A 54800-nucleotide genomic window follows, 5' to 3' on the forward strand; every position below is an offset into this window, starting at 1 on the left:
CGTGACGAATCGCCGTTTCCTTCGCGTGTGAGTGCACATTCGTGACGAATCGCCGTTTCCCTCGCGTGTGAGTGCACATTCGTGACGAATCGCCGCTTCCCTCGCGTGTAAGTGCACATTCGTGACGAATCGCCGCTTCCCTCGCGTGTAGGTGCACATTCGTGACGAATCGCCGCTTCCCTCGCGTGTAAGTGCACATTCGTGACGAATGTGGGGAGGTCAGCCGACGAGCTCCTGCGGGAGGACCACCACATCCACGAGCGCGCCGTTGCGCCAGAGGGTGAGCTCCATCCGCCGCCCGATGGCACGCTCGACCATGAGGCGCTGCAGGCCCGTGGGATCCGAGACGGGGATGCCGTCCAGCGAGATCACGATGTCGCCCGCCCGTGCGCCCGCCTCCGCCGCCGGGCTCCCCGGTACGACGCTGGCGATCCGGATCCCCTGCGGCGCGCCCACTTTCGCGGCCGCCTCCGGGCTCAGCTGCACCTTGACCCCCGCAACACCCAGCCACGCGCGCCGGACCCGGCCGCTGCTCTTCAGCGCCTCCACGATCTCGAGCGTGCTGGCGTTGATCGGCACCGCGAGGCCCAGCCCGATGCCCGCCACAGCGGTGTTCACCCCGATCATGCGGCCGGCGCTGTCGGCGAGGACCCCTCCGCTGTTTCCGGGATTGAGTGCGGCGTCGGTCTGGATCACCTCGTCGATCACGCGGCCCGACGCGGTCGGGAGCGAACGGCCGAGCGCCGAGACGATCCCCGCGGTCACACTGCCCGCGAGGCCGAGCGGATTCCCGAGGGCGACCACGAGCTGACCCACCTTGAGCCGGGACGCGTCCCCGAGCCGCAGGGGAGGAGGAGTGCCGGCGCGTGCGCGCAGCACGGCCAGGTCGGAGAGGGAGTCCGTCCCCGCCACATCGGCCGCCATCGACGTGCCGTCGCCGAACGACAGCTCGACGGCCGAGGCGCCGATCACGACATGCGCACTCGTGAGGAGGTGCCCGTCGGCGGTGATGACCGACGCGCTGCCCGCGCCCGCGCCTGTCCGCGTGCGCACCGACACCGCGGCGACGGAGGGCAGCACCGCCTCCGCGACGCGGGTGACCACCGCCGAGTAGGCGTCGAGGGCCGCGTCGTCGTCCCGTTCGTCCATCTCGCTCACGGGGACAGTCTCACTCCCGCCGTCGTCCCGTGGCACCCGGTTCGCGCAGGGCGGACGACTCAGGTGAACAGCCGGATGAGCGCGGCGACCACCGCGGCGGCGGGCACCACCACGATGAACGGCACCCGCAGGGCGTACAGACCGGCCGCGATCGCGACCGCCGGCAGGCGCGCGTCGAGCTGCAGCGACTGCCCCGCGCCCAGGGTCTGCACGCCGATGAGGGCGGCGAGGAGCGCCGCGGTCAGCAGGTCGCTCACGCGTGCGATGGTGGGATGGTCGAGAGCCTTCGGCGGAACCATCCAGCCGGCGGCCTTCAGGCCGAGGACGCAGATGGCGGCCAGAAGGATGACCTGCCAGGTCGTCACGGCTTCACCTCCCGCTCCATCGGGACCGCTTCGGGATGCGGCGGGTCGCTCCGCCGCCCGAACAGGTTGAGCACGCCGACGACGATGGCCACCAGTGCCGCCACGAGGACCGGCAGCCCGGGCATGAGGAACGGCGTCAATAACGTCGCGACGAAACCGCCGGCGACGGCGACCGCCTGCGTCTGGCGCGCCTTGAGCCGCGGCCAGAGCAGGCCGAGGAAGGCGGCAGCGGCGGCCGCATCCAATCCGTACGCTTTCACATCGCCGATGAGGTCGCCGAGGAGGGCGCCCGCGAGCGTGGTGAGGTTCCAGCCGACGTAGACCACGAGGCCGGTCACCCAGAAGCCGATGCGCTGCGCGCGCAGCCGGGTGTGGGCGACGGCGACGGCGGTCGATTCGTCGATGGTCAGCTGCGCGGCTGCGGCTCGCCGCCAGAAGCCCGGGCCGATGATGCGCGACAGTCGCAGCGCGTAGAAGGAGTTGCGGACGCCGAGGAGCGCGGCGCTGATGATCGCGGTGCCTCCGGCCGCCGTCCCGCCCGAGGCCAGGACGCCGATGAGGGCGAATTGGGAGCCCCCGCTGAACATGATCAGGCTGAGCACGCAGGTCTGCCAGATGTCGAGGCCGGATGCGGTGGCGAGCGCTCCGAACGAGACGCCGTACGCGGCCGTGGCGAGGCCGACGGCCCAGCCGGAGCGGGCCGCGGAGCGTTCCTCGCTGGTCCGTTCCTGGCGCATCCTTCCGACCCTATCGCCGGGCTGCGCGCTCAGCGGAACAAGCGGCCGACCAGCTGCTCCGCGATGTCGTCCTCGAGTGTCCAGGGCAGGAAGATCACCCGGTAGATGATCGGCGCGATGACCAGGTCGATGATGTCGTCCGCCGTGATCTCGGTGTCCGGGTAGCGCTCGAGCAGCAGACCGGCCTCCGTCCGGCGGTTCCGGAGGCAGTTGGATTGACGCTCTCCGGCCGCGGAGGCACCCCCACGGAGCAGTGCCGCGTTGACCGGGTTGCGATAGTGCTCGACCAGCTCCCGCGCCCAAGCCGTGAGGTCACCGCGGAGGTCGCCGCCGGCAGGGAGGGGCCGCTCGGGATCGAGCTGGTACGTGGCGATGTCGTTGATGAGCGTGGGGAGGTCGCCCCAGCGTCGGTAGATGCTGGTCGGGTTGACTCCGGCGCGCTCGGCGATCATCGGGACGGTGACCCTGTCCTGGCCCTTCTCCTCGACGAGCTCTTCGACGGCGGTCCGCACGTTGTGGATGACCGCGGCGCTGCGTCCTCCCGTCCGCTTCGACGGTGTGGTCCTGGTTTCCATGGGAATAGCTTAAAGCAAATGTTGTTGCTTTTTGTCACCATCCTCCCTATAGTCGCTAAAGCAATCTTCGTTGCTTTAAGGAGTCGACATGACGACAGCTGAAGAGACCCTCCCGACGGGTGGGATGCTCGCCCTCCGGCCGGCGCGGATCAATCGTCCGTGGCGCCTCGGCCCCGGCGCCGCCTTCGTCGGCACGGCCCTCGCCTTCGTGGCCGTCGCGCTCGCCGTCGGTGCGCCCAGTCCGCTCTTCGTCCTCTACGAGCAGGAGTGGGGCTTCCAGCCGTGGCTGCTCACCGTGGCCTTCGCCATCTACGCGGTGACCCTGCTCATCACCCTCCTGATCGCCGGCTCGCTGTCGGACCACATCGGGCGGCGCCCGGTGCTGATGGGCGCGCTCGCGCTGCAGATCGTGGCCATGCTGGTGTTCCTCTTCGCTCCGGACATCGGCTGGATCATCGGAGCACGCGCAGTCCAGGGCATCGGCACCGGCGCGGCGATGAGCACCTTCACCGCTGCGCTGGTGGAACTCGCGCCCGAACGCCTGAAGAAGCTGGGAGCGACGATCGGAAGCACCGCGCCCGTCGGGGGTCTCGCGATCGGCGCGTTCCTCACCGGACTCGCCGTGCAGTTCATCGCACAGCCGACCACCCTCGTCTTCGTGAGTCTCGCCCTGCTGTTCGCGGCCGGGCTGGTCGTCGTCTTCGCCGCGCCGGAGACCGTCGAACGGCGTCCGGGCGCGATCCGTTCGCTCATCCCGCGACTGGCGGTGCCTCGCGAGGCGCGTGCCGAGTTCATCCGCGGGATCCCGGTCTTCATCGCGACCTGGATGCTCGCCGGACTCTTCATCGGCCTGTCGCCGTCCATCGTGCACGGGGTCTTCCACCTCGACAGCGGCCTGCTCAACGGCGCCATCGTCGCGGTTCCGCCCGCGGTGGGCGCGCTCGCCGGCCTCCTGCTGACGAGAGCGCCGGCGCGGACCACGGCGGTGTGGTCGATGGCCGGGCTCGTGGTGGGCGTCGTCCTCGCCGCGATCGGCATCGCAGGTGCGGTGCTGCCCCTGCTGTTCGCCGGGGCCATCGTGGCGGGTGCGGGATTCGGTGTGGGCTTCTCGGCGCCGCTGCGCATCCTGGCGCCGCTGGCTCCCAACGACAAGCGGGCGGAGCTCTTCGCGGGCATCTTCCTGGTCAGCTACCTCGCCTACGGCGTGCCCGCCCTGGTGGCCGGCGAGCTGATCGGCGCGATCGGCCTGCTGCCGACCGCGCTCGGATACACGGTCGCGATCGCCGTCGCGGCCACGGTGGCCCTCGTGGTGCAGGCCGTCAGACCACGTCGATGAGCACCTTGCCCACGGCGCCGTTCTCGACGGCGTCGTGGGCGGCCGCCGTCTGATCGAGCGGGAACCGCGTGATCGGCAGGCCGTGCTCGTCGCCCACGCGGAGCGCGCCGGCGGCGGCCGCGGCGGCCACCGCGCGTACCGCGGCCTCCTTCGTCTCGTCCGAGACCGTGTAGGTGAGGAGGAACTGCCACCGCAGGTTCTTGGCCATGCTCGGCCGGATCGGGATGCCGGCCTCCTCCGCGCCCGGCGCATTGGCGTAGCTCGCGATGGTCGCGTTGCGGCCGGTGACCTTCACATCCAACTCGGCGTTCGCGGTGGCGTTCACCTCGACGACGATGTCCACGCCCCGGGGAGCCAGTGCGCCGATCGCCTCGGCGGTGTCCGGCTCCGTGTAGTTCACGACGTGGTGGGCGCCGGCGGCGCGGGCGAGCTCGGCCTTCTCGTGGCTGCTCACCGTCGCGATGACGGTGGCGCCGGCCCAGACGGCGAGCTGGATGGCGGCGTGGCCGACCGCACCAGCGCCTCCCGCGACGAGGACGGTCCGGCCCTCCAGCGCTCCCGGTGCGAGCTCCGCAGGCACGCCCGCGTGAGCGGTGAGCGCGTGGTGGGCCGTGAGCGCCGGGATGCCGAAGGACGCCCCCTCGTCGAAGCTCACTCCATCGGCCAGGCGGACGGCCTGACGGGCGGGCAGGACCACGAGCTCCTGAGCCGTGCCGTCCGGGCGCTCGTAGGCGGCATCCCACACCCAGACGCGGTCGCCCTCGCCGAGCTCGGTGACGCCGTCGCCCACCTCGTCGACGATGCCGGCGCCATCCTGGTTCGGCACCTGGGGATGCGGCAGATCAGCCGGCCCGCTGCCGGCCCGCGCCTTCCAGTCCGTCGGGTTCACGCCCGAGACGTGGATGCGCACCCGCACCTCGCCCGGCCCGGGATGCGGCTCCGGGCGCTCGCCGAGGGTCAGGACGCCGGAGTCGCCGGTGTTGGAGTACGTGACAGCCTTCATGGCACCAGCCAACCATGCGCGGCGGCGTCGTGCGAGCGTTCAGCCCGCCGAGCTCAGCGCATCGTGCGTCAGCCCGCCGAGCACGCGCCGGAGCTGATGGGCGCCGCGCCCACAGACGAGAGCACAGGTCGCAGCTCTGCCAGCGTGAGCGCATACCCGGTGTCGCCGTCGGTCGCGCTCCGGGCGAAGATGACGCCCGCGACATCCCCCTGGGCGTCGAGCAGCGGGCCGCCCGAGTTGCCGGGTCGCACGACGCCGCGCAGCGAGTAGATGTCCCGGTCGACGCTGCCGCTCTGGTAGATGTCGGTACCGCGGGCCTGCAACCGGTCACGGACGCGTTGCGGCGAGATCGTGAACGGTCCATCGCCGGGGTAGCCCGCGGCGTAGGCGGCGGCACCCGCCGTCAGGTCCGGTCCGATGTCGAGCGCCGGGGCGTTCAGGTCGGTGACGTCGAGCACGGCGAGGTCGCGGGAAGGATCGAAGGCGACCAGGGTCGCCCGCTCGACGTCGCCGCCTCCGGCCTCGCGGACCACGACGGAGGAGGCCCCGGCCACCACATGCGCATTGGTCACGACGCGGCCGCGCTGCACGACCCATCCACTGCCCTCCGAGTCGACTCCGCAGGCGGGCTTGGAGGCGAGGACCGTGACGACGGACTGCTCGGACTGCGCGACGGAAGCCGGTATGGACCCGTCCGGCGCCGGCGCCGGCTTGATCGCCTCGCCGCCCTCGAACACCTTCGGGAGTCCCGCTCCGGCGAGGGCGTCGTCGACGGCGCCGAGCACGGTCGTGGAGGGGACGGGCGCCATCCCGTTGAGGGTCGCGACGACGCGCGAGGAGTTCGCCGCCTGCACCACGGTGGCGAGACTCGTCGCCAGGGCGAAGCCCGCGACCAGCCAGACGACGACGGCCCAGGTGAGGAGTCCGAATGCGGCGCCGACCAGCGAGTCGAGCCAGCGGATGGGGCCGTGGCGGAAGACCTTGCCGAGGATGCTCGCGAGCGCTCCGGCGATGGCGTAGACGGCCCCGGCGCAGACCAGCACGACCACGGCCGCCACGACAGAACGCTGTGTGACGCCTCCGAACCCGGACGCGGCGAACCATCCCACGACGACCGGCGCGAGGGTCAGGCCGAGCCACAGACCGAGGCCCAGGCCCACGAGGGTGCCGGCGGAGCGGATCGCGCCCTTGCTCCACCCCGCCCCGACCGCAAGGATGCCGAGCACGATCAGCACGACGTCCACCACGATCTCCACGCCCATACCTTCCACCACCAGACTGGGCGATGGCTCAACCCGGGGTGGACGTGCGCTGGCCGGTGCCTCTGTGATTCACAGGAACGGACGGCAGGCCGGTGAACCCGGGCTGCGCCGACAGCTTCGGCGGAGGGCCTAGAGGCGGCCGTCCTCCTCGTCGCCGTCGTCGACGGAGTCGGGAGCGGGCTGACGCGCCGGGACGACGTCCGGATCCAGTTGCTCTTCCGGCATGGTATCCGGGAAGTCGGCGGTCTCCTGGTCGCTGCGCTGTCTGGCCATGCGCGAACGTTACGCCCGCGAGCCCGGAAGGAATAGTCCGCTGAGGGACGTTCGCGACCGGGCCGCGGGCGTCGCGGGGCCGAATCAGCTGTCGGTGCCGCCGCTGCTGCCGCTCTCGGTGTCGGTGCCGCTGCCGCTGTCGGTGTCGGGTCCGTCGGTCCCCGGCCTTCTGCGTGCCGGACGCCTCGCGGTGAGCAGCACGATCACCACGCCGATCAGCGCGAGGACCACGATGGCGATCGCGATGCCGATGACGAGGCCCAGATCCACCCCGTCCGGCGCCGGAACCGTCGGCTGCCGAGTGGATGCGGTGGGCGCGGCCGCTCCACCGCCCGCGCCGGCACCCGGCGACGCCGCTGCGCTGCCGCCGCCGCTCCCGCCGCGGCTTCCGCCGCACGGCGTGGTGTCCGATCCGGGCGCACTCGCCGCGCCCGCCGGGGGCCGGTAGGCGAAGGCGTACGACGACGACACGGTGTGCCCGTCGGCCGACACGATCTGATAGGTGACCGTGTACCGCCCAGCCGGTCCCAGTGCGACCGGGGCGCTGAGCTTCGTGTCGGCGACGGTCGCGCATCCCGTCTCGAAATGCCGCTTCGCCGCGTCCGGTCCGGTGACGATGAGCAGATTGGTCGAGCCGCCGCCGGACAGGTCGAGCACCCGGTCGTTGAAGGTGAGCGTCACGGTGTTCAAGGCGCTCGTGACGGTGGCGTCGGCGGCCGGATCGCTGCCGACCAGATAGTCGTGGGCGTCGGCCGCCGCGGCAGGCGCGAGAGCGAGGGCGGTGGCCGCAGCTAGGCCGGCGGCGACGGCGAACAGCCGGTTCCTCATCCCCGTACCGTACGCTCGCGCCCACGCCCCAGGCGGGTGAGCGCGAAGACCGCGACCACGAGGGCGATCGCGCCGAGGACCAGTCCGCCGACGCCGACGGCGAGGGAGACGACGGTGGCGGTGGCGGCGGCGTTGGCCGCCGGGGGATGGGGCGCTGCGCTCGCCACCAGTGGCGTCGCGGAGCCTGCGGCCGGCGCAGTGTCCGTGATGTACAGCGTCGGTGCGGGATGCTCGGGCTCCGTGCCCGAGGCGGGAGTCGGCTGGTCCCAGTTCACGACGGTTCCGTCGGAGTAGTACTGGTGGGTGGGGAGCAGCACGGATCCGGTGTCCGGAACGGCGCCCGCCGACACCGTGAACTGCTGGAACTGCCCGGGAGCGATCCGGACTCCGCTGGCAGCGGTCCAGGTGACCCGGATGGGCGCCTCGGTGATCGTGCCGTCGTCGGTCTTGACCGGCCGGGCGAGCTTCTCGGTGTCGACGGTGGTCGTCCATCCCGCCAGCGGCAGATAGCTGACCGACGTGAACGGCGTCTTCGTCGGCAGGTCGACGACGAGCTTGACGGTACCGGCGGTCGCCGACTCGGTCGGAACGCGGAACGTGAGCGTGGTGTAGCTGCCGGGAGCGGCCTGATCGGGGTCGACGCGCACGTGGGCGCTCGCCGCGAGTGGAGCGCCGAGCAGGAGGAAAGCAGTGGATGCCGCCGCGATGGACGCGGCGAACGTGGTCTTCTTCATGGGGTCCCTTGGATGGTCGGATCGTCGATGAGCGCGTGCGCGCCAGGCCGACGCCGACCGTCGGAGCGGGCGGGTGCCGGAGTCAGAGCGCGCGGGCGATCGCCGGCGGTCCGCGGTGCCGCAGCCGCGCCAGCGGGAGCCCCAGGTCGCGGAGGAGAGCGGGCTCGGCAGCGGCCGGCGCGGCGACGGAGGCCGCGACGGGGACCGGGACGACGACGAGACGGTCGGCGGCGCGCTCGATGCGCACCCGCGCGGTCTCGAAGAGCCCCCAGAACGCGCGCTCGCCGAATCGCAGCGCGATGACGGTGACGAGCACGGCCGTCGCATGCGTCAGCCACATCGACGGGCTCAGCTCGGAGCCGTGCGCCGCCGGCATCGCACCCCCGACGAGAGTGAGGTGGGCGCCGGCGTGCAGGTGCGTCATCCCGCCGAGGCTCGCGGCCGCGCCGGTGCCCGTGCTCGTGGTCGTGAAGCGGGCGTCGCCTCCGCCGAGGCTGAACAGGGCGTGGAGCAGGAACTGGCTGAATGCCACGGCGAGGGTGAGGCGCCAGAGCGAGAGCCGCCGGGCCGTGAGCGCGACCGACCCCAGCGTGGCGAACACCAGGCTGAGCACGAGGGGGATCACTCCGGGGACCGCCCCGCCCCCCGCAACGTGGAACAGCGAGGAGACGAGGATGGCGGTGCCGGAGGCGAGCACGGCGCGCGTCAGGCGAGCCCACCTCGATCCCATGCGCGTCCTCTCCTGAAGCCCCCAGCCAGTCTAGGGATGCGGGGGAATCCCTGGGGAAACGGATCCATTCGTCTGCATTGATGGAACATCCAGTCGAGATCCTGTAGAAATGATCGGTACCCTTTTCGCGCCTCTCCCGGTGCGTCGACCCCGACCGACTCGACCAGGAAGTACCAGCAGCTTGCCCCAGTCCACTCCCTCAGCGCGGCCGCGCCGCAGTCTCAGGGCACCCGTCGTGGTGGATGTGGATCAGCAGCAGACACTCTCCGACGATCCGGTGAGCGCGTTCACGACGCTCGAGGAGCTGACGGCGACGCAGACCTTCCCGAGTCGCCGGGCCGCGCTCGAGGCGGAGCGCTCCCGGCCGCGCAAACGCGAGCGCATCGTCGTCAAGCCGACGCGCGCCGAGCGCGCCCGCCCGGCTCGCGCCGAGGCCGCCCGCCCGGCTGGGGCCGAGCGCTCGGCCGCCGCAGCCCCGCGACCGGTGTCCGCACCCCGGAAGCAGCGCGCCGCACGCCCGGCCGCCGTCGCGACCCCGCCGGCGCGCGCCAGCCGCCAGCGGCGCCATCGCTGGGGCATCCACACGGTCGTCATGCTCTCCCTCGCCGCGTTCTTCGGCACCGCGGCCCTCCCCGCCTACGCCACCACCGGCGAGGGGTCGACCGGCGGCGCGGCCCGCACGGCGCTCGCCGTCCAGACCCTGACCGGGGGTGGCGTGACGCAGGTCGTCGCGCGTGACGGCCTCAACATCCAGGAGAGCCCGCAGGCCCTGGATTCGACCACCAACTCGTCCGTGTCTCCGGCCGTGCAGGCGCTCGCCGTCCAGCTCATGGGCGCCGTCGCCTCCGGTCGTCTCGTCGGTTCGACGCCGAACCACATCCCGGAGATCGCCAACCTCGCCGAGGGCAAGGCCGTCCCGAGCTGCGGCGTCGACTACCGCGTGCTCCAGGCCATCTCGGTGGCGCTCGACAACTTCAACCAGGTGGGCATCAGCGACATCAACCGCCGCTGCACCGGCCAGATCGAGGGAGCCGGAACCAGCTCCGCGCACTATGCGGACGGCGGCGGCCACGCCGTCGACTTCTACCTGCTGAACGGCTCGCCGCTCACCGGCGGCGACGCGAAGTCGATGCAGCTCATCCGCATCCTCGACCCGCTTGTTCCCGACGGCTCCGGCCTCGGGCAGGTGGAGTGCCGGTCCTCGATGAACCTCACCAACTTCAAGCCGTTCGACGACACCTGCAACCACCTGCACATCGACTTCCTCAAGTCGGACGGCGCCACGCTCCGCTACGGCTGACCGAACATCAGCCGAAGAGGTTGAGCGCGGCCCACTGCACGAGGATGACGGTCTTGCCGTCGGCGATCCGGGCGTCCGCGACCATCCCGAGTGCCTCGTCGTAGGGCACGACGACCGGCTCGATCTCCTCGCCCTCCTCTTCCACGCCGCCGCCGCCGGAGACGTCCTCCGGCGCGTACTCGGCCGCATAGAAGTGGACGCGCTCGGTGACCGACCCCGGACTCATGTACAGGTCGAACAGATGTGTGAGCCCGCCGATCCGCACTCCGAGCTCCTCGGCGGCCTCGCGCCGGATCGCCTCCTCCGGCGAGTCGCCGTCGAGCAGTCCGGCCGCGGATTCGATCAGCATGCCGTCCGGATGCCCGTTGACGTACGCGGGGAACCGGAACTGGCGCGAGAGGAGCAGTGTGCGGCCGACTGGATCGTAGAGGAGCACGGTCGCACCATTGCCCCGGTCGTAGGTCTCGCGCGACTGCGTTGTCCACTCGCCGGTGCGGCCGCGATACCCGAAGGTCGTACGGCGGAGAATGTGCCAGCCGTCCGAGGTCACCTCGACGTCGTGGATGCGCACATCCGGATTGCCGGTCAGATCGCGTCCCGCCCGGTGCAGACCCGTGCGGCCTCGGGTGTCCGGGAGGTCGTGGCCGGGCCGCTCGTCGCTCATGCTCCGAGCCTAGGCCGTGCGCCGATGGCCGTCCTGCCCTCCAGATTCGTGACGAATGTTGCGTTCCAGCCGGCCAGAGTGCACATTCGTGACGAATGTCGCGCTAGGTAGGTGGCTGCACATTCGTGACGAATGTCGCGTTGGGCCGCACCGGAGTGCACATTCGTGACGAATGTCGGGTTTGAGGCGGTGGGAGTGCACATTCGTGACGAATGTCGCTACGGGGCGCAGGCGGCAAGCGGCAAGCGGCAAGACGCAAGCGGTCAGCGGTCAGCGGGCGCGCGTGCGGTAGCGGGCGCGGAGCGTGCGCGCGGCGAGGATGTCGCCGGCCTGCACCTCCTGCGCCTTCAGCAGGCCCTTGTCCGACTTGAGCGGGAGGCGCAGGTCGACGTCCGCATCGATGCCGGCAACGAGCTCTCGCACCCGTTCCACCTCCGAGTCGAGTTCCGCGCCGAGCAGCAGCGCGACGTTCGCGATCCAGATCCACAGCAGGAAGACGATGATGCCGGCGAGCGTGCCGTAGGTGCGGTCGTAGTTGGCGAACGTGCCCACGTAGAGCGCGAACAGGGCGGATGCGACGGCGAGCACCACGATCGCCGCGATCGACCCGGGCGTGAGCCAGCGGAGCCGCGGCTGCTTCACGTTCGGCGTGGCGGCGTACAGGACAGCGAGGAGCAGAACCAGCAGGATCGCGACGATCGGCCAGCGGATCACCGACCACGCCACCTGGAACGCCTGATCGAGTCCGATCAGCCCGCCCAGGAAGGAGAGAACCGGGCCGGACACCACGAGCAGGATGGCCAGCAGCGACACGAGCACCAGCGTGAGGATCGTGACCCCCAACTGCACCGGTCGCAGGACGAGCGCCGACCGTCCCTCCCGGACGCCGTAGACCCGGTTCAGGGCGCGCCCGAACGCGCCGACGTAGCCGGACGCCGACCAGATCGCGCCGATGATCCCGATGGCGAGCGCCCAGCCCGTGGCGGGCGAGGAGGCGAGATGCTGGAGCGGACTCTTCAGCACGTCCGTCATGCCGGGCGCGAGGTCGTCGACCATCCCGAACAGTGCGGCGATGCCGGTCTTGCTCTGCCCGACGAGGCCCAGGATGCTGACCAATGCCAGAAGCGCGGGGAACAGCGAGAGGACGCCGAAGTAGGTCAGGCCCGCCGCGAGGTCGGTCGCCTGGTCGGTGGTGAAGCTGCGCATGGTCCGCTTGAGGATGAAGCCCCACGGCAGCCGGAACCAGGGGAGGCTGCGGCGGTCCTCGATCCGGCGGATCGCTTCCGCCCGGGCGCTGCCCACACCGCCCTGGTCAGCCGGCACGCCCGCGCCTCCGCAGGAGGAGGGCGGCCGCGCCCGCCGCGGCTCCGGTCAGGACGATGAAGACCCCCGTGAAGAAGGCGGGATGCGACCGGATCTGCACGCGCAGGTTGAAGGTGGCGAACAGGTCGTCGAGCGTGGCCGCCAGCTCGTCGCGCGTCACCTCCAGGTCGAGCTTGAGCATGTTGATGCCCGCGCCCCGGGGGAGCGGGGGACGCCCGGCGGGACGTTCACCCGCCCGGCGGACCGAGGGTACCGAGTGCGTCGTCACGGCCGCTTTCCCTTCAACGCCTGGTAGTCCGCGCCGAGCTCGCTGCCGAGGTCGTCGGGCACCGGCGGCATCCCGCGCTTGAGGCTGCGCCAGCCGATCAGGCCGATGACGACGGCGATCACGATGAGGATGGCGGCCACGATGAGCGCGGCCAGCCAGGCGGGGAGGATCAGGGCGAAGCCCAGCACGGCCGCCGTCACCAGCACGCCGAACGCGAAGAACAGGAACAGGAGGGCGCCCGCGAGCAGCCCGGCGCCCATCCCGGCGGCCTTCGCCTTCGCGGCCATCTCGGCCTTGAACAGCGCGAGCTCCGACGCGATCAGCCGGCGCAACTGGGCCACGAGGTCCTTCGCCAGTTGCGGCAGCGGACGCAGTCCTCGGGTGGTGCGGCGCCGCTCCCGCGGCAGCGGTGGCTGGTCGGCCATGAAGCCGGGCTCCCTTCAGACGCTGGTAGGCCGAACGTACCCCGCGCCCGCGCACGAGTGAACCCGCTCATGGTGCACACTAGGGGCATGAACGGGAACGAGATCGCCGGTCGGGGTGGCATCCTCGCGGCCGTGGTCCCCGGGCAGCCGGCCGCTGTCGTCGAGGCGGCCGCACGTCTCGCCGGCGACCTCGGCCTGCCGCTGGTGTGCGCGAACGTCGATCCCGATCGCTACCTGGTCTCGAGCTACGTCGACGGAACGGTCGTCGCGCTCCCCTACGACCCGGACCTGCCCGAAACCGAGGAGGAACGGTTCGATCCCGAGCTCGAGGCGCACATCCAGAGCATCCTGGAGGGGCGCGGCATCCCGTACTCGCTGAAGCAGCTGGCCGGCGACCCCGCCTGGGCCCTGGCGCGGCTGGCCGACGAGCTGGATGTGCGGTACATCGTGGTCGGGACGCGGGACGCCGGGCTGCGCGGCAGCCTGCGGGAGTTCTTCAACGGGTCGGTCGCCGTGCACCTGGCGCACCGCCAGCACCGGCCGGTCGTCGTTGTCCCGCTGAATCCGATGCCGGGAGCGCAGAAGCTCCCGTGGGAAGACCCGCCGGTCTAGTGCCGGCGGTCCGTGGACCGGCGCCTGTGCACCTGCACCCGCGCTCCATCCTGCTCGTGTTCGCGGGCGGCGCCCTCGGGACGTCCGTGCGCTATCTGCTCAGCCTGTCGGTGCCGCCCGTGGGCGGAGTTCCTGTGATCACGCTCCTCCTCAACGTCACCGGCGCCTTCGTGCTCGGATGGCTGCTGCAGTCTCTCGCGCTGCACGGACCCGATGAGGGTGTTCGCCGCGATCTGCGCCTGTTCGCCGGGACGGGCATCCTGGGCGGCTACACGACGTACAGCTCGCTCGCGGTGGACACGGACGGGCTGATCGCCGCGCAGAGCGTCGGCCTGAGCATCCTCTATGCCGTCGCCACCATCGCGATCGGCGCCGCGGCCTCCGTCGCGGGGATCGCGCTTGCCTCCACGATCGCCCGGCGTCGCGCGGAGCGGGGGCGACGATGACGGCGCTGCTGGTCCTCGCCGTCGCCGCGGCCGGGGGCGTGGGCGCCGTCGCGCGGCTCGTTCTCGACGGGCTTCTCCGGGCACGGGTGCGCATCGCGTATCCGCTCGGGACGACCGTCATCAACGTCACCGGGTCCTTCCTGCTGGGTCTGGTCACCGGCCTCGCCCTGGCCCACGGCCTCCCTGCGGAGTGGCGCGCGGTGCTCGGGACCGGTTTCCTCGGCGGCTACACGACGTTCAGCACGGCGAGCTACGAGACGGTCCGGCTGGCGCAGCAGCGACGCTACCGGGCGGCGCTGGTCAACGGCGTCGGGATGCTCGTCCTCGCTCTCGCCGCTGCCGGCCTCGGGCTCTGGCTCGGCGAACTCGGCTGATGCCGAGGCCGGCCGGTCAGGGCCGGCCGGTCAGGGCTGGCCGGGCTCCTGCTCCATCCACCACTCGGTGAACTCCTCGGCCCGCCCGTCGGGGGCCAGCCGGATGATCCACAGATTGCTGTAGATCGGGCCGTCGCGGTAGTCGGTGACGCCCTCCACGAACGAGACGGGGCCGTCCTGTCCGAGCAATCGCCACTCGAAGCTCGCGGCGCCGGGGTCGTCCTGGGCGTCCAGCCAGCCCTCCACGATCTCCTGATGGCCGTCCCACGGCTCGGCGAACGGTTCCGTGCGGTAGCTCGCATCCTCGGTGAACAGGGCGCGGATGTCGTCGGGTTCGTTGCTCTCCCATGCGCGCCGGTAGAGGTCGATCCAGTGGGTGATCGCGTCCGCCATGTCCCCGTTATACGCCCTGGGTGCGAGGCGGCGCCATGATCCCGCGCCAACACCTTTACCGTCTGCTAGACAGGGGAGTACAGTCTGGTTCATCTCGAACGGGTCTGGGGGTGATCGCGTGCTGGAGGCGGCCGACGGGCTGCGGATCAGGTTCACCCCTGCGCGCGTGCTCCTCGGTTCTCTGCTCCTTGGAGCGGGCCTGACCGTCGGCGGCTTGCTGCTGGGAGGCTCTCCCGCGTCCGCAGCAGAGCCGGCACCCCCGCATGGTCCGGTGGGTGCACTCGTGTCCGGCGCGGCCGATTCGGCCGGTCAGGCGGTCGGCGCGGTCACGAGTGCCGCCGCCGCATCGCTCCCCGCGCCCGCCGCCGCTGCCGTCGCCCCTGTTGTCTCCACTGTCGTCGCGCCCGTGACCCAGACCGTCGACCAGGTGGCCGACTCGTCGCCGGTCTCGAGTGCCGTCGATCCGGTGGCCTCCGGCGTCGACGCGGCCGTCGAGCAGCTGCCCGTCGTCGGCGCTGTGCTTCCGCCGGCGCCGGTCACCACGGCGACGCAGCCGGTCAGTGGCATCGTCGACCAGGCGGTGACGGATGTCGTCCGCGCCGTCGGCACGGGTGTCGCGCCGCTGACGCCGATCGCCGTAAGCGGCCCGGGTACCTCTCCCCAGCCGGGCTCCTGCCCGGCCGGCGGTCCGGCCACCGCCGGGGCGACATCGGCAGCGGCTCCGGCGAGTGAGCCGAGTGCTGCGCTGTCGAGTTCTTCCCCGCCCCTCTTCGTTCTCCGCGGCTGGTCCGCGGACCTCGGCGGACCTCTGGGGAGTGGCCCATCGGACCCCGCACCCACTGCTCCGCCCGGCCTGCCCGGCGGTAGCCTGCCCGGCGGTAGCCTGCCGGGCGGATCGGCCGCCGGCGGGAGCGCTTCGGGCGGAGCTGTGCCCGCCGCAGCGGCCACCGTCGACGGCTCCGCTCTGCCTTCATCCGGATGGATGGCGCGTGCCGGCACGTTCGCGGACGATCTTGTCCCGGCCGGTCCGGTCGGCGACCACGACATCAGCCCCGACTGAGCGGGTCCCTGCTGCCCCCCTGTGGCAGCACGCGACCACTGCCCGGCACCCGTGTGCCCGGGCCACGACACTCAGCATGAAGGGCATTCTCATGAATAAGTACGTATCCAGAGGGTTGTGGTTCACCCTCTGCGTCGGCGGCCTCTGGCTCGCCGGCACGGCCGCGGCGAACGCGGCCGAGACCTCCAGCGGCTCCGGCGGAACCCAAGCGGTCGTCGGCGCCACGGCGCCGGTGACGATCTCGGGCAACGCCGTCTCGGTCCTCGGCGACTCGACGAGTTCCGGCTCCACGGCCCAGGCGCCTGCAGCGCCCGCGCCCTCGGTCTCGATCTCGCCCAGCTCGATCGGCGGCCTTCTCGGCGGAACGCAGGCGGCGGCCGACGTGGGCGCCCCGGTGACGGTCTCCGGCAATGAGGTGAGCGTGATCGGGGATGCGGGAAGCGCCGGATCGGCGACCGCCCCCGCCGCCTCGAGCGGCTCCGGCGGCTCCGGAGCGACGGCTGCATCGTCCGGTGCACCCGCCATCCAGGCGCCTGTCGCGGCCGCGGTTCCGGTGACCGCAGGCGGCAACGCTGTGGCGGTTCTCGGGGATGCGTCCTCGACGGGATCGGCGGCGACCGCTCCCAGCGGTGCCGGATCGGGCGCCACCGCATCCACGTCCGGAACGAACGGCGGGCTGCTGCCCGGCGTGCAGGCTCCGGTGGATGCTGCAGTGCCGGTGACGGCGGGCGGTAACGCGGTCTCGGTGCTGGGGGATGCGTCCTCGAGCGGTTCCACCTCCGGGGGCTCGGCTGCCGGCACCGGCAGCACGGCGACGTCCGGTTCCAGCGGCGGGCTGCTGCCCGGTGTGCAGGCTCCGGTGGATGCTGCAGCGCCGGTGACGGCGGGTGGTAATGCGGTCTCGGTGCTGGGAGATGCGTCCTCCAGCGGATCGATCCCGAGTGCTCCTGTTACCGGTGGAGCGACGGCGGGCGGCACGACCGGTAGTACGACCGGTGGTGGCCTGCTGGGCGGTGGCGGACTGCTCGGTGGTGGTCTGCTGGGCGGTGGCGGACTGCCGATCGGATTCGGTGTCCCCGTGGCGATCGGCGGAAACGCCCTCGGTCTCGTCGGTGCGAGCACCGGCGACACGTCGACCCCGACCACGCCGACGCCTCCCGGGCCCCCGATCACCCCGGTCGTGGGTGACCGCGAAACGACGGCGGCATCCGTGGGTGGCCCGGGAACGACCGTGGCTTCCGTGGGCGGCGCCGTAGCGCTCGGCGCGAGTAGTGGGAGCCTCGCGGCGACCCTCGCCTCGACAGGCTCCGACAACCTGGGGGTCGGCGCGCTCGGCGCTCTCCTTGCCCTCCTCGGAGTGCTTGCGGTCTTCGCCTCGGCCAACCGGGAGCGTCGCCACCACACGCGCTGATCGGATCGTCGTTCGCTCGGTGCGCGCCTCGACTTCCCGGCACATCGGCTCCCCAGCGCCGGTGTGCCGGGAATCCGGCGTGGGCGGGCCGGCGGGACCGACGTCGGTCAGAAGCCGATCGGCCGGCCGGGCGTGAGTGGTTTGTCGTTCCCGACGAATACCTGGCCGTTGTTGTACTCGGCCTCGCGCCGCTCGACTTCGGCCAGCAGCGCCTTGTTCAGCATCTCGGACCAACTGGTGTCGCGTTCGCCGAACGATGTCTGGCGGTAGGCGGCGCGCGCTCGGTTCCGCATGGCATCCGTGATGTAGAAGGTGACCGTCGTGCGCTTCTTGGGTGGCGTGCGCTTGGGTTCGGCCACAGCGCCAGTGGCGGACACCCGGAACTCCGCGGAGTTCTCGGAGTCTGGTGTGTCGTCCGCAGCTGCGGCGGTGGATCGCTCCATGTCTCCCCTTTAGGCATATTCGATTGTGATCTTCGATTCCATATACTAATCGGTCGATCCGGGGCAGGGCCATTGTCCACAGCGTCTAAGCATGCTTTATATGCCCTAATCACGAATGATCAAGGCATAAAAGAAACAGCGCCGACGAGAGATTCCTTGGGCGACGGGGAGCCGTCAGCTCGAGAGTCGCTCCACGATCGACCCGAACAGGTCGGGGCGCCGGGCGGCGGTCGGGACGATCCGTGGCCGGAAGCGGGAGCGCGACGCCAGCACGAGGGCGGACGTCAGCAGACGGAAGTCACGCGTCGTGATGCGCCATGCCCGCTCGTACTGTTCCGTGCTGCCGGCGCGCACCGCGGCGATGGCGGCACGGGCCTGGGCGAAGCCGACGCGCATCCCTTCGCCGGTGAGCGCGTCCACGTAACCGGAGGCGTCGCCGGCGAGGAGGACCCGGCCGGAGGAGCGCGACCGTGCTCGCTGCAGCAGCGGTCCCGCCCCGCGCGGCTCGGTCACCGCCGCCGCGCCCTCGAGGCGGGCTGCGAGCTCCGGGATGCCGGCGACCACCTCATCCACATCGAGGGGACGCCCGCCGAGTACGGCGACACCCACCAGGCGCTCCGCGACCGGGGTCACGTAGGCCTCCGCTCCGTGCGACCAGTGCACCTCCACGAGCGACGACCACGGCTCGACGGCGAAGTGCTTGCGCAGTCCGAATCGCCGGCGTGTCCCGGACTGCGGCCGTCCGTCGAGACCCAGCATCCGCCGCACAGGGGAGTGCAGGCCGTCGGCGGCGATCACCCACGGCGCCAGGAGCGTCCCTCCGCTGCTCAGGCTCAGCTCCACCGCGTCCCCGCTCTGCGAGATGCCGGCGACTTTGGCCGGGATGCGTTCCGCGCCGAGCTCCTCAGCGCGCTCGGCGAGCGCCTGGTGCAGGACCGTCCGCCGAACGCCGCGTCCCGGCCGGTCGGCGAAGAAGTGCTCGACGCGCGCGTCACGGTCGAGGTAGGCGATGCCGTCCAGCCGGCGCCCGGGCGGATCGACGCCGATCCGGTGCAGGGCGGCCAGCGAGCCCGGCATCAGGCCTTCGCCGCACGCCTTGTCGATTGGACCGGCACGGGGCTCGATCAGCGTCACCTCCAGGCCGTTCATGCGGGCCTCGATCGCGCAGGCGAGACCGATGGGACCGCCCCCGACCACGACCAGCTGTGGGCTCATGCCCGTTCCGGTGCCAGGACCGTCGCGAGAGCCTGGTTCTCGCAGCGGATGCGGACGGCGAGCAGCCACGCGTTGAGGACCGAGAACGCCAGTGCGGTGATCCACGCCGTGTGCACGAGCGGGAGCGCGAAGCCTTCGACGACGACGGCGACGTAATTGGGATGTGTGAACCAGCGGTACGGTCCGCGCGCTACCAGGGGCAGATCGCGGACGACGATCACCCGGGTGTTCCAGCGCGGCCCGAGCGTCGCGATGCACCACCAGCGCAGGGCCTGGCTCGCCAGCACCAGGGCGAGCATCGGCCAGCCGAGCCAGGGCAGGAAGGGGCGGTCCGCGAACCACACCTCGGCGAGGCAGGCGAGCAGCAAGGAGGTGTGCAGCGCCACCATCGGGGGGAAGTGGCCGCGGCCGAACTCGACCCCGCCTCGGGCGAACGACCATCGCGCGTTGTGGGCCGAGACGACGAGCTCGGCGATCCGCTCCGCCCCCGTCGCGAGCACGAGGAGGCCGTACCAGATCATCTGAGCGTCCCGATCGTGGTCATACTGCCCAGGCTACGCAGCCGGCTCGATCATCGACGCCGGGAGCGGCGCGCGGCGCGCGCGGCCATCCGCCCAGCGCAGCAGTACCAGCTCGCTCGTGACACCGGGCCCGAGCGCGAACAGCAACCCGATGGTGCCGGCGGGGTGCGCATCCAGTTGCTCGGCCAGCACGTGCAGCACGGCAGCCGACGAGAGGTTGCCCACAGCGGCGAGCGACCGCCAGCTGGCGTCGAGGGCACCGTCGGGCAGGTCGAGCGCCTCGGCGAACGCCTCCAGCACTTTCGGGCCGCCGGGATGCGCTGCCCAGGCGCCCACATCGGACACCTCCAGGTCGTGCGCGGCGAGGATGCCGCGCGCATCCCCAGCGAAGTTCCGTTCGATCACCTCGGGTACGCCGGCGCTGAGCACGATGCGGAAGCCGGTGCCCCCGATGTCCCAGCCGATGACATCGGCGGTGTCGGGGTAGATGCGGCTGCGCGAGTCGACCACATCCGGACCGGCGAGTCCGAGCCGCTCCGCGCGGGCATCGCCCACCATGACGACGGCCGCTGCGCCATCGCCGAAGAGCCCGCTCGCCACGATGTTCGCCATCGAGTCGTCGCGCGCTTGCACGGTCAGCGAGCACAGTTCCACCGAGAGCAGCACCGCGACCTCGTCCGGATGCCCGGCGAGGTAGTCGTTGACGCGTGCGATGCCGGCCGCGCCCGCGACGCATCCCAGGCCGAAGCTGGGGAGGCGCTTGACGTCGGGCCGCAATCCGAGGCGGGCGACCAGCTGGGCGTCGATCGAGGGGGCCGCGATCCCGGTCACGGAGGTGAAGAGCAGGAAGTCGACGTCGGCCGGAGCCAGGCCCGCCGAGTCCAGCGCAGCCGTCACGGCTCGCTCGGCGAGGGAGGTGCCCTCGGCGATGAAGAAGTCGTTCGACTCCCGGAACGACGCCAGCGAACTGTACCGTTCGAGCGGCATCACGAGGCTGCGCGTCTGCACGCCCGATGCCGCGTGGATGCGGCGCATCACCTGCTGCCGCGCCGGATCCGAGGTGATCATCGCGAGCAGCGCCGCGGTGATCTCCCCCTGGCTGTAACTCCGGGCGGGGAGCACCGGGGCCACCGACACGATTCGGCTCACATGCGAAACGTACCACCCGCTTCCCGGAGCGCTCACGGCTTTCCGCCTCTGCTGCCGCCTCCTCCGTCGATCCCGCCGGAGGCGGTGTGTCAGCGGGTCAGTCGAGGAAGCGATGGTGGAGGCGCTGGACCTCGGAGACGGCCTGCGCGAGGGGGTCGTAGAGGGGCTCGCCGGAGGTCACGCCCATCACTTCTTCCACGATGGCGGGGGCCTCCGCTTCGTCCAGGATGCGCTGCAGCTCGAGGCTCTGGGTGTCCTCCGGCACGTCGAAGCGGAGGGCGGCGGTCACGGCGGCGATCAGGGCGGCCGGGACACCCCCGACGTACTGCGCGTAGTCCGCGGCAGGACCGATGAAGCGGTCGTTGCGTCCCAGCTTCCTGAGTGGCTCGCGGCCGACGCGGGTCACCTCGTCCACCAGGTACGGATTGGTGAACCGGCCCAGGATCTTCGCCCGGTAGGCGGCGAGCTCCTCCTCCGGCAGGCCGTGCTTCGCCGACAGCGCCGCCGACGTCTCCCGAAGCGCGGCCTCGGCGGCCTCGCGCACCGCAGGGATACCGATCGCCTCGCTGATCGTCGTCGCGCCCTCCAGGAACCCCGTGTAAGCGACCGTCGCGTGCCCGGTGTTCACGGTGAACAGCTTGCGCTCGATGTACGGCCCGAGCGCATCCACGAAATGGGCGCCGGGGATGCGGGGCTCCCGCCCCTCGAACGGCGTGCGGTCGACGACCCACTCGAAGAACGTCTCGACCGTCACATCCACTCCGGCGCCCGGCGCCTGGGCGGGCACGATGCGGTCGACCGCCGTGTTGGCGAACACGGCGCGGGCGGCCAGTCTCTCGCGGGTCTCGTCGTCCGGCAGCCCGTCCATCAGCTCGGCCGCCAGAAGGTCGGAGGCGCCGATCGCGTTCTCGCACGCCATCACCGCGAGGCGCGGAGCGCCGTCCGCACGTGCGGCCAGGCCGCGGGCGATGACCGGCGCCACGAAGCGCAGGATGCGCGGGCCGACCGCGGTCGTCACCACATCCGCCGTGGCGATCTCGGCGACCAGCGCATCCTCGTCGGTCGCGCTGTTGATCGCGCGGAAACCGGTGACCGTCGTCGTCTGCGACTCCTCTCCGACCAGGTGCACCCGGTAGGACTCCGCGGCCGCGAGCGCATCGATCAGCTCCGCGTTGACGTCGGCGAACACGACCTCGTAGCCGGCTTCGTGGAGCAGGAGCCCCACGAAGCCGCGCCCGATGTTGCCCGCGCCGAAGTGGACCGCCTTCACGCTACTGCCCTCATCCGACTGCTCCTCATCGTGATCCCGCCTACTCGTTGACGTCGCCGAGGAGGGCGAACAGCGCATCCGCGTCCGGGGCGTCGATCAGCTTCTGGACATCGTCCTCCTCGGAGAAGAGGATGGCGATCTTCGACAGGATCTCCAGGTGCTCGTTGTTCTGCCCGGCGATCCCGACGACGAACCGCACCTCCTCGCCGCCCCAGTCGAGCGGCGAGGAGTAGCGGATGAAGGACAGGGCCGACCGCTTGATCTCGTCCTTGGACTCGTTGGTGCCGTGCGGGATGGCCAGGCCGTTCCCCATGAACGTCGAGACGGTGTTCTCGCGCTCCTGCATCGAGTCGACGTAGGCCGGATCGACGGCGCCCGCCCCGACGAGCAGCTCACCCGCCTCCCGGATCGCGTCCTCCCGCGTGGCCGCGGAGCCCGCGGCCACGACGTTCGCCCGGTCGAGAATGGTGTCGGTCATTTCGTGGCGTCCTCCGTGATCTTCTGCTGGCTGGCGACGAGCTCGACGACCTCGTCGTACTTCGGGCTGTTCATGAAGTTGTCGACCGACACGTGGACCGAGTCGGGCGACTGGCCCTTGGCGCGGTCGGTGAGCTCACGTTGCGTGATGACGAGGTCGGCGGTGCCGTCGAGGTTGCTGATGGCCTGGTTGGTCACCGTCACCCCATCGACTCCGGCCTTCTTGAACTTGTTCCGCAGCACCGAGGCGCCCATCGCGCTCGATCCCATCCCAGCGTCGCATGCGAACACGATGTTCTGCACCAGTCGTGTCGTGGCGTCGCCCTGGGCATCGCCTGCGTCATGCTCGCCCTCCCGGACGAGACCGCCCAGGACCGACGACTGCTTGCCCTTGTTGGCCTCGGTCTGCGCGACCGCCACAGAGAGGTCTCCGGCGTTGCCTGCGGCGATATCGCGCTTGCGACTGGCGCGCAGGATGATCGACGCGACGATGAACGACACGGCGGCGGCGAGGACGACCGAGAGCGTCACCCCGACGATGCTGTCCGCGGGCGATTGAACCAGCACGGCGATGATCGATCCGGGGGAAGCGGGAGCGCGCAGCCCCGAGCCGAACGCGACGTTGGTGGCGATGCCGGTCATACCGCCGAGGATCGCGGCGATGATGATGGTCGGCTTCATGAGCACGTACGGGAAGTAGATCTCGTGGATGCCGCCGACGAACTGGATGAGGGCCGCACCCGGTGCGCTCGCGCGGGCGATCCCGAGACCGAAGACGGAGTAGGCGATCAGGATGCCGAAGCCGGGGCCGGGGTTGGCCTCGAGAAGGAAGAGGATCGACTTGCCGGTCTGCTGCGCCTGCTCGACACCGAGAGGGGTCAGCACACCGTGGTTGATGGCGTTGTTGAGGAACAGCACCTTGCCCGGCTCGATCAGGATGCTGGCGAGCGGCAGCAGATGCGCCGAGACGAGCCAGTTGACTGCGCCGCCGAGCACCGAGCTCAGCCACTCGACGAGTGGTGCGATGCCGAAGAACGCGCCGATCGAGAGCAGCATGCCGACGATGCCGGCGGAGAAGTTGTTGACCAGCATCTCGAAGCCGGCCTTGATCTTGCCGTCCCAGAGCTGGTCGATCTTCTTCATGACCCAGGCGCCGAGGGGTCCGAGGATCATCGCTCCGATGAACATCGGGATGGTCGAGCCGACGATCACACCCATGGTCGCGATGGTGCCGACGACACCACCGCGGACGCCGTAGACCATGCGCCCACCGGTGTTGGCGATGAGCAGCGGAAGCAGATAGGTGATCATCGGGCCGACAAGCCCGACGTACTGCTGGAACGTGTGGCCGCTCGGGTCCTGGGCGAGTACGGTAGCCGCACCCTGCCATCCGATCTTCGCCTGGTCGCCGAAGCCGCCGAGGATGGGACTGATGGCCCAATCGGTGTGCTGCAGCCAGCCGGTCGCGATGAACAGGGCGGTGATGAATCCCCAGGCGATGAACGCGGGGATATTGGGCATCACCATATTGGAGAGGAACGTGCCGAAGCGCTGCACGTGGACGCGCGTTCCGCCCGGCTTCTTCGCCGACTCCAGTGTCGCCGATGTCATTGTGTTTCCTCGTTTCTATCGGCCTGTGCCGATGCGTCGGGGTTTCTTGGGGAGGTGAACCGTTCGGCGGCCGCACGGACCGCGTCCCGGGCTTCGGCCGCGCCATCGGCGGCCAGGGCGGTCCCGGCCAGCGAACGCGCCTGGCCGAGGGTGTAGCGCTTGAGGGACAGCCGCACGTCGGCGAGTGCCGCCGGCGACATGGAGAGGGTGGTCGCGCCGAGTCCGACGAGCACCACGGCCAGCAGCGGGTCCGCTGCCGCCTCGCCGCAGATGCCGACCGGCTTCCCGCGCGCGACCCCCGCAGCCCCGACCTCGCCGATGAGGCGGAGGACGGCGGGATGCCAGGGATCCTGGAACCCGGCGACGGAGCCGAGCAGACGGTCGGCCGCGAGCGTGTACTGCGTGAGGTCGTTGGTGCCGATCGAGGCGAAGTCCGCGACCTGCAGCACCCGGTCGGCGAGGAGCGCGGCCGACGGCACCTCCACCATGACGCCGACGGTCTTCAGCCCGTACTCGCGCCCGAGCTCGGTGAAGTAGCGCGTCTCCTCGATAGTGGAGACCATCGGAGCCATCACCCAGAGGTCGGCGTCGGTCTGCGCGTCGGCTTCGGCGAGGGCGGTCAGCTGCTCGCGGAGGATGTCCTCGTTCGCGCGCAGCGAGCGGAGGCCCCGGAGGCCGAGCGCCGGGTTGTCCTCGTGGGCGTCGTTGAGGAACTCGAGGGGCTTGTCCGCGCCGGCGTCGAGCACGCGCACGACGACCTTCCTGCCGCCACCGAACGCGCTCAGCAGCTTCACGTACTGCTCCCGCTGCTGCTCGACCGTCGGGGCCAGCCGCTGGTCGAGGAAGAGGAACTCGGTCCGGAACAGCCCGACCCCCTCCGCGCCCAGCGCCACGGCCTCCTGCGCCCCATCGGCGGAGCCGAGGTTGGCGAGCAGCGGGATGGCGGTTCCATCCGCCAATGCGCCCGGCTCGAGGGCTCCGGCGAGGGCGGCGGCGCGTTCCGCGATGCGGTGCTCCGCGTCGGCGCGCTCGGCTGCAGTCGGGGAGACGGTGACGGTGCCGGCCGCAGCATCCACGATGACCTCCTCGCCGTCGGCCAGACGGTCAGCACCGGCGGCGCCGACGATCGCGACGATCGACTTCTCACGGGCGAGGATCGCCGTGTGCGAGGTCGGACCGCCCTCGGTCGTGACCAGCCCGAGGACCTTGGTCAGGTCGAGGAGGGCCGTGTCGGCCGGCGCGAGGTCGTGAGCGACCAGGACGAACGGCCGGTCGGACTGCGGGACGCCGGGGGCCGGCTTGTCTTCGAGGGCGGCGACGACGCGCTGCGAGACGTCGTCCAGGTCGCCCGCGCGCTCGCCCATGTAGCCGCCCAGGTCCTTCAGCATGTCGCGGAACACCGCGAAGCCTTCGAAGACCGCACGCTCGGCGGTCTTGCCGCCGTCGATGCGGGAGGCGACATCGTCGGCGAGGGTGGAGTCCTCGGCCATCATCGACTGCGCCTCGAGCACGTCCGCCGCTGTGCCGTCGACGGTGGATGCGCGCAGGCGCAGGTCCGCGGCGACCGCGGCCACCGCATCCCGGACCCGGGCCTTCTCCTCGTCGGGGGTGCGTTCGCTGTGCTCGTCCCTCGGCTCGGGCAGCGGGGCCGACATGCGCAGGACAGGCCCCACGGCGACGCCCTGGCCGATGCCGGCGCCGGTCAGTACGGCGCTCGTGCTGTGCTCGTTCATGGTGTGCTCGCTCATGGTGTGCTCGCTCATGGTGTGCTCGCTCGTGCTCTGCTCGCTCATGCGCGGGCGTCGTGGTCCGTTGCGAGGATCTCGGCCAGGTCGTCCAGCACCGCCTCGCCGTTGTGCGCGTCGGTGGTGAGCACGATCTTGTCGCCGTGGTCGATGCCCAGGGAGATCACCCCGAGGATGCTGCCGGCGTCGACCGTCCTGCCGCCCTCCTTGGTCAGCTTCACGGCCGCGCCGGAGCCGTTCACGGCCTCGACGAAGAGCTTCGCGGGACGGGCGTGCAATCCGTGCGTCGATCCGACGGTGATGATCCGTTCAGCCATGGTTCCGATCTCCTTCGTTCCGTGCGGGCCGGTGCCGGCCGCCGCCATGTGTTCGATGGCACTGCTCACAGTCTCGTCGCCTTCGCGCCGAGGGCCAGGTCCAGTGCGGCGTCCCCGTCGAGCGCGGCCGGTGAGACCAGGGGCAGGACGGCGACGGCGGTGCCGCTGGCGGCGGCGCGCTCGCGGAGGGCCGCGACGGCGGACTCCAGGTGCGCTCCGACGAGCACCACATCCACGCCGGCGAGCGACTCCAGCTGGCTCGCGCTGCCGGGTTCGACCTCGACGCCGACGCCGCGCAGCCGGGCTGCAGTGCGCAGCTTGGCGGCGACGAACGTGCTGGATGCACCGGCGCCGCAGACGACCACGATCTTCATCGATCTTGCCTTTCCGGGTGACGCTGGGTGGGACGGGAGGAACGCCACCATGCTCACCCGGCCCGGGCGATCCCCTCCAGCAGCGATTCTTCCGGGGGTGCGGAAAGATCGCCGGAATCTGTCGCCCGCACGCACCCGGGTGGTTGACTCATCGAGGAAGGTGGTCCCGGTGGCGCTCTCGGCGAAGCAGACGAGGATGCTCGACATCCTCGCGCGTCGTGCTGCCTGGACGACGGCCACGGAGCTCGCCCACGATCTCGGCGTGACGACGCGCAGCATCCGCAGCTACGCCGCCGCGCTGGGAGAGGTGGTCGAGTCCGGGCCGAACGGCTACCGCGTCAAGCCCGACGCGTACGCGGCGTACCTGGCGGGCGACGGGACATCCGAGGCGGGGACGGCCGGCTCCCCCCAGGAGCGGCTCGTCTTCCTCGTGCGGCGGCTGCTCGACGAGCCCGACGGCGTGGACGTGTACGAGACCGCCGAGAGCCTGTTCGTCAGCGACTCGACCATCGAATCCGACCTGACGCGCATGCGGGGACTCCTCGCCGGCACCGAGCTGTCCCTCGAACGCCATGGAGCCGTCGTGCGATTGGCCGGGCCGGAGATCGCGCGACGCAAGCTGCTGAGCCGGCTGTTCCGCGACGAGATGCGGCAGAGCGTTGTGGATGTGGCGCGCATCCAGGAGGCCTTCGGTTCGAGAGGACTGGCCGAGTTCAAGTCGGACCTCGTCGGGATGCTGGATGCTCGCGGCTTCTTCGTGAACGAGTACGGCATCAACGACGTGCTCCTCCACATGGCCGTGGCGCTCGACCGGGTCGCGAAGAACCGCGTGCTGCCGACGGTGGAGGAGCCGGAGACGAGCGAGACCATCCGGACGCTGGCCCGGGACCTCGGCGAGCTCATCGAACGGCACTTCGGGACCGCACTCGACCCCACGGAGCTGCGCTACCTGGCCATCCTCATGCGGACCCGGGTCATCGCGCCGGGAGCCGGCCGGGACGGCGTCGAGGAGTTCGTCAGTCCCGCCGACCTCGACGTCGTCCGGGGGATCATCGATCGCGCCTCCAGCGAGTACCTGGTCGACCTGCACGACGAGGACTTCATCGTCCGGCTCACCCTGCACGTGCAGAACCTCGTCGCCCGCGCGCACGAGAACACCTTCTCCCGTAACCCCCTCACCCGGTCGATGAAGAGCTCGTACCCGATGATCTACGAGCTCGCGGTCTACATCGCCAGCCGCCTGCAGGCCGCGGAGGGGATCGAGGTCAACGACGACGAGATCGCGTACATCGCCATGCATGTGGGGGCGTACCTGGAGCAGCAGTCCCGGCGCCGGGACGCGGTCACGTGCGCGGTCGTGTGTCCCAACTACTACGACATGCACATCCTGCTGCGCGACCGGCTCGAGAGCGTCCTCAGTGACGACCTCGACATCACCAGCGTCATCACCTCGACGGACGTCGACTGGGACACCATGGACGCCGACCTGGTGCTCACCACGATCGACCCGCTGGTCCGCCGCGAGAACACCGTGATCGTGCAGCCGTTCCTGACCGAGACGGATGTGGAGCACATCCGGCAGGCGGCGTCGCGCATCCGTCGCCAACGGCACCGGGCGCGCATCAAGAGCGAGCTGCTGGAGTACTTCGACGAGAGCCTGTTCCTGCGCAACTTCTACGCACGTGACCCGATCACGATGATCCGCGCGCTCGGCGACCGGATGATCGCGGCCGGAGCGATCGACCGCGAGTACGTCGATCAGAGCGTGGAGCGCGAGCAGATGTCCTCCACCGCGTTCACCGACTCCCTCGCCGTCCCGCACGCGATGACGATGAGCGCGAAGCGGACGGCCATCGCGATCGTGGTCAACGACACGGCGATCGATTGGGGGGACGCGCGGGTCAACGTGATCGCGTTCATCGCGTTCTCGGCCGAGGGCCGGGCGTCGTTCCAGACGGTCTTCGACCAGTTCGTCGAGGTCTTCTCGGACCGGGAGACCGTCCTCGGCCTCATCCGCCGCTCCGACACCTTCACCACCTTCATCGACGAGCTCGTCCGCATCATCGACGCCTGACCCCCTCCCGCCTGCCCCCTCCCTCCCTCAAACGCGAACCGCCCACCATCGAGTCCGCAGAGATTGCACGGGAATCGCGGGATTCTGTGCAGTCTTCGTGTAGTCGATGGTGGGCGGTTCGCGTTGGAGGGGGTGGGGTGGAGGCTACTGGGTGGCGGTCACGTTGTAGGTGACGGAGACACCGGGGGTCTTCAGGCCTACGGTGTAGGTGCCGTTTGTGTAGACGGCGGCCGTGTCGGTGGCGCCGGGCTGGACCTTGTAGCCCTTGCCCTCGAGGGCGGACTTCGCGTCGGCGAAACCGGTCTTGCCCGACGGCTGGACCGTGACCGACCAGCCGTTCACCTTGTCGCCCCGCGCCACGACGATGGTGCCGTCGATGATCGGGACGTCGTTCTTGGGGAAGTCGGAGGGCAGAGCCTCCGGCGTGGCGGACTCGGAGGACCCGCCCGAGGACGAGGACGAGGACGAGGACGACGAGGACGCGGTCTGCGGTGTGACATAATTGGAGTTGCCACTGCTGGAGCAGGCCGCCAGCGAGCCGATGGTGAGGGCTGCCACGATGGCGGCCGGGACGAACGGATTACGTGAGCGCATATGGATTCCTAGTGCTGTATGAGGTGCGGTTTCGCAACACAGCAGCCTACCTGTGCAGTCGAGGCTCGCCTAGTCCTCACCGCTGACGGCCGACCGGCACGGGGCCCGCGCGACCCGCTGGCCCGCGCGCTCAGCCGAGCAGCAGCGAGCTCAGCTGGTCGGCCGAGTGGACGACGGCGATCGCACCGGCCGCCTCCGCGGGCGAGCCGTAGCCCCACTCCACGAGGATGGTCGGCAGGCCGTGTGCGCTCGCACCCTCGACGTCGTATGCGCGGTCTCCCACCATGACGGTGTGCCCGAGGTCGATGCCGAGCTCCTCCAGGCGGCGCAGGGCCTCGGCCACCACATCCGCCTTGGCGCTGCGGCTCTCGTCCTCCGTCGCGCCGCTGATGACGTCGAAGTACTGGGCGAGGTCGAAGTGCTCGAGGATCTGCGTCGCCTGGATCTCCGGCTTGCTGGTGGCCAGGGCGAGCGGGATGCCGGCCGCGTGGAGGCGCTGCAGCAGTCCCCGGATGCCGGGGAAGACGGCGGAGTCGAGCGCGCCGTGCTGCGCATAGTCGGCACGGTAGACGGCGAGGGCCTCGCGAGCCGCCGGCTCCGTCATCCCGCCGAAGTCCCGCAGGGAGTCCAGCAGCGGCGGCCCGACGTACTGGATGAGCTGGGCGGGGGAGGGGACCGGTCTCCCGAGCGCTGCGAACATGCGCGCGAGCGAGGACGTGATGCCGGGGGCGGAGTCGGTGAGGGTGCCGTCGAGGTCGAACAGGACGCAGGTCCAGGTGCGAGTGACGGTGATGATCGGGTTGGTCATGGCTGTCCTATGGTATGTGACGTATCTGAGTCAGCGCTCAGCGGTCGCCGAGAGCGGATTCGATGTGCGAGCGTGCGACCACCATCGTGTGCTCGGCGCCCGGGTCGAACTGAACGGCGACGAAGTCGGCGGTACGGATGAAGCCGAGCGCCTCGAGGGCCGGCACGATGACGGCCTGCACCGGTGACCCCTCGCCGCCGGCGGTCTGCGCGACAGCCGCGCGCAGCGCATCCATCGATGTGAAGAGGGGCAGCACCGCCTCGCCGGTGGTGGAGCTGATCGTGCGCAGGCGCGTGTCGTCCGGGGTGGAGCCGGTCACATCCACGACCAGTCCGCCCTGCGTCGCGGCGGCGAGCAGCGCATCCAGGTTCTGGAGGGTGGGCTGCGCCGCGATCACGGCGAGCGCCTTGCGCACCGGGGCGTTCTCGTAGCTCTGCGGGAAGCGTCCCTTCGGGCCCGCCATCAGAACAGCCTGCTCTCGCTGTCGTCCAGCCCGCGCATCGCGTCGTAGTCGAGCACCAGGCAGCGGATGCCGCGGTCCTCGGCGAGCGTGCGGGCCTGCGGCTTGATCTCCTGGGCCGCGAAGATGCCGCTCACGGGCGCGAGGTGCGGGTCGCGGTTCATCAGCTCGAGGTAGCGCGTCAGCTGCTCGACGCCGTCGATGTCGCCGCGGCGCTTGAGCTCGACGGCCACGGCCGCACCCGCTGCATCCCGGGCCAGGATGTCGACCGGACCGATTGCGGTCATGTACTCCCGGCGGACGAGCACGTGCCCGTCGCCGAGAAGATGGATCTGCTCGGCCAGCAGCTTCTGCAGGTGCGCCTCCACGCCGTCCTTCTGCAGCCCGGGGTCGATTCCGAGGTCGTGTGCGGTGTCGCTGAGGATCTCGTGGATGGACACCACGAGCATGTCGGCCGTCTTGGCCTGGGTGACGCGCCAGATCTCGCTGATGCCGGCGGCGCGCTGCAGGTCGTCGGGCTCGTCCACTGTCAGGGTGCAGGGCGGGCTCATCCAGTTCAGCGGCTTGTACGAGCCGCCGTCCGAGTGGACCAGGAGGCTGCCGTCGGCCTTCAGCATCAGCAGACGAGTGGCCTGAGGGAGGTGCGCGCTGAGCCGGCCGGCGTAGTCCACGGAGCAGTTGGCAATGACAAGGCGCACCGGAACATCCTACGGCGAGGCGGGTGGGTGGTAAGGATGGACGCATGACCCGTCACCTCCTCATCGGTACGTACACCGAGCGCCTTTCCTTCGTCGACGGCCATGCGGACGGACTGCTCTCGGCCCGCTTCGACGGGACGGCGGTGACGGACGTCGTGCTCGCCGCGGGCCCCGCTAACCCGTCCTGGGTTGCTTTCGCGCCGGATGGGGCGGCCGCGTACGCGGTCAGCGAGACGGAGCCCGACGGTGCGGTCGTGGCGTTCGCGCGGGCGGACGACGGGACACTGACCGAGCTCGCATCCGTGTCGAGCGGCGGTGCGTCGCCGGCACACCTGGTGGTGCATCCCTCCCGGCCGCTGCTGATCACGGGCACCTACGGGAGCGGGACCATCTCGGTGTTCGCTCTGAACGACGACGGGTCGATCGGGGAGCGGACGGCCTTCGTGCAGCACGAGGGCCGCGGCCCGGAGCCGTCGCGTCAGGACGCGCCGCACGTCCACCAGCTGAATGTGGACCCCGTGAGAGGAGACGTCGTGGTCGTCGACCTCGGGCTCGGCGAAGTGCGCTGGTACGCCCTCTCGGACGACGGGCGGCTGAGCCTGCGGCCGGAGGCGACCGTGGTGCTCGGGTCGGCCGGGCCGCGGCACCTCGCCTTCCTCCCGGACGGCCGGCACGTGGTCGTCGTCAACGAGCTGGACTCCAGCATCGACGTGCTCCGGAGGGAGGGCGACCGGTTCGTGCGGGCGCAGAGCACCACGACGCGCGCGGACGGCGCCCACGGGGACAATGCCCCGGCGGCGGTCTGCGTCAGCGCGTCCGGCAGCACCGTGCTGGCCAGCAATCGCGGGGACGACACGATCGCCGTGTTCGCGTTCGACCCGGACGCGTCGCGGCTCACGCTCGTCGCCTCCATCCCGGTGGGCGGACGGACGCCGCGCGACCTCGTGATCGCTCCCGACGGCGACCGGGTGCTCGCCGCCTGCCAGGACAGCGACGTGGTGACCGTGTTCGCCTTCGACGACGCGTCGCGCACCCTCACCCCGCTCGGCGCATCCACCGTGCCCACCCCCGTCTGCCTAGCCTTCGCCTAACCCGCACCTGCTGCCCCCCGCGCCCCGCCCCCCACCGTCGAGTCCGCACAGATTGCACGCTCGCCCGGCGTGTCGCGTGCAGTCTTTGCGTACTCGACGGTGGGGCGCGGGGCGCAGGCGCGCGGGGCGGGGGGGGCGGGGCGCGGGGGCGAGGCGTCAGGCGGGTTCGGAGGCGTTCTCGCGCGGGGCGGCGGCGGGAGCGGGGGCCGGGCGCACGGCGGAGGAGGCGAGGAGGGATGCGATGAGCAGCGTGAGGACCAGGAAGAGCGCGTTCAGCAGCCCGAAGTGCTGCCCCAGGAAGCCGATGGCGGGCGGCCCGACGAGGAACGCGCAGTACCCGATGATCGCCACGGCGGAGACGCGCGCGGCCGGGTTCGCAGCGCCGTCGGCCGCCGCCGACATCCCGAGCGGGAAGCCGAGCGAGACGCCGAGCCCCCACAGCACGGTGCCGATCACGACCAGCCAGAGCGGTCCGCCGAGGATGAACAGCACCAGCCCGACCGCGCCCATCCCTGCGGTGACGCGGATGGCGGCCACGCGGCCGATGCGGTCGACGACGGGCCCGCCGGCCACTCGCCCGATGGTCATCGCGGCGACGAAGAAGCCGAAGACGACGGCGCCCATCGAGTTCGACTGGCCGTGCCCGTCCACTACGGCGAGCGAGATCCAGTCGTTCGCCGATCCCTCGCCGAACGCCATCCCGAGGATCACGACGCCGATCAGGATGAGGCGCCAGTCCGCCCACACGGCCAGCGCCGCGCGCATGCGCTCGCCGAAGGGGACGCGCGGGGCCTCCCCGACCTCGTCGCCGAGGTCGGCCTCCCGCGGGATGAACCGGATGGCGACGAGGACGGCGACGACGATCATGATCGCGATGACCAGCAGGTGCCACACGACCGCGATGGCGAGCCAGGCAGCGAGCGCCCCGATGCCGGCGCCCACCACCGTGCCGAGGCTGAAGCAGGCGTGCATCAGCGGCAGCAGCGTCTTGCCGACCTCGCGTTCGACGGCGGTGGCCTCGACGTTCATCATGACGTCGACCATCCCGTTGCCGAATCCGAGAAGGATGAGGCCGACCGCCACGATCGGCACGCTGTGCACGAGGGACGAGCCGAGCCCGAGGAGGAGGATGCCCGTGGCGACGATCGCCAGCGCACCGACCATCCCGCGGTGAGGCCCGAAGCGGACGAGCGCGACCGACGACAGCGACAGGCCGACGATGGAGCCGATCGACAGCCCGAGGATGAGCAACCCGATCGCCGCGGGGTCCTTTCCGAGGCCGAGATCGTCGCGGATGCCCGGGATGCGGGCGACCCACGATGCGATGGACAGGCCGGAGAGGATGAAGACGACGAACACGGCGTTCCGCCAGGCGCTGAGCTCGCGACGGGAGCGGTGAGGGGTCGAGATCGGCTGCGACATCGGGGATTTTCCTGTGGGTGTGGTCGGCTCGAATCGTTTCGACTCGAAACGATTCGACTAAGCTATCACACGTGAAAGAACCCCGTACAGCCGTCGCGAGCACGCGGCCCACCCTCGCCGCTGTCGCCCGGCTGGCCGGAGTCTCGAACTCTACCGCGTCCCTCGCCTTCTCGGGCACGGGCCCGGTCTCCGAGGCCACCCGCGAACGGGTCCTCGCCGCAGCGCAGCGGCTCAACTACGCCGGGCCCGACCCGCGCGCCCGCTCCCTGCGCCGCGGCCGCTCCGGCATCGTCGGCGTCGTCATGGAAGAACGGGTGCGGGATGCCTTCCGCGACCCGATCAAGATCGCGCTGCTCGACGGCATCAGCGAAGAGATCGGAGCGATCGATTCGGGCCTCCTCATCCTCACCGATGCAGGGGAGGCCGCCCAGCGCATCGAGGATGCCCCGATGGATGCGGTGGTCCTGATCGGCTGCAGCCCCCGGATGGACGAGTCGGTCGGCATGCTCCGCCGCCGCGGCATCCCGGTCGTGGCCATCGAGGGGGACCCGGCGTTCGGGGTTCCGACGATCGGCCAGGACAACCGCGAGGCGACCCGCGTCGCGGCACAGCACCTGCACGATCTCGGGCACCGCGACGTCGCCGTCGTGACGCTGTCGCTCACCCGGGACCGCGCGCGCGGGCCGCTCACGGCCGAGCGGCTGGCCGCCGGAAGCTCCACCACCGCGGTCGAGCGTCTGGCGGGGGCGCGCGACGTCTTCCCGGACGCCGGCGGGTGGATCACGCGCGGATCCTTCGTCGAGGAGGGACGCGCAGCGGGCCGTGCGCTCCTCGCCGATGTCCGCACCCGGCCGACCGCCGTCATCGCCCAGAGCGACCTGCTCGCCGCCGGCGTCATCCGGGCCGCGGAGGAGCTGGGCCTCGAGGTCCCCGGGGATGTCAGCGTCGTCGGCTTCGACGGCGTCCGCGTCGACGGGCTCTGGCCCTACGACCTGACCACACTCGTCCAGCCCGCTGTCGACAAGGGCCGGGCGGCGGGGCGCGCAGTGGTGGAGATGCTCGAGGGCGGCGTGCCGCATCCCTCGACCTTCACCAGCGTCTTCCACCAGGGCAACACCACGGCGGCGCCCCGGCCGTAGTCGGGCAGCGCGGCGCTGCGTAGGGTGACCGTATGGATCTCGAAGCCCTCTACCGCGACCTGCACTCCCATCCCGAGCTCGCCTTCACCGAGCACCGCACCGCCGGTATCGTCGCCGGGCACCTGGCGGACCTCGGTCTCGAGGTGCACACCGGCATCGCGACGACGGGTGTCGTCGGCGTCCTGCGCAACGGCGCCGGGCCGACGGTGCTGCTCCGGGCCGACATGGATGCGCTCCCCGTCCGCGAGCAGACCGGCCTTCCGTGGGCCTCGACCGCGACGGTCGTCGACGAGCACGGGGATGCGGTCCCGCTGATGCATGCGTGCGGGCACGACATCCACGTCACCTGCCTCCTCGGCGCCGTCGAGGCGCTGGCCGCCGCGCGCGCGGAGTGGTCGGGGACGCTGGTCGCCCTCTTCCAGCCTGCCGAGGAGCAGGGCGGCGGCGCACAGGTGATGGTCGAGGACGGGCTGTACGAGAGGATCCCCGTACCGGACATCGTGCTGGGCCAGCACGTCGTCCCGCACCCTGCCGGGATGGTGGGAGCGCATCCGGGAGCCGCGCTCGCGGCGGTGGACACGATGGAGGTGACCCTCCACGGTCGCGGCGGTCACGGCTCGCAGCCGGAGACGACCATCGACCCGGTCGTCATGGCGGCGGCCACCGTCATGCGCCTGCAGACGGTCGTCTCGCGGGAAGTCTCGCCGAAGGACACGGCGGTGGTCACCGTCGGCAGCCTCCATGCGGGCACGAAGAACAACATCATCGCGGCGGAGGCGACGCTGGGCATCAGCGTGCGGAGCTTCGACGAGGGGGTGCGCCAGCGGGTCCTGGCCGGTGTGGACCGGATCATCGCGGCCGAGTCGCAGGCGTCCGGCGCGCCGACGGCTCCGGAGATGGAATGGGGCGAGCGGTATCCGGTCACGATGAACGACCCGGAGGCCACGGCCCGGGTGAACGCCGCTTTCGCGGCTGCGTTCGGCGAGGAGCACGTACTCAGCCCCGGCGCACTGTCGGGCAGCGAGGACGTCGGAAACCTGGCGACGGCCGCCGGTGCACCGTTGGTGTACTGGCTGCTCGGCGGGAGCGACCCGGAAGCGGTGCGCGCGGCGGTGGCCGCCGGGACGGTCGATCGCGACATCCCGACGAACCACTCGCCGTTCTTCGCCCCGCTGCCGCAGCCGACGATCGACACCGGCGTCCGGGCGCTCGTCGTGGCCGCGCGGGAGTGGCTGCGGTCGTCGTCGGACGGCCCGGCGGCTGAACATTCGTGACGAATGTTGCGTTGGGGCGCGTGGGGGTGCGCATTCGTGACGAATGTTGCGTTGGGGCGCGTGGGAGTGCACATTCGTGACGAATGTTGCGTTGGGGCGCGTGGGAGTGCACATTCGTGACGAATGTTGCGTTGGCGCGCGTGGGAGTGCACATTCGTGACGAATGTTGCGTTGGCGCGCGTGGGGGTGCACATTCGTGACGAATGTTGCGTTGGGGTGCGTGGGGGTGCGCATTCGTGACGAATGTTGCGTTGGGGCGCGCGGGAGTGCACATTCGTGACGAATGTTGCGCCCCGCCCCCGCCCCCCGGGTCGCGGCGAGCGGTCAGACGGTGGCGCCCGCGCGCATCCAGGCCCGACCGTGTGCCCGGAGGCCGAGGGTCGCCGCCCGGGCGCCGAGGTAGCCGAAGGCGAAGGCCGCCGTGAGCGCGGAGACGCCGGCGAGGTCGCGCCCGCCCCACATCGCCGCTGCCACCACCAGCGGGACGAAGACGGCCGCGTTGACGAGGCCGGTGAGCGCGAGGTAGCGCGCGTCGCCGGCGCCGATGAGCACGCCGTCCAGGACGAAGACGTAGCCGCTGAGCGGGGCTCCGAGTCCGACGATCGCGACGATCGGCGGGAGCAGCGCGGCGACGGAGGCGTCGCTCGTGAAGAGCGCGCCGACGAACGGGCTGACGGCGACGGTCAGGGCGCCGAGGACTGCTCCCGCGCCGACGCCCCACCGGAGGCAGCGGCTCAGCACGGCGCGCACGCTTGCCAGGTCGCCGGAGCCGAGTCCTTTGCCGATGAGCGCCTGCGCGGCGATCGCCAGCGCATCCAGGGCGAATGCGAGCGTTGCGAAGATCGTCAGCGCGACCTGGAACGCCGCAAGCTCGCTCGGCCCGAGCCGCGTCGCCGCGAAGACGGCCAGGAGCATAGCCGCGCGGAGGCTCGCCGTGCGCAGCAGCAGCCAGCCGCCCGCACGGGCCGTGCGCCCGATACCGGTCCGGTGGGGGAGCAGGGGAGCGCCGACCCGGCGGGCGTGCCGCGCCACGATGACCGCGTAGACGAGCACCATCGCCCATTGGGCCGTCACCGTTCCGAGTGCCGAGCCAGCGATCCCGAGGCCCGCCACGTAGATGAACAGGACGTTCAGCAGGATGTTGGCACCGAAACCGGCGACGGCCACGACCAGGGGGGTCCGGGTGTCCTGGAGGCCGCGCAGCAGCCCGGTCGCGGCATAGACGATGAGCATGGCCGGGAGGCCGAGCATGGAGAGCGAGAGGTAGTGCGCGGCCTGTTCGGTCACCCCGGGGGAGGCGCCGAACAGCCCGGCGAGGAACGGCGACGTCGCCCATCCCGCAGCGGCGAGGACGATACCGAGCACCAGCGCGAGCCAGCAGCCGTCGACGCCCGCCGTCACGCCTCCGCGTTCGTCGCCCGCTCCCAGGCGGCGGCCCACCGCAGGCGTGGTGCTGTACGCCAGGAACACCATGAGGCCGACCACCGTCTGCAGCACCGCGCTCGCGATGCCGAGGCCGGCCAGCGGATCCACCCCGAGGTGACCGACCATCGCCGAGTCGGCGAGCAGGAAGATCGGCTCGGCCACGAGCGCACCCAGGGCCGGGATCGCCAGGCGCAGGATCTCGCGGTCGACCGGGCGATGGAGCGTGGGGTTCACGACGACTTACGCTAGCCCCACCGCGACGCTGTGTCGCACGGAGGGATGTCGGTGGCCGTCCCTACAGTGGACCCATGAGCCAGCTGATGCCCGAACCGCTCGCCACCTGGACGTGGCGGCTCGAGCGGGTGCGCAGCGGACGCACGGTGCTGACGCGGGCGCAGGCGGCGACGGCGCGCGCCGATCTGGTGAGCGACCGTTCCGCGCACGCCGGCGAGTACGAGGGGTACGACGACGAATACGCGGCGGCGCTCGACGAGCTCGAGGTGCTGTCGCGGCAGGCGAATCGCAGTGACGACCTCCTGGCGGTGCTCGCTGCCGACCGCCGCCGGGCGGAACGGGAGGGGGCCGCCGGCGATGTGCCCGCGACGACGCACGGGATGGGGCGGGCGCGCGCCTCGCTCGCCGGCGAACACGACCGGGTGCCGAAGGGCCTGCCCGACGCGCTCGACCAGTGGGTGCACCGGCTCATCCGCTACCGCGCCGGCGTCAAGGTCATCTCGCCCCTCGAGGCGGCGCGCGCCGAGATCCGGCTGCGCAACGAGGCCGACCTGAATCCGGCCGCTTATCGCACGGGCGTTGCCGCTGGATACTACGGCCGGGTGATCCGGGAGCTCGGCGAGATCGCGACGGCCGAACGCCCCGGCCGACGCGAGGTAGGGAGCCGGGTGCGGGGGCTCGGCGACGTGCTGGTCTGAGGGATGCGGTGGTCCGGCCACCGCGACGGCCCCCTGCGCCCTCGTGTCCGTCAGAGCATCGGACCGGAATGGATGCGCGGCGGCGACGATCGCGCCGGTACCATCGAGCGATACACGTGACGTGATGGGGGGCGGGCCGTGAGTCCGATCGAAGCGGCGGGAGTGCTGGGGGTGTCGCCGTCGGCGACACGGGACGAGGTGCTGCAGGCCTATGCGGCGCGCCTCAGCGAGGCGGGAGCCGACGACACGCGACGGGATGCGCTGACGGCTGCACGGGATGCGTTGCTCGCCGCGACATCCTGGCACCTGCCCGGGCCGCCCGCGCCCGTCGAGCCGCAGCAGGGGCCCAGCGAGCAGCGCCAGGCGCCGACCGCTCCGCAGCTGCCGCAGCAGCCCCCGACCACGCCGCCGTCGCAGCCAGCGCAGCCGTCGCCTTCGCAGCAGCCGATCTTTCCGCAGCCGACGTTCGCCCCGCCCGCTCCACGGCATTCCGCATCACCGAGCGGCCCGCACCCCGGCGGTCCCTACCCCGGCGGTCCGTATCCCGGCTACCCCCAAGCTGTTCCGCCCCAGCCCGGCCCTCCCTACGCCGGGCCCGCTGCACCCGGCCCGTGGTACCCGGGGCCGCCGGCGCGTCGCCGCCTCTCGACCGGCGCGATCGTGGGGATCACCGTGGGCGGCATCGCGGCCGGTCTGGTCATCCTGCTGGTGATGGTGTTCGCCATCACCTCGATCGGCGACAGCACCCGCCGCCTGGCCGAGTCGGGGAGCAGCAGCTCGGCACCGTACGCCCCGCCGTCGGACACGCCGTCGTCCGGTCCCTCCGACGGCAGCACCGATCCGGCGACGGAGGACTACGACGTCGACGGCGTCCACGTCCACTACGTCGACGGCTGGACCTTCGAGCTCACTCCGACCCAGTCGTGCGTGGGTGCGACGATCACCGCCGGGTTCGCGGACAGCGTCGACGGCGACACTCTCGATGAGTGGACCGTCACCGCCGACCTGAAGGCGGGCGTGCCGTACGAGCTGACCATTCCCGACAGCGCCTCCACCCACCAGTACGTGGGAATCGACTCGATCGACTGCACGCAGACCTGATCCGGATTCAGCCCCAACACAAGATTCACAAATTACTGAATACGGTGTAGCATCCCGTTTCATGGATTCAGTGATCGACGTCGCGGGCCTCGAGAAGAGATTCGGCCGCGTACGTGCTCTTGACGGCCTCGACCTGACGGTGACGGCGGGCGCGGTACACGGCTTCCTCGGTCCCAACGGAGCGGGCAAGTCCACGACCATCCGCGTGCTCCTCGGCCTCGCCCGGGCGGACGGCGGCCGGGCGACCGTTTTCGGCGGCGACCCGTGGAGGGATGCCGTCGGCCTGCATCGCCGGCTCGCCTACGTCCCCGGCGACGTGAGCCTGTGGCCCAACCTCTCCGGCGGCGAGGCCATCGACCTGCTCGCCCGGCTGCGCGGCGGCACCGCCGACCGCTCCGGCTACGCCGCCCGCAAGACGCGGCTCATGGAGGTCTTCCAGTTCGACCCGACGAAGAAGGGCCGCGCCTACTCCAAGGGCAACCGGCAGAAGGTCGCGCTCATCGCCGCCTTCGCCACACCGGCCGACCTCTACATCCTCGACGAGCCCACCAGCGGGCTCGACCCGCTCATGGAGGCGGTCTTCGACGCCGAGATCGAGCGCGTCGCAGGCGAGGGCGCGACCGTCCTGCTGTCGAGCCACATCCTGTCCGAGGTGGAGCAGCTGTGCGACCGGGTCAGCATCATCCGTGCCGGCCGGACAGTGGAGACGGGAACGCTCGACGAGCTGCGGCACCTGACCCGCACGGAGGTCGCCTTCAGCGCCGACGGCGTGGCCGCCGACGCCCTGTCGCAGCTGCCCGGCGCACACGAGCTCCAGGTGCAGAACGGGCGGGTGCGCTTCACCGCGGACAGCGACGCGCTGCCTCCGCTCCTCGCGGCGCTCTCGCGCATCCCGGTGAGAGGGCTGACAGTGGCACCGCCGTCCCTCGAGGAGCTGTTCCTGCGGCACTACGGCGACGACCTGTCGGCGGATGCGACCGCGAGCGAGACAGAGCGAGTCGAGGTGGCGCGATGAGCACGGCGACCGCCCGGGTAGAGCCGACGACCCTGGACGCCCGGACGCCGCGCGCTCGCACCGGCGCGACGCTCCGCGCGCTGATCCGCCAGCGGCTGCGGCGCGACCGCTGGCAGCTGCTGATCTGGCTGGTCTGCATCCCGCTCCTCGCCCTGTTCTCGGCGGTCAGCATCCACCAGACGTTCGGGAGCGACGCGAGCCGGGTGCAGCTGATCCGGCTGGCGATCGCCGACCCCACCATCCTGGTTCTGCGTGGACTTCCGCAGGGCACGAGCCTCGCTTCGGTCACGTTCTTCGAGATCTTCTCCTTCCTCGCACTGCTCGCCGGCCTGATGAACACGTTCCTGGCGGTGCGCCACTCCCGGGCGGAGGAGGAGTCGGGTCGCGCCGAGCTGATCGCCTCGACCGCAGCCGGCCGCCTGCTCCCGACGGCCGCGACCGTCCTCTACGCGACCCTCGTCGACATCGTCCTCGCGGTGCTCACGGCCTGCGGGTTCGCCGTCGCCGGTCTCCCGCTCGCCGGGTCGTTCGTGGCGGGAGCGGCGACGGGAGGCGCCGGGCTCGCGTTCTTCGCCGTCGGACTCCTCCTCGCGCAGGTGTTCAGCACCTCCCGCGGGGCCAACGGCTTCTCGTCGGCCGTGGTCGTGCTCGCCTTCCTGCTCCGCGGCATCGGGGATTCGACCGGCACCGTGTTCGGCGACGGCACCCACGTGCGGTCCGCCTGGCCCACCTGGCTGAGCCCGATCGGCTGGGGTGAGCAGTTCGCCCCGTACACCGCCGACGACCTGCGGCCGTTGCTGCTCCAGCTCGGACTGGCGGCTGTGCTCGTGCTGGCGGTCTTCGCACTGCAGTCCGTCCGCGACACCGGTGCCGGCATCATCCCGGAGCGGGCCGGACGCGCCGACGCTGCCGCGATGCTCTCGGGAACGTTGGGACTGGCCTGGCGGCTGCAGTGGCCGACCGTGCTCGGGTGGGCTCTCGGGGGTGCACTGACCGGCCTCCTCGCCGGCTCCCTCGGCAGCGTCGTCGGCAGCTCGATCGCAAACGATCCGAGCCTCTCGGGCATCCGGGATGCGATCGGGCACATCGGCGCGGGCGGGTCCGGTCCGCTCACCCAGCTCTTCATCTCGGCGATCTTCTCCATCGTGGGCGTCCTGGCGGCCGCGTGTGCGGTGCAGGCGGTGGTCCGCCTGCGCCAGGAGGAGGCCGCCGGGACGGCCGAGCTGCTCCTGGCCACCCCGGTGTCCCGCGCGCGCTGGTTGTTCTCCTTCGTCGCGGTCGGTCTCATCGCGGTCGTGGCCGTGCTGCTCGCCGCGGCCGTCGCCTCCGGTCTGTCGGCCGCCGCTGCCGGAGCGGACGCCTCCACCATCGGAGACTCCTTCGCAGCGGCGACCGCACAGCTGCCCGTCGCCCTCGTCTACCTCGGCGTGCTGACCCTGCTCTTCGTCGTACTGCCGAGCTGGACCGTGCCGGTCGCGTGGGCAACGCTCGGCGTGGGCGCGTTCGTGGGCATCTTCGGCGGCCTGATGAACTTCCCCGACGCCATCCGCCACCTGTCGCCGTTCGCCGATGCGCCCGTCGTGGTCGGTTCGGCCGACTGGACGGGGGGATACTGGATGCTCGGCATCACGGCCGCCGCCCTCGTCGGGGCTGCTGCGCTGATCCGCCGACGAGACTTCGCCATCGGATAGCTGGTGCGAACGGAAAGACGGGATGGTGTCCATGGCCAGAGATGAGGCGGCGCTCGCCGAGGTGCTGGAGCATTCGGCTGCCGTCCTGACCGCCGCGGGCTTCCCCAAGATGCCGGCGCGCGTCCTCATGGCCCTGACGGTCACCGAGACACCGGGGCTCACGGCGGCCGAGTTGGCCGCCCGCCTGGAGGCCAGCCCCGCGGCCATCTCCGGCGCCGTCCGCTACCTCTCGACGCTGGGCATCATCCGCCGCCTCTCTCAGGCGGGAAGCCGCCGGGACCGCTACGAGCTCCCCAGCGACTGGTACTCCCTCATGGTGCGCAACAGCCCGATCTACGGCGTCCTCGCGGAGCAGGCCGAGGCGGGTCTCGCCGCCGTCGGCGATCCGGCTTCGCCTGCCACCGAGAGGCTGTCGGACATGGCCGGCTTCTACCGTTTCATCCAGGTCCGGCTCCCCGAGCTCATCGCCGAGTGGGAGCAGGTGCGCGCTGCGCGCGAGCAGTGAGCAGCGAGCCGGTGAGCCGGTGAGCAGCGTCGGCGCTCCCGGCCTCGCGCTCCGCGCCCGACCGGGACTCAGAACACGTACTCGAGCAGGTCGAGCCCGACGGCCCGCATCCCCTCGATGACGGCGAGGCGCTCGGGGAGGCTGGTGTCGTCGAAGTACGTCGAGACGACATAGGTGACGCCCGCGCGCGGGCCGCGCAGGACGCCGACCTCGCTGCGGACCCCCGCATCCGTCCCCGTCTTGTTGACCAGCAGGATGCCGTGCTCCGGGTGGCGGTGGGAGTGCGGATCGAGGCCGAAGGCGCTGGACACCAGCGAGAAGTCGCTGTTCAGCGAGAGCCACGAGACCACGCGCTGGCTGGTGGCGGGGTTGACGATCTCGCCCCGCGCGAGTGCGGAGAACAGCCAGGTGAGCTCGTTCGCGCTGCCCACGGAGAGCTGCGGCGCGTCGTCGGGGCCGCGGTGGTCGCGGACCAGGTCGAGGAGCGCCGTGCGCGTGAGGCCGAGGGATTCGGTGCGGGCGCTCACCGCCTCCAGCCCCACCCGGCGCAGCAGGACGTTGGTGGCGAGGTTGTCGCTCGACGCGCCGACGAGGGCGGCCAGGTCGGCGACGGGGAGGGACGGCACGTGGAGGTGGTGCCAGATGCCCGAGTCGCCGGCGACGTCGCGCGGGTCGCGATCGAGGTGCGCGAGGGGACTCAGCTCACCCGACTGGAGGCGCGCCGCCACCTCGACGAGCAGCAGCACCTTGCCGATGCTGGCCGTCGGCATGACCACGTGGTCGTCGACCGAGAACAGCACCGTGCCGGTCGCCAGATCGGTCGCCCGGGCGGAGACCTGCACACCCGAGACGGCGAGCCGCCCCAGAGCGTCGAACCCGCGGCTGAACGACTCGGTGGACCCAGGAGCGCGATGCCGGCCGCGGCGGGTATTCGCCTGACGGGCCCGGCGTTCGGACTCTTGAGCCTGGATCGTCACAGTGTCGCTGGGTCTTTCTTCCGAGTGTCGTGTACCGGAAACCGCGGCGGCCGTGGTCGGCCCCGCTGCCGCCGCCGCGAGGTTTCCGCGACAGCGACAGGGACGATGTTACCCCGTGTGCGGGGGCCATGGAGCGCCGGATCGGTCGGACATCCGACGGATGCGGCGCCGACTCACCAGATCGTGACGCGCTCCTCCGGTGCCAGCCACAGCGCGTCGCCCTCCGACACCTGGAAGGTGTCGTAGAACGCGTCGATGTTGCGGACGATCTGGTTGCAGCGGAACTCGTTCGGCGAGTGCGGGTCGATCGCGAGAAGGCGGATGACCTCCTCGTCGCGTCCCTTCTGCTGCCAGGCCTGCGCCCACGACAGGAAGAACCGCTCGGAGCCGCTGAGCCCGTCGACGACAGGGGGCTCCTCGCCGTTGAGCGAGAGCAGGTACGCCTTCCACGCGATGCCCAGCCCGCCCAGGTCGCCGATGTTCTCGCCGATGGTGAGCGCGCCGTTCACGTGGTGGTCCGGCACCTGCGCCGGTGCGAGCGCGTTGTACTGCTCGATCAGGCTCGCGGTGCGCTTCTCGAAGGCGGCACGGTCCGCCTCCGTCCACCAGTCCTCGAGACGTCCGTCTCCATCGAACTTGGATCCCTGGTCGTCGAAGCCGTGCCCGATCTCGTGCCCGATGACGGCGCCGATCGCGCCGTAGTTCGCCGCGGCATCCCGCTCGGCGTCGAAGAACGGGAACTGCAGGATGGCCGCAGGGAACACGATCTCGTTGAAGCCCGGGTTGTAGTACGCGTTGATCGTCTGAGGGGTCATGAACCATTCGTCGCGGTCGATCGGCGAGCCGATCTTGCCCAGTTCGCGGTTGAACTCGAACAGGGCGGCCGCCCGGACGTTCCCGACGAGGTCGGTGGGGTCGAGCTCGAGGCGGGAGTAGTCGCGCCACTTCACCGGGTAGCCGATCTTCGGCGTGAACTTCTCCAGCTTGTCCAGCGCGCGTCTGCGGGTCTCCGCGCCCATCCATTCGAGATTCTGGATGCTCTGCCGGTACGCCTCGATCAGGTTCGCGACCAGCGCATCCATCCGATCCTTCGCCGCCGGCGGGAAGTACTTCTCGACGTAGGCGCGGCCGACGGCCTCGCCCATGGCCCCCTCGACGAGCGAGACACCGCGTTTCCAGCGGGCCCGCAGCTCCGGGGTTCCGGTCAGCGTCCGGCCATAGAAGTCGAAGTTCGCCTCGACGAAGTCGCCCGAGAGGTAGGGTGCGGCGCCGTGGATGACCTGCCAGGCCAGCCAGTCGCGCCACGACTCCAGGCGGTCGTCGGTGAGGAGCCCGGCCAGCCCGGTGGTGAAGGACGGCTGCCGCAGGACCACCTCGGCCAGCGCGTTCTGCGGCGCACCGAGAGCCTGTGCCCAGACGTCGAGGTCTGCCGCCTGGCCCGCGAGCGCTCCGCCGTCGAAGAGGGTGGTGGCGTCGGCCCACGAGTACAGGTTGTACGTCTTCTCGGAGTCGCGCGAGGCCACGTTGTCCCAGTGATGCGAGGCGATCGCCGTCTCCAGGTCGAAGACGCGCTGCGCCCTGCCCGGCGCGTCGTCGAAGCCGGCGAGCTCGAACATCCGCTGGATGTGGCCGACGAAAGCCTCACGGATCGGCGCGAAGTGCTCCTCGCGGAAGTACGACTCGTCCGGCAGCGAGATGCCGGACTGCTCGAGGAACACGAGGTACCGCTCGGGGTCGCCCGGGTCGTTGTCGACGAAGAGCTGGTAGAAGCCGCCGAGCCCACGACGCTCCAGCGCGCCGATCGTCTCGAGGAGGCTCGGGATGCTGTCGACGCCCTCCGCGAAGGTCAGCTCGTCGCGGATGGCCTCGACACCGAGCGCGTCGATGCGGTCCTCGTCCATGAAGCTCGTGAAGAGGTCGCCGAACTTGCGATCCTCCGTGCCTTCCGGCGCGTTCTGCGCCTGCTCGACGATCTCCCGGACCGCGGCCTCCGCCTCCTCCGCCAGGATCATGAACGACCCCCAGCGGGCCTTGTCGGCCGGTATCTCGGTGCGGGCGATCCACTTGCCGTTCACGTGCCGGAAGAGGTCGTCCTGGGGACGGGTGGCGGGGTCGAGTTCGTCGATGCGGATGCCGGAGTCGAGCGTCATGCGCCCAGCCTACGGGTCAGGCTGCAGCGCGGGCCACTGACGACAGGCGCCGCCAGGAGAGCGCGAACAGGGCGGCCAGGGCGAGCTCGGCGAGGATGGAGGCGACGCCGGACACGCTCCCGAACCCGGCGGCCGAGAAGCCGATGTTGATCACGGCCAGGAGCCCGTAGATCGCCGCGAGCGCCCCACTGAGGAGGGGCCGGTTCGTCATCCGCCACCAGGGCCGCGCCGCCCGGACGGACTCGCCGCGGCCGCGGAAAAGGCGGCTCGCCAGATACCAGCCGATGATCTGCAGCACCGTCAGGACGATCGATCCCGCTTCGGAGTGGAAAGCGTCGAGGAGGAGCGCGAGCACCGCGCTGATGGCGACGAGCACCCCGATCACGACCGCCTTCTGGCCGGAAGTGGTGAAGCGCATGTCGTTCCCCCTGGTGTTGAGCATTGAGTATGCCAGCACACGCCGCCTGGCGCCGGGAGGCTCGCCGTGCCGCCCGGACGGGGTGGGGCGGGGGAGGCCCCGAGTTCGTATGCTTGCCCGGTGACCATCGCACCCTCCGGCGGGAACCCGTCCCCGGCTGGAACCCCGCCGCCGGCCCGCACCGCGCCGCCCGGCTGGTACGGCGATCCGTTCGACGCGCGCTACCTCCGCTGGTGGAGCGGCGCCGCCTGGACCCCGTACACGTACTCCGTCCGGGCTCTGCAGCCGGCGGCGCGCCCGAAGCTGCCGCACAAGTGGATCGGTCGCTTCGGCGGGTGGATCATCGCGGCAGCCAGCGCCTTCATCTGGCTCTGGCTCTTCGGCTTCAACTGGCTCATCACCGCGATCTCACCGCATCCCGACACACACGAGCCCGCGGTGCTCTCGCCGTTCCTCCTGCTCACCGGTGCAGCGACGGTGGCGACCGCCATCCTCTACACGATGGCCTACCGGCTGCGGCGCGAGGACCGGCTGACGGCATCCCGTCTCGTGATCATCGCCGGCGTCGGCGGCCTTGCGGCCACGCTCCTGGCCGCGCCGGCGAACAGCATCATCGACGTGCTGAGCGGCGGCACGGCCCTGCACCCGAGCGGGCTCGCCCTGGTGCTCGCCGGCGTGGTCGAGGAGTTCGTCAAGATCGCCGCGGCCGTCGTCCTCGCCTGGAAGCTGCCCGTGAAGAACGCACGCATCGGCCTGTTCGTCGGCGGGGCCGTCGGGATCGGCTTCAGCGTCATCGAGAACCTCGGCTACCTGATGGAGGCGTTCGCCCGCGGACAGCTCAACGGTCTCGGCCTGGGCGTGTTCGTGGAGACGGTGATCGGCCGGGAGCTCACCGGGCCGTTCCTCCATCCCGTCTTCTCCGCTCTGCTGGGCGCAGCGGTCTTCGGTGCCGCCCGGGCGGGCCGTTTCCGCCTGACCTTCGGCGTCGTGCTCGCCTACCTCGGCGTGGCCGCCGCTCACGGGATCTTCGACGGCGCCATCTGGCTGGCACAGGTCCTGCCCTGGCCGCTCATCGCCCGCGGGGGCGCGATCCTGCTCTTCTACCTGATGTTCGTGCTGGCGAGCGGGTTGGCGTGGCTGCTCATCGCCCGGCGCATCCGGCGCTCCGCCGAGCGGCGAACGGCGCTGGAGGAGTCCACCGGCTGACTAGCGCACCAGGGTCCCGGCGAGCGCGAGGTACTCGCGGGCCTTCGCGTCGGGCAGGTACGCCCTGGCCAGCGCGTTGCCGATCGCCGGGAGCGCCAGGGCATCCGGATACGCCAGGTAGAGCGTGTCGTACGTCGGATTGAACTTGCTCTTGAACGAGAACAGCGAAGCGAAGCCGTACGCGGGCTCGAGCGTCCGCGCGAGGAACGCGAGCAGCCGATCCATCGTGCCGTCGTCCGGCTCGTCGCCCTCCGCGAGAGGCTTGGTCGCCAACGGGGCACCGGACAGGCTGAGCACCTCGACGCCGGCCTCGCGCATGTGCTGCGCGGCGGAGGCGATCACGAACTCCATGATCCCGGACATCGAGCCGTCCGCCCGCCGCATGAAGTCGATGGTCCAGCCCACCACCCGCCCGTCCCGCCAGCTCGGCAGCCAGCTCGTGACGGCCTGCAGTCCGCCCTCGGGGTCGAAAGCGAGGTAGAGCCGCACGTCCCGGTCCTTCAGCTCGTCGATCCCGCCGAGCGTGAAGCCCATCTCGGGCAGCTCCTTCTCGGACACCCACTGCTCGCTGAGGGAGGTGATCTGCGTCTGGATGAGCGGCGAGAGCTCGTCCCAGGTCGTCCAGAGGGTGGAGATCTGCGCCGTGATCCCGCGGTTGTGCGCCTGCCGCACCTTCTGCCAGGGCTTGCCCACCAGGTCGAAACTCTGGGGGTGCATCAGCGTCTCCTGGCCGACCGGCATCGACGGCCAGCCGAGCGCGTCGAACACGGGCAGGTACTCGCCGTGGATGCTGTAGAACACCGGGACCCAGCTGTTGACATCGCAGAACTGGACGAACTCCGCGATCGTGCGTTCGGCTCGCTCCGGCCGGCAGACCGGGTCGGAGAGGGTGACCGCGATCCCGCCGACGACCCGGTAGGCGATCGCGGACTCGCCGTCCGAGCTGAACCAGTACACGTTGCCGGGCCAGGTGCCCATGAAGCCGAGCGTGCCGCCCCCGCCCAGGCGCAGCAGGGCCCGGAAGTGCTCCTCGTCGGCCAGGGTCCGTCCGGTGAAAGTGGCGCGGTACACCTGCAGGGTGGCGAAGACGAACACCGTCCAGAACGCGGGCCCGACCCACTGGAAGAGGAAGACGACCAGGGGCGTGGTCGGGACGATCGGCGTCCCGAGCGCCGAGAGGAACCCGGCGGGAACGAACCGGCGCAGAGTGGATGCGAACACGTCGCCCACGCCGGCGTCCGGCACGAACTCGGTGAGGGAGGAGAGCGCCGCCACGAGGTAGGCGAGGGCGAGCAGGCCGAACGAGCAGACGACGACGATCACGAACCGGGCGATGGCTTCGCGGGGCGAGCGGATCTGGAACTGCCGCCGGGTGACGACGAGCAGGACGAGCGACGCGACCGGGACGAGCATCGCCGCGAACAGCCACACGAGCACCTCGATGGCGGGAACGAGAGCCTGAGGGCCCTCCGCCTCCAGCTCGATATCGCCGGTGAGCGCGGTGAACGGCAGCAGGAGCATGACGATGTCGACGACGATCCCGAGCAGCAGCGCGAACCGGCGGCCGCGGCGCAGCCCGATCGCGGTGAGCACGAGCAGCGCGAGCGGCAGCACCGAGAGCAGCAGTGCTCCGGGGCCCTGAACGGACACCCTCGTCAGGTCGTCGTGACAGGCGATGGTGTACGAGGCGTCGCAGCGGGCCAGCACTTCGGGGACGTTCACGCGCGGCTGCTCGAAGAGCGCGGCCACGAACGACAGCGGGCCGAAACCGCCCGGCGGCAGCAGGGCGAGCAGCGGACCGAAGGCCGTGATGGCGATGACCGCAGCGACGAGGTTCCGCGTCTCGGCGTGCGAACTGCGGCGCAGCCGGCGGAGACCGTCGCGTCGGAGCAGCACGCCGAGCCCCAGCCCGAGGAGGGCGGCGATCAGCCGGTAGGCGTTGTTCTGGTCGCCGTTGTACAGCACGAACACGAGCAGGATGGCGAACGTCAGGAGCCGGATGCGCCTGCGCCACAAGGAGCTCGCGAACGCGCTCGCCGTGGTCAGCGCACCGACGATGCCGATCGTCGGATCGAGGGTGAAGTCGAATCGGGTGACATTCGCCCAGATCTCGCCGACGCCCGCAGCCGTCCACTGCAGCAGGACTCCGAGAGCGATGCCCACAACGCCCGTGATGAGGAACGCGAGGACCGCCCGGGCGGTGCCGAGCAGCCGCTCCGCCGTGGCCATGACGACCAGAGCGAGGAGCACGGTGATGACCAGTTGGACCGGGTCCTCCGGCACGAACAACGCCGTGAGCGGAGTCCACCAGAATCCGCTCTCGATGGTCGTCGTGACTCCGGCGGCCCACGTCATGGTGCCGCTGCCGGCGGTCGCGGCGCTCCACAGCGTCCCGGTCGCAACCGACGTCGCCAGCACCACGAAGGCCAGAGCGATCGCTGCCGGAGCGATTCGCGCGTAACGCGCCACGACGTTCCGCGTCTCTGCGGTGCTCACGCCGGCCTCTGTCACGGTGGAGTCCGTCCCGGGCCTTCTCCGACCGCCCCGGTCAGATCTCGCGGAGGCGCTCGGCGAGGTAGCGGTCGAGACCCTCGAGCGGGATGCGCTCCTGCTGCATCGAGTCCCGGTCGCGCACGGTGACCGCGTCGTCCTCGAGCGAGTCGAAGTCGACCGTCACCGCGAGCGGCGTGCCGATCTCGTCCTGCCTGCGGTACCGGCGCCCGATCGCGCCCGAGTCGTCGAAGTCGACGTTGCGGCGCTCGCGGAGCCGGTCGGCGAGCCCGCGGGCGAGCGGCGAGAGGGCTTCGTTGCGCGACAGGGGGAGCACGGCGACCTTGACCGGCGCGAGGCGCGGATCCAGGCGCAGGACCGTGCGCTTGTCGGTGCCGCCCTTCGCGTTCGGGACCTGCTCCTCGTCGTAGGCGTCGACCAGGAACGCCATGAGCGCGCGGGTCAGGCCGAAGGACGGCTCGATCACGAACGGGACGTAGCGCTCGTTCTTGTTCTGGTCGAAGTAGCTCAGGTCTTTGCCGGAGTGCTCGATGTGGGTCTTCAGGTCGAAGTCGGTGCGGTTCGCGACACCCATCAGCTCGCCCCACTCGCTGCCGACGAAATCGAAGCGGTACTCGATGTCGATCGTGCGCTTGGAATAGTGGGCCAGTGCTTCCTGGGGATGCTCGAAGCGGCGGATGTTCTCCGGCTTGATGCCGAGCTCGGTGAACCACTCCCAGGCCAGGTCGATCCAGGTCTCGAACCACTGCTCGTCGGTTCCCGGCTCGACGAAGTACTCGATCTCCATCTGCTCGAACTCGCGCGTGCGGAAGATGAAGTTGCCCGGCGTGATCTCGTTCCGGAAGGCCTTGCCGATCTGGCCGATGCCGAAGGGCGGCTTCTTCCGCGAGGTCTGCAGCACGGCGGCGAAATCGGTGAAGATGCCCTGCGCCGTCTCCGGCCGCATGTAGTGCAGGCCGGACTCGTCGTCGACGACGCCGAGGAAGGTCTTCATCAGGCCCGAGAACTGGCGGATCGGCGTCCACTGGCCGACCTTGTCGGGGTGGTCCGGGTCCGCGATGTCGTCGAGTCCGTTGACCGGCGGATGCCCGTGCTGGGCCTCGTACGCCTCGAACAGGTGGTCGGCGCGGTACCGCTTGTGCGTGACCAGCGACTCGGTGAGCGGGTCGCTGAACACCTGGACGTGACCGGAGGCCTCCCACACCGGAGTCGGCAGGATGATGGCCGAGTCGAGCCCGACCATGTCGCCGCGGCCGCGCACGAAGGCGTTCCACCACTCGCGCTTGATGTTCTCCTTCAGCTCCACACCGAGGGGGCCGTAGTCCCACGCCGATCGGGTTCCGCCGTAGATCTCGCCGGAGGGGAAGACGAATCCGCGGTGCTGCGCCAGCGTGATGACGGAATCCAGCCTGGTGGGTGCGGCCATGGTGCTCCCTGTGCGGTACGGGTGGGGTGGGGACCCGTCCATCCTACTGAGGAAGCGCCCGGCGCCGATTCCGCGCCCGCGCGGTCAATCCGCGGCCGGGCGGAAGTCCTGCTCGAGGATGGCGTAGACCGCGGTGTCCGACCATTCGCCCTTGAAGATCTCGGTTTCGCGCAGCAGAGCCTCCTGGCGCATCCCGATGCGTTCGCACAGGCGAGCGGAGGCGTCGTTGCGCGCGTCCAGCTGCGCGAAGACCCGGTGGGCGCCGAGCGTGTCGAAGCACAGCTCCAGGATGCGCTGCGCGGCCTCCGTGGCGTAGCCGCGGCCGTGCACGGCGGGGTGGAAGACCCATCCCATCTCGAACTTGCCCCACGCCGCGTTCTTGAGGAACAGGCTGATGTCGCCGATCACGCGGCCCGCGCCGCCCTCGGCGTCCGCCAGCTCGACGGCGAAGACGATGCCGTCACCGTTCTCGGCGAGGCGATTCATCGCGATGCGTTTGCGCAGGTGCTCCGCCGACTCGTCGTGGTCGTGCACCTCCCAGTAGAGGTAGCGGACGACGTCCTTCAGCTTCTGGTAGGCGTGCACATCCTCGAGGTCGCCGGTGTTGAGGGGGCGCAGCACCAAGCGCTCCGTGCGCAGCAGCTCGGCGGCGTACGGGAGGCCGGTCGCGCCGTGCGGCGCGACGGCCGTCGTGGTGGTGGTCGTCGCGGTCGTGGTGGCTTCGTCGCTCACAGTCGCTCCTTCGAGTTGGCCGGGTCAGGATGCGGGGTCGGGACGCGGGTCGGCATCAGCGGTCAGGATGCGGCCGGCTCGTCGTCCACGGCGGTGAGCGGTGCAGGATGCTCTGCCGCCTCCACCTCCACTCCGAAGAGCGCGGCGACCGCCTCGACGAACGACGGCGCGTCGCCCGCGCGGGCCAGCTCCCGTGCACGCACGGACGGGGTGTGCAGCAGCACTCCGGCGAGGTGGCGGAGGGCCGCCTCGGTCTGCTCGCTCGAGTCCCCGCGGTTCCGCGCCCGCTCGATCTCGGCGTCGAGGATGCCGAAGACGTGCGTGCGCAGGGCGACGAGCGCCGGCGTCACCGCCTGCTCCGCGGTCTGCGCGCGGTACTCGGCGGCCGCCGCATCCACGATGCTGCGTGCGTCGTCCACGCTGCCCTGCAACTCCTTCAGGGGCGCGTGGATGCTGATGGTCTCGAGGTCGAGCAGCTCGACACCCGCGAGCTCGGCGACCGCGGGGTCGACGTTGCGGGGGAGGCCGAGGTCGACGACCAGCCGGCGCTCGGCGGCGCCCGGCCGGCGGAGCGCGTCGGCGAGCAGCGGCTCGGTGAGGACGTAGTCGGTGACGGCGGAGCAGGTCACCACGAGGTCGCTCTCGGCGAGCACGTCGAGGAGCTCGTCGGAGGACACGGCCCCGATGTCATGCGACAGCGCGAAGGCGCCCGCGCGGCCGGAGGGGGAGTAGACCCGCACATCGTGTGCGCCGCGATCGCGCAGCGCGGCGAGGCTCGCGCCGGCGTACTTGCCCGTGCCGACGAGCAGGACGCGCGTCTGCGCCCAGTCGCTGACCCGGCTCTCGGCGAGGTCGAGGGCCAGCCGGACCAGCGACCGGCCGGCGGACATGATCTCTGTACGGTTCTTCACACCGCGGGAGGTGCGGGAGGCGACCTGGAACAGCCGTTCGAGCTCGCCGGTGACCGATCCGGCGCTCCGGGCGATGTCGAGCGCCCGGCGGACCTGGCCAGCGATCTCGCCCTCGCCGACGACCACGGACTCCAGCCCGCTCGTCACCGCGAAGAGGTGCTCGGCGACCGCGTGGTCGCTGTAGACCGCACTGGACTCGCGCAGGGTCTCGGCGTCGATCCCGGATGCCGCGCTCACCGCATCCAGCACCGCCTGTGCCGACGCCGCCTGACCTGCAGGATGCGAGCCGTCGATATCGAGGTAGGCCTCGAAACGGTTGCAGGTGGCGAGGACGACCGACCCGGTCACGGCGCCGGTGTGCTCCGCGAGTGCGGCGGTCACGGCCGGAGCGTGACGCTCGAGCCGTTCCAGGAGGTCGAAGTCCGCCGTCCGGTGGCTCGACGAGAAGCACAGAAGCACGGGCAAAGCCTACGCTCGCGCCGGGGCAACCTCGAATCGTCGGCTCAGCTTCCATTCAGCCCCGGGCTCCGGCTCCGCCGCGCACTGGCAGAATCGAGGTGTGACCACCCTCTCAGCCGACCATCCGCTCGCTTCCGGCCGCACCGCGTCCAGCCCGCTCGTGCGGGCCTATCAGGGCGAGCGGCAGGTGGTCACGCCCGTGTGGTTCATGCGGCAGGCGGGCCGGTCGCTCCCGGAGTACCGCGAGCTCCGCGTCGGCACGCGGATGCTGGACGCCTGCCTCGACCCGGCCACCGCCAGCGAGATCACCCTGCAGCCGGTCCGCCGGCACGGCGTGGATGCGGGCATCTTCTTCAGCGACATCGTCGTGCCGCTCAAGCTGGCCGGCGTGGATGTCGAGATCGTTCCGGGCAAGGGTCCCGTGTTCGCCGAGGCGGTGCGCACCGCAGCCGACGTCGACCGGCTGACCGCCGTCGATCCCGCGTCCTTCGGCGCGGAGGTCTTCGCGCCCATCCAGGAGGCCGTGCGTCTCACGGTGGCGGAGCTGGGAGCCACGCCGCTGATCGGCTTCGCCGGCGCACCGTTCACCCTCGCCGCCTACCTGGTCGAGGGCGGTCCCTCGAAGGATCACATCCGCGCCCGCACCCTGATGCACGCCGATCCCGCCGCGTGGTCGCGTCTGATGGCGTGGACGGCCGATCTCTCGGGCGCTTTCCTGCGCGCGCAGGTGCTCGCCGGCGCGAGCGCCGCCCAGCTGTTCGACTCGTGGGCGGGCGCCCTCTCGCTGCACGACTACGCCGCGCTCGTCGCACCGGCGTCCGCGCGGGCGCTGTCGCACGTGCGTGATCTCGCCTACGAGATCCCGCAGGCCCCGACGGTGGACGGGTTCGAGCCGCCGATCGACGCCGTGCTGCGCAATGTCCCGATCGTCCACTTCGGTGTCGGCACCGGCGAACTGCTGAAGGCGATGCACGAGGTGGGCGCGGACGCGGTGGGCGTCGACTACCGCATCCCGCTCGACGAGGCGAGCCGCCGGCTCGGTCACGTGGTCCCGCTGCAGGGCAACGTCGATCCGGCGATGCTCGATGCGCCGTGGCCGGTGCTGGAGGCGCATGTCCTCGACGTGCTGGACCGAGGGCGCGAAGCGCCCGCCCATGTCCTGAACCTCGGGCACGGCGTCCCTCCCGAGACCGATCCGACCGTCCTCACCCGGGTGGTCGAGCTGGTGCACGGGTGGCGACCCGAATGAGCGGTGAGCGGATGGCCGGCGGCGACCCCGGGTCCGGCGAGGACCTCGGCGACGAGATCCGCCAGGCCATCGAGGCGCCGCCGACCCGCGTCGTCGTCATCGGCGGCGGTGTGGCCGGCCTGGTCGTCGCCCG

General features: G+C 71.0%; 57 protein-coding genes (1 of these 57 cut by a window edge). 19 read left to right on the top strand and 38 right to left on the bottom strand.

Annotated features, from left to right (window positions below; translation table 11 throughout):
* Positions 1-219: 219 nt before the first annotated feature.
* From BM287_RS00325 to BM287_RS00340, 4 genes are all read right to left on the bottom strand, one after another.
* The gene (locus tag BM287_RS00325) at positions 220-1149 is read right to left on the bottom strand and encodes a S1C family serine protease (RefSeq protein WP_090035629.1); all 930 of its coding nucleotides are present in this window, start codon (positions 1147-1149) and stop codon (positions 220-222) included.
* Between the two features lie 68 nt (positions 1150-1217).
* Complete coding sequence (locus BM287_RS00330; protein ID WP_090035476.1) at positions 1218-1523, bottom strand: AzlD domain-containing protein; 306 nt, start codon at positions 1521-1523, stop codon at positions 1218-1220.
* Positions 1520-2260 (bottom strand): AzlC family ABC transporter permease, encoded by a 741-nt coding sequence (locus BM287_RS00335; RefSeq protein WP_090035475.1) that lies wholly within the window; start codon positions 2258-2260, stop codon positions 1520-1522. The genes BM287_RS00330 and BM287_RS00335 overlap by 4 nt, the downstream gene beginning before the upstream one ends.
* Before the next feature lie 29 nt (positions 2261-2289).
* Complete coding sequence (locus tag BM287_RS00340) at positions 2290-2835, bottom strand: TetR/AcrR family transcriptional regulator (RefSeq protein ID WP_090035474.1); 546 nt, start codon at positions 2833-2835, stop codon at positions 2290-2292.
* An 88-nt stretch (positions 2836-2923) separates the two neighbouring features.
* Between BM287_RS00340 and BM287_RS00345 the strand changes: the two genes are divergently transcribed.
* Positions 2924-4171: an MFS transporter gene (locus BM287_RS00345; RefSeq protein WP_090035473.1), complete on the top strand. Its 1248-nt coding sequence runs from the start codon at positions 2924-2926 to the stop codon at positions 4169-4171.
* On the opposite strand, the gene BM287_RS00350 is transcribed toward BM287_RS00345, so the two are convergent.
* The 6 genes from BM287_RS00350 to BM287_RS00370 all read right to left on the bottom strand — a co-directional run bounded on the left by BM287_RS00350 (position 4155) and on the right by BM287_RS00370 (position 9001).
* Complete coding sequence (locus tag BM287_RS00350; RefSeq protein ID WP_090035472.1) at positions 4155-5174, bottom strand: NADPH:quinone reductase; 1020 nt, start codon at positions 5172-5174, stop codon at positions 4155-4157. The genes BM287_RS00345 and BM287_RS00350 overlap by 17 nt on opposite strands.
* Before the next feature lie 68 nt (positions 5175-5242).
* A complete protein-coding gene (locus tag BM287_RS00355; RefSeq protein WP_244527789.1) occupies positions 5243-6436 on the bottom strand; it encodes a MarP family serine protease in 1194 nt (397 codons plus the stop codon).
* Positions 6437-6565: 129 nt separating this feature from the next.
* Positions 6566-6709, bottom strand: a complete 144-nt coding sequence (locus BM287_RS17720) for a hypothetical protein (RefSeq protein WP_170857368.1) — start codon at positions 6707-6709, stop codon at positions 6566-6568.
* 84 nt (positions 6710-6793) lie between these two features.
* Positions 6794-7537, bottom strand: coding sequence for a copper resistance CopC family protein (locus BM287_RS00360; protein WP_090035471.1), 744 nt, complete (start codon positions 7535-7537; stop codon positions 6794-6796).
* Entirely contained in the window at positions 7534-8271 is a 738-nt protein-coding gene (locus BM287_RS00365; RefSeq protein WP_090035470.1) for a YcnI family copper-binding membrane protein, read from the bottom strand. Before BM287_RS00365 ends, BM287_RS00360 begins: the two co-directional genes overlap by 4 nt.
* Positions 8272-8353: 82 nt before the next feature.
* Positions 8354-9001, bottom strand: a complete 648-nt coding sequence (locus BM287_RS00370) for a hypothetical protein (RefSeq protein WP_090035468.1) — start codon at positions 8999-9001, stop codon at positions 8354-8356.
* A 235-nt stretch (positions 9002-9236) separates the two neighbouring features.
* Between BM287_RS00370 and BM287_RS00375 the strand changes: the two genes are divergently transcribed.
* Positions 9237-10301, top strand: coding sequence for a hypothetical protein (locus BM287_RS00375; protein WP_244527790.1), 1065 nt, complete (start codon positions 9237-9239; stop codon positions 10299-10301).
* A gap of 7 nt (positions 10302-10308) precedes the next feature.
* On the opposite strand, the gene BM287_RS00380 is transcribed toward BM287_RS00375, so the two are convergent.
* From BM287_RS00380 to BM287_RS00395, 4 genes are all read right to left on the bottom strand, one after another.
* Positions 10309-10965, bottom strand: a complete 657-nt coding sequence (locus BM287_RS00380; protein WP_090035466.1) for an NUDIX domain-containing protein — start codon at positions 10963-10965, stop codon at positions 10309-10311.
* Positions 10966-11235: 270 nt separating this feature from the next.
* The gene (locus BM287_RS00385) at positions 11236-12288 is read right to left on the bottom strand and encodes a YihY/virulence factor BrkB family protein (RefSeq protein WP_090035464.1); all 1053 of its coding nucleotides are present in this window, start codon (positions 12286-12288) and stop codon (positions 11236-11238) included.
* Positions 12278-12556, bottom strand: a complete 279-nt coding sequence (locus BM287_RS00390; protein ID WP_090035463.1) for a hypothetical protein — start codon at positions 12554-12556, stop codon at positions 12278-12280. Before BM287_RS00390 ends, BM287_RS00385 begins: the two co-directional genes overlap by 11 nt.
* Positions 12553-12981: a phage holin family protein gene (locus tag BM287_RS00395; protein WP_090035461.1), complete on the bottom strand. Its 429-nt coding sequence runs from the start codon at positions 12979-12981 to the stop codon at positions 12553-12555. The genes BM287_RS00390 and BM287_RS00395 overlap by 4 nt, the downstream gene beginning before the upstream one ends.
* 87 nt (positions 12982-13068) lie before the next feature.
* Between BM287_RS00395 and BM287_RS00400 the strand changes: the two genes are divergently transcribed.
* From BM287_RS00400 to crcB, 3 genes are read left to right on the top strand one after another with little or no spacing between them, the layout of a single operon-like run.
* Positions 13069-13593, top strand: coding sequence for a universal stress protein (locus BM287_RS00400; RefSeq protein ID WP_090035459.1), 525 nt, complete (start codon positions 13069-13071; stop codon positions 13591-13593).
* Between the two features lie 26 nt (positions 13594-13619).
* A complete protein-coding gene (locus BM287_RS00405) occupies positions 13620-14039 on the top strand; it encodes a fluoride efflux transporter FluC (protein WP_170857369.1) in 420 nt (139 codons plus the stop codon).
* Positions 14036-14413 carry a fluoride efflux transporter CrcB gene (gene crcB, locus BM287_RS00410; protein WP_090035456.1) on the top strand — a complete coding sequence of 126 codons (378 nt, stop codon included), beginning with the start codon at positions 14036-14038 and terminating at the stop codon, positions 14411-14413. The genes BM287_RS00405 and crcB overlap by 4 nt, the downstream gene beginning before the upstream one ends.
* Positions 14414-14443: 30 nt before the next feature.
* On the opposite strand, the gene BM287_RS00415 is transcribed toward crcB, so the two are convergent.
* Positions 14444-14806, bottom strand: coding sequence for a nuclear transport factor 2 family protein (locus BM287_RS00415; RefSeq protein WP_090035454.1), 363 nt, complete (start codon positions 14804-14806; stop codon positions 14444-14446).
* A 118-nt stretch (positions 14807-14924) separates the two neighbouring features.
* Here BM287_RS00415 and BM287_RS00420 point away from each other — a divergent pair, with 118 nt between their 5' ends.
* Together BM287_RS00420 and BM287_RS00425 are read left to right on the top strand one after the other, a co-directional pair.
* Positions 14925-15866, top strand: a complete 942-nt coding sequence (locus BM287_RS00420; RefSeq protein ID WP_090035453.1) for a hypothetical protein — start codon at positions 14925-14927, stop codon at positions 15864-15866.
* Positions 15867-15957: 91 nt separating this feature from the next.
* Complete coding sequence (locus tag BM287_RS00425) at positions 15958-17277, top strand: hypothetical protein (protein WP_244527791.1); 1320 nt, start codon at positions 15958-15960, stop codon at positions 17275-17277.
* Between the two features lie 107 nt (positions 17278-17384).
* Here BM287_RS00425 and BM287_RS00430 read toward each other — a convergent pair whose 3' ends face one another.
* From BM287_RS00430 to BM287_RS00475, 10 genes are all read right to left on the bottom strand, one after another.
* A complete protein-coding gene (locus BM287_RS00430; RefSeq protein ID WP_244527792.1) occupies positions 17385-17636 on the bottom strand; it encodes a ParB family protein in 252 nt (83 codons plus the stop codon).
* Between the two features lie 258 nt (positions 17637-17894).
* Positions 17895-18935, bottom strand: coding sequence for an NAD(P)/FAD-dependent oxidoreductase (locus BM287_RS00435; protein WP_090035449.1), 1041 nt, complete (start codon positions 18933-18935; stop codon positions 17895-17897).
* Positions 18932-19456 carry an isoprenylcysteine carboxyl methyltransferase family protein gene (locus BM287_RS00440; protein WP_090035447.1) on the bottom strand — a complete coding sequence of 175 codons (525 nt, stop codon included), beginning with the start codon at positions 19454-19456 and terminating at the stop codon, positions 18932-18934. Before BM287_RS00440 ends, BM287_RS00435 begins: the two co-directional genes overlap by 4 nt.
* A gap of 33 nt (positions 19457-19489) precedes the next feature.
* Positions 19490-20605 carry a type III polyketide synthase gene (locus BM287_RS00445; protein ID WP_090035446.1) on the bottom strand — a complete coding sequence of 372 codons (1116 nt, stop codon included), beginning with the start codon at positions 20603-20605 and terminating at the stop codon, positions 19490-19492.
* A gap of 97 nt (positions 20606-20702) precedes the next feature.
* Positions 20703-21875, bottom strand: coding sequence for a mannitol-1-phosphate 5-dehydrogenase (locus tag BM287_RS00450; protein ID WP_090035444.1), 1173 nt, complete (start codon positions 21873-21875; stop codon positions 20703-20705).
* 40 nt (positions 21876-21915) lie between these two features.
* On the bottom strand, positions 21916-22353 hold the full coding sequence (locus BM287_RS00455) for a PTS mannitol transporter subunit IIA (protein WP_090035442.1): 438 nt from the start codon (positions 22351-22353) through the stop codon (positions 21916-21918).
* Positions 22350-23963, bottom strand: coding sequence for a PTS mannitol transporter subunit IIBC (locus tag BM287_RS00460; RefSeq protein ID WP_090035440.1), 1614 nt, complete (start codon positions 23961-23963; stop codon positions 22350-22352). Before BM287_RS00460 ends, BM287_RS00455 begins: the two co-directional genes overlap by 4 nt.
* Entirely contained in the window at positions 23960-25711 is a 1752-nt protein-coding gene (gene ptsP, locus BM287_RS00465) for a phosphoenolpyruvate--protein phosphotransferase (RefSeq protein ID WP_170857394.1), read from the bottom strand. Before ptsP ends, BM287_RS00460 begins: the two co-directional genes overlap by 4 nt.
* 41 nt (positions 25712-25752) lie before the next feature.
* The gene (locus BM287_RS00470; protein WP_090035622.1) at positions 25753-26025 is read right to left on the bottom strand and encodes an HPr family phosphocarrier protein; all 273 of its coding nucleotides are present in this window, start codon (positions 26023-26025) and stop codon (positions 25753-25755) included.
* 65 nt (positions 26026-26090) lie between these two features.
* A complete protein-coding gene (locus tag BM287_RS00475; RefSeq protein ID WP_090035439.1) occupies positions 26091-26399 on the bottom strand; it encodes a PTS sugar transporter subunit IIB in 309 nt (102 codons plus the stop codon).
* A gap of 169 nt (positions 26400-26568) precedes the next feature.
* Between BM287_RS00475 and BM287_RS00480 the strand changes: the two genes are divergently transcribed.
* Positions 26569-28473 (top strand): BglG family transcription antiterminator, encoded by a 1905-nt coding sequence (locus BM287_RS00480; RefSeq protein ID WP_090035620.1) that lies wholly within the window; start codon positions 26569-26571, stop codon positions 28471-28473.
* Between the two features lie 144 nt (positions 28474-28617).
* Here BM287_RS00480 and BM287_RS00485 read toward each other — a convergent pair whose 3' ends face one another.
* The 4 genes from BM287_RS00485 to nucS form a co-directional block, all read right to left on the bottom strand.
* Positions 28618-29067: a hypothetical protein gene (locus tag BM287_RS00485; RefSeq protein ID WP_090035437.1), complete on the bottom strand. Its 450-nt coding sequence runs from the start codon at positions 29065-29067 to the stop codon at positions 28618-28620.
* Positions 29068-29197: 130 nt separating this feature from the next.
* Complete coding sequence (locus tag BM287_RS00490) at positions 29198-29875, bottom strand: HAD family hydrolase (protein ID WP_090035435.1); 678 nt, start codon at positions 29873-29875, stop codon at positions 29198-29200.
* Between the two features lie 37 nt (positions 29876-29912).
* Positions 29913-30338 (bottom strand): SseB family protein, encoded by a 426-nt coding sequence (locus tag BM287_RS00495; RefSeq protein ID WP_090035434.1) that lies wholly within the window; start codon positions 30336-30338, stop codon positions 29913-29915.
* Positions 30338-31033, bottom strand: coding sequence for an endonuclease NucS (gene nucS / locus BM287_RS00500; protein WP_090035432.1), 696 nt, complete (start codon positions 31031-31033; stop codon positions 30338-30340). The genes BM287_RS00495 and nucS overlap by 1 nt, the downstream gene beginning before the upstream one ends.
* Before the next feature lie 44 nt (positions 31034-31077).
* Between nucS and BM287_RS00505 the strand changes: the two genes are divergently transcribed.
* Positions 31078-32124 (top strand): lactonase family protein, encoded by a 1047-nt coding sequence (locus BM287_RS00505; RefSeq protein ID WP_090035430.1) that lies wholly within the window; start codon positions 31078-31080, stop codon positions 32122-32124.
* Between the two features lie 156 nt (positions 32125-32280).
* Here BM287_RS00505 and BM287_RS00510 read toward each other — a convergent pair whose 3' ends face one another.
* Positions 32281-33546, bottom strand: a complete 1266-nt coding sequence (locus tag BM287_RS00510; RefSeq protein WP_090035428.1) for an MFS transporter — start codon at positions 33544-33546, stop codon at positions 32281-32283.
* Positions 33547-33617: 71 nt separating this feature from the next.
* Here BM287_RS00510 and BM287_RS00515 point away from each other — a divergent pair, with 71 nt between their 5' ends.
* Both BM287_RS00515 and BM287_RS00520 read left to right on the top strand, forming a co-directional pair.
* The gene (locus BM287_RS00515) at positions 33618-34685 is read left to right on the top strand and encodes a LacI family DNA-binding transcriptional regulator (RefSeq protein WP_090035426.1); all 1068 of its coding nucleotides are present in this window, start codon (positions 33618-33620) and stop codon (positions 34683-34685) included.
* A gap of 32 nt (positions 34686-34717) precedes the next feature.
* Positions 34718-35959 carry an amidohydrolase gene (locus tag BM287_RS00520; RefSeq protein WP_090035424.1) on the top strand — a complete coding sequence of 414 codons (1242 nt, stop codon included), beginning with the start codon at positions 34718-34720 and terminating at the stop codon, positions 35957-35959.
* A gap of 324 nt (positions 35960-36283) precedes the next feature.
* Here the strand turns inward: BM287_RS00520 and BM287_RS00525 are convergent, their stop codons facing one another.
* On the bottom strand, positions 36284-37618 hold the full coding sequence (locus BM287_RS00525) for an MATE family efflux transporter (RefSeq protein ID WP_244527793.1): 1335 nt from the start codon (positions 37616-37618) through the stop codon (positions 36284-36286).
* A 74-nt stretch (positions 37619-37692) separates the two neighbouring features.
* On the opposite strand from BM287_RS00525, the gene BM287_RS00530 reads away from it, so the two are divergent.
* From BM287_RS00530 to BM287_RS00550, 5 genes are all read left to right on the top strand, one after another.
* Positions 37693-38316: a hypothetical protein gene (locus BM287_RS00530; RefSeq protein WP_090035423.1), complete on the top strand. Its 624-nt coding sequence runs from the start codon at positions 37693-37695 to the stop codon at positions 38314-38316.
* 138 nt (positions 38317-38454) lie between these two features.
* Positions 38455-39417: a hypothetical protein gene (locus BM287_RS00535; RefSeq protein ID WP_090035421.1), complete on the top strand. Its 963-nt coding sequence runs from the start codon at positions 38455-38457 to the stop codon at positions 39415-39417.
* Positions 39418-39478: 61 nt separating this feature from the next.
* On the top strand, positions 39479-40432 hold the full coding sequence (locus BM287_RS00540) for an ABC transporter ATP-binding protein (RefSeq protein WP_170857371.1): 954 nt from the start codon (positions 39479-39481) through the stop codon (positions 40430-40432).
* Positions 40429-42123 carry an ABC transporter permease gene (locus BM287_RS00545; protein ID WP_090035416.1) on the top strand — a complete coding sequence of 565 codons (1695 nt, stop codon included), beginning with the start codon at positions 40429-40431 and terminating at the stop codon, positions 42121-42123. Before BM287_RS00540 ends, BM287_RS00545 begins: the two co-directional genes overlap by 4 nt.
* A gap of 31 nt (positions 42124-42154) precedes the next feature.
* Complete coding sequence (locus tag BM287_RS00550; protein WP_090035616.1) at positions 42155-42628, top strand: GbsR/MarR family transcriptional regulator; 474 nt, start codon at positions 42155-42157, stop codon at positions 42626-42628.
* Positions 42629-42696: 68 nt separating this feature from the next.
* On the opposite strand, the gene BM287_RS00555 is transcribed toward BM287_RS00550, so the two are convergent.
* The 3 genes from BM287_RS00555 to BM287_RS00565 all read right to left on the bottom strand — a co-directional run bounded on the left by BM287_RS00555 (position 42697) and on the right by BM287_RS00565 (position 46173).
* Positions 42697-43605, bottom strand: coding sequence for a serine hydrolase (locus tag BM287_RS00555; protein WP_090035414.1), 909 nt, complete (start codon positions 43603-43605; stop codon positions 42697-42699).
* A 173-nt stretch (positions 43606-43778) separates the two neighbouring features.
* The gene (locus BM287_RS00560) at positions 43779-45755 is read right to left on the bottom strand and encodes a M13 family metallopeptidase (protein WP_090035412.1); all 1977 of its coding nucleotides are present in this window, start codon (positions 45753-45755) and stop codon (positions 43779-43781) included.
* Between the two features lie 16 nt (positions 45756-45771).
* Entirely contained in the window at positions 45772-46173 is a 402-nt protein-coding gene (locus BM287_RS00565; protein WP_090035411.1) for a hypothetical protein, read from the bottom strand.
* Positions 46174-46293: 120 nt separating this feature from the next.
* Here BM287_RS00565 and BM287_RS00570 point away from each other — a divergent pair, with 120 nt between their 5' ends.
* Positions 46294-47379, top strand: coding sequence for a PrsW family glutamic-type intramembrane protease (locus tag BM287_RS00570; protein ID WP_090035409.1), 1086 nt, complete (start codon positions 46294-46296; stop codon positions 47377-47379).
* On the opposite strand, the gene BM287_RS00575 is transcribed toward BM287_RS00570, so the two are convergent.
* The 4 genes from BM287_RS00575 to BM287_RS00590 form a co-directional block, all read right to left on the bottom strand.
* Positions 47380-49875: a bifunctional lysylphosphatidylglycerol flippase/synthetase MprF gene (locus BM287_RS00575; protein ID WP_244527794.1), complete on the bottom strand. Its 2496-nt coding sequence runs from the start codon at positions 49873-49875 to the stop codon at positions 47380-47382.
* Between the two features lie 52 nt (positions 49876-49927).
* The gene (locus BM287_RS00580) at positions 49928-51316 is read right to left on the bottom strand and encodes a glycine--tRNA ligase (RefSeq protein WP_090035405.1); all 1389 of its coding nucleotides are present in this window, start codon (positions 51314-51316) and stop codon (positions 49928-49930) included.
* An 84-nt stretch (positions 51317-51400) separates the two neighbouring features.
* Complete coding sequence (locus tag BM287_RS00585) at positions 51401-52048, bottom strand: GNAT family N-acetyltransferase (RefSeq protein ID WP_090035403.1); 648 nt, start codon at positions 52046-52048, stop codon at positions 51401-51403.
* A gap of 62 nt (positions 52049-52110) precedes the next feature.
* Positions 52111-53418 (bottom strand): glutamyl-tRNA reductase, encoded by a 1308-nt coding sequence (locus BM287_RS00590; protein ID WP_090035402.1) that lies wholly within the window; start codon positions 53416-53418, stop codon positions 52111-52113.
* Positions 53419-53518: 100 nt separating this feature from the next.
* Between BM287_RS00590 and hemE the strand changes: the two genes are divergently transcribed.
* The gene (hemE, locus tag BM287_RS00595; RefSeq protein WP_090035400.1) at positions 53519-54667 is read left to right on the top strand and encodes a uroporphyrinogen decarboxylase; all 1149 of its coding nucleotides are present in this window, start codon (positions 53519-53521) and stop codon (positions 54665-54667) included.
* Positions 54664-54800: the beginning of a protoporphyrinogen oxidase gene (gene hemG, locus BM287_RS00600; protein WP_244527795.1), read on the top strand. 1534 nt of this gene lie beyond the right edge of the window; 137 of the gene's 1671 nt are visible here — the first part of the coding sequence; the start codon lies at positions 54664-54666; its stop codon lies off the right edge, out of view. The genes hemE and hemG overlap by 4 nt, the downstream gene beginning before the upstream one ends.

Source organism: Leifsonia sp. CL147, assembly GCF_900114565.1.
GTDB lineage: Bacteria > Actinomycetota > Actinomycetes > Actinomycetales > Microbacteriaceae > Leifsonia.

What these genes read in the sequence shown, in the direction of transcription:
- BM287_RS00455 (WP_090035442.1), bottom strand. Translation starts at nt 22,353, where the DNA reads ATGACCGACACCATTCTCGACCGGGCGAACGTCGTGGCCGCGGGCTCC.
- crcB (WP_090035456.1), top strand. Translation starts at nt 14,036, where the DNA reads ATGACGGCGCTGCTGGTCCTCGCCGTCGCCGCGGCCGGGGGCGTGGGC.
- BM287_RS00565 (WP_090035411.1), bottom strand. Translation starts at nt 46,173, where the DNA reads ATGCGCTTCACCACTTCCGGCCAGAAGGCGGTCGTGATCGGGGTGCTC.
- BM287_RS00485 (WP_090035437.1), bottom strand. Translation starts at nt 29,067, where the DNA reads ATGCGCTCACGTAATCCGTTCGTCCCGGCCGCCATCGTGGCAGCCCTC.
- BM287_RS00335 (WP_090035475.1), bottom strand. Translation starts at nt 2,260, where the DNA reads ATGCGCCAGGAACGGACCAGCGAGGAACGCTCCGCGGCCCGCTCCGGC.
- BM287_RS00545 (WP_090035416.1), top strand. Translation starts at nt 40,429, where the DNA reads ATGAGCACGGCGACCGCCCGGGTAGAGCCGACGACCCTGGACGCCCGG.
- BM287_RS00360 (WP_090035471.1), bottom strand. Translation starts at nt 7,537, where the DNA reads ATGAGGAACCGGCTGTTCGCCGTCGCCGCCGGCCTAGCTGCGGCCACC.
- BM287_RS00340 (WP_090035474.1), bottom strand. Translation starts at nt 2,835, where the DNA reads ATGGAAACCAGGACCACACCGTCGAAGCGGACGGGAGGACGCAGCGCC.
- BM287_RS00580 (WP_090035405.1), bottom strand. Translation starts at nt 51,316, where the DNA reads ATGGCCGCACCCACCAGGCTGGATTCCGTCATCACGCTGGCGCAGCAC.
- BM287_RS00355 (WP_244527789.1), bottom strand. Translation starts at nt 6,436, where the DNA reads ATGGGCGTGGAGATCGTGGTGGACGTCGTGCTGATCGTGCTCGGCATC.
- ptsP (WP_170857394.1), bottom strand. Translation starts at nt 25,711, where the DNA reads ATGAGCGAGCACACCATGAACGAGCACAGCACGAGCGCCGTACTGACC.
- BM287_RS00560 (WP_090035412.1), bottom strand. Translation starts at nt 45,755, where the DNA reads ATGACGCTCGACTCCGGCATCCGCATCGACGAACTCGACCCCGCCACC.
- BM287_RS00365 (WP_090035470.1), bottom strand. Translation starts at nt 8,271, where the DNA reads ATGAAGAAGACCACGTTCGCCGCGTCCATCGCGGCGGCATCCACTGCT.
- BM287_RS00550 (WP_090035616.1), top strand. Translation starts at nt 42,155, where the DNA reads ATGGCCAGAGATGAGGCGGCGCTCGCCGAGGTGCTGGAGCATTCGGCT.
- BM287_RS00345 (WP_090035473.1), top strand. Translation starts at nt 2,924, where the DNA reads ATGACGACAGCTGAAGAGACCCTCCCGACGGGTGGGATGCTCGCCCTC.
- BM287_RS00505 (WP_090035430.1), top strand. Translation starts at nt 31,078, where the DNA reads ATGACCCGTCACCTCCTCATCGGTACGTACACCGAGCGCCTTTCCTTC.
- BM287_RS00370 (WP_090035468.1), bottom strand. Translation starts at nt 9,001, where the DNA reads ATGGGATCGAGGTGGGCTCGCCTGACGCGCGCCGTGCTCGCCTCCGGC.
- BM287_RS00435 (WP_090035449.1), bottom strand. Translation starts at nt 18,935, where the DNA reads ATGAGCCCACAGCTGGTCGTGGTCGGGGGCGGTCCCATCGGTCTCGCC.
- BM287_RS00540 (WP_170857371.1), top strand. Translation starts at nt 39,479, where the DNA reads ATGGATTCAGTGATCGACGTCGCGGGCCTCGAGAAGAGATTCGGCCGC.
- BM287_RS00415 (WP_090035454.1), bottom strand. Translation starts at nt 14,806, where the DNA reads ATGGCGGACGCGATCACCCACTGGATCGACCTCTACCGGCGCGCATGG.
- BM287_RS00490 (WP_090035435.1), bottom strand. Translation starts at nt 29,875, where the DNA reads ATGACCAACCCGATCATCACCGTCACTCGCACCTGGACCTGCGTCCTG.
- BM287_RS00400 (WP_090035459.1), top strand. Translation starts at nt 13,069, where the DNA reads ATGAACGGGAACGAGATCGCCGGTCGGGGTGGCATCCTCGCGGCCGTG.
- BM287_RS00475 (WP_090035439.1), bottom strand. Translation starts at nt 26,399, where the DNA reads ATGAAGATCGTGGTCGTCTGCGGCGCCGGTGCATCCAGCACGTTCGTC.
- BM287_RS00395 (WP_090035461.1), bottom strand. Translation starts at nt 12,981, where the DNA reads ATGGCCGACCAGCCACCGCTGCCGCGGGAGCGGCGCCGCACCACCCGA.
- BM287_RS00460 (WP_090035440.1), bottom strand. Translation starts at nt 23,963, where the DNA reads ATGACATCGGCGACACTGGAGTCGGCGAAGAAGCCGGGCGGAACGCGC.
- BM287_RS00425 (WP_244527791.1), top strand. Translation starts at nt 15,958, where the DNA reads ATGAATAAGTACGTATCCAGAGGGTTGTGGTTCACCCTCTGCGTCGGC.
- BM287_RS00520 (WP_090035424.1), top strand. Translation starts at nt 34,718, where the DNA reads ATGGATCTCGAAGCCCTCTACCGCGACCTGCACTCCCATCCCGAGCTC.
- BM287_RS00440 (WP_090035447.1), bottom strand. Translation starts at nt 19,456, where the DNA reads ATGATCTGGTACGGCCTCCTCGTGCTCGCGACGGGGGCGGAGCGGATC.
- BM287_RS00380 (WP_090035466.1), bottom strand. Translation starts at nt 10,965, where the DNA reads ATGAGCGACGAGCGGCCCGGCCACGACCTCCCGGACACCCGAGGCCGC.
- BM287_RS17720 (WP_170857368.1), bottom strand. Translation starts at nt 6,709, where the DNA reads ATGGCCAGACAGCGCAGCGACCAGGAGACCGCCGACTTCCCGGATACC.
- BM287_RS00530 (WP_090035423.1), top strand. Translation starts at nt 37,693, where the DNA reads ATGAGCCAGCTGATGCCCGAACCGCTCGCCACCTGGACGTGGCGGCTC.
- BM287_RS00495 (WP_090035434.1), bottom strand. Translation starts at nt 30,338, where the DNA reads ATGGCGGGCCCGAAGGGACGCTTCCCGCAGAGCTACGAGAACGCCCCG.
- BM287_RS00350 (WP_090035472.1), bottom strand. Translation starts at nt 5,174, where the DNA reads ATGAAGGCTGTCACGTACTCCAACACCGGCGACTCCGGCGTCCTGACC.
- BM287_RS00510 (WP_090035428.1), bottom strand. Translation starts at nt 33,546, where the DNA reads ATGTCGCAGCCGATCTCGACCCCTCACCGCTCCCGTCGCGAGCTCAGC.
- BM287_RS00325 (WP_090035629.1), bottom strand. Translation starts at nt 1,149, where the DNA reads ATGGACGAACGGGACGACGACGCGGCCCTCGACGCCTACTCGGCGGTG.
- BM287_RS00470 (WP_090035622.1), bottom strand. Translation starts at nt 26,025, where the DNA reads ATGGCTGAACGGATCATCACCGTCGGATCGACGCACGGATTGCACGCC.